We start from the raw sequence: 55,170 nt of genomic DNA, 5'->3' as shown, positions 1-55,170 counted from the left end.
TCTTCTCCTCTTTTCCCCAACCGGCGGCGGCAAGACCTCTTCCACTTCCTCCACTTCCACATCAATCCCAAATTCCTCCGCCAGATAAAGGGCGGTATCTAAATCTAAACGCTGATTAATTGTGACCACAATCCCCGCCTCTAAACATTTTTTAATTATCTCCGAGGGTAATTTTTCAAAGGCAGCAGCCAATTCTGATACCGTCATATAATTAGTTATTTTAATGACCTTCTTCCCCTGCCTCTCCTCCTCTCTCCTCTCCCGGCGCTTTTTCTTTACCGTCTCTCCCCTTTCCGAAAAGACTAAAGTCTTCCGCACTCTCTCTTGAACAACCTTCTCATCTAAAACCTTTTGTTGATTAAAAGGTTTCCTCCCCCCTTTGAAACGGAGAGCCTCCTTTGCCTTCTCCTTTTCTTCCCGAATCTTCTCCTTTAATTTTCGGTACTCTTCAAAATTGAGATAGGCGCTATATCCCCGGTCAGGGAAGCCCATCTCCCTCAACATCGCCACTAAGGCTTTACAGGAGAGGGAAAGTTTTTTTGCCGCATCTCTTACCCTAATCCCAGCCATACTATTCAGAACCTACTTCTTCCGCCAATCTTTCCCTCACTTCTTTTCTCAGGGCTTCCAACGATTCTACCTCCAAACCCGTCCTCTGAGCCAAATCTTCCACGAGTGGTGAGAGTAAATCAAAGGCAGTTAGGACTTGCACCTCTAAAAGCCGGTCTAAGATATTTTTCGGGATGGGAAATTCCCGAAGGGGAAACTTTTTCGCCTTTTCCATAATGAGCCGATTCTTATAATCCGATTCTCGGATCACGGTAATCTTTGCCCCAACCAATTTACTAGCGAGATGAACATTCTGCCCGGATTTACCGATGGCGATTGGAAAGTCTTTGTCGGAACAGATGACCGTCCAAGAGTCCTCCTCCTTAAACACATCTATCACCTTAGCCGGTCCTAAAGCCCGGCTGATAAAGATCTTAGGGTCACGCGACCAGTGGATGATGTCAACCTTTTCCCCCGAGAGTTCCTTAACGATATTTTCTATCCTCTGCCGGCGAAAACCGACACAGGCACCAACCGGATCAATCTTATCATCCGTAGATACAACCGCCACCTTTGCCCGCCCGTCACCCCGGACAATCCCTTGAATCTTAACTACCCCGCTTTTAATCTCCGGCACCTCTTTCTCTAAGAGCCGACGTAAAAAGTCCGGATGACTTCTTGACAAATAAATCTTTGGGCCCACCGGGGTCTTCTCCACTTTGTAGACATAAGCCTTTATCGGTTGCCCCTGCCGATAACTATCGTTTTTTAGTTGGTCTTTAGGTAGAAGGATCCCCTCCACCACCCCCAAATTGACGATGATCTCCTTCTCCGTTATCTTATGAATCGTCCCGGTTACGATCTTTTTCAGTTTATCTTGATATTCCTTAAATAATTTTACCTTCTCCGCCTCCCGAAGGCGTCGGGTCAATTCGTCATTCGCCCACATCACTACGGAACGGCTAATTTCGGAAGTGGGCAACTCCACTTTTACCATCTCACCCAACTTCGCTTCGGGGAAAATTTTCTGGGCTTCTTCTAAAGAGATTTCGGTAAAAGGGTCAGAAACGGTCTCGGTGACAACTTTTCTTAAAAAGATTCTCATCTCCCCAGTCTCGGGATTAATCTCCACCTCCGGCTCCACCTTCTCTCCAAATTTTCTCCTCAACCCAGAGATGAGCGCCGAACGGAGGGTTTCCACCACGTAAACAATATCCACATTCCTTACCCGAGCTAATTGAGCTAACATAGTGGCAATTTCCTTACTCATCTTCTCTCCCCTGGAATAACTCCTTTGAGGAAACCTTTAATTGGGCAGTCTTAATATCCGAGTATTTTATCTCCAATTTCCGATTCCTCTCGTCCAATACCCCAATCTTCTCCTCATCCGCCGTCAGCAGTTCACCAACCAGGAACTCTGTCTTCCCTTCCCGGGAGAAGATAATCTGGACCCGTCTCCCTAAAACCGCCTTAAAATGCCACGGCTCCTTCAATTTTCTCTCCACGCCCGGGGAGGAGACTTCCAAGGTATAAGGATGGTCAATTAAGTCTAAAAGGTCCAATCTTAAAGAGAGGGCTTCGGAGAAGCGGGCACAGGTCTCGATCGTCACGGTATCCTTTTTATCTAAAGTATCAATATAGACCCTTAATGTCTTCATATCGTACTCTAAATCGTAAAGCAAGAGCCCAAAGGTTTGACAGACTTCATCAATTATCTCTTTAATCTTCTCATTTAGCATAGAATCTATATAGGATATTATAATCGGAGAAAAGATAAAGTCAAGTTCGCATTTTCAGCAGACGGGATCAAACTGATTAGTGACCCAAACATTAACAATAATCACCCAAGGAGAAGAAAAAAATGTTTTAAGTTTCTCATTTTCAATAACTTAAAGCAATTTAACAGATTAAAACAATCTTTTTAAGATTTGGAGTTTAGTTTGAAAAATAACTTACCAATTAGACCGATCAAAACTCCGATACTGTATCGCCTCCGCAATGTGAATTGGTTTTATCTCTTCCTCCTCCGCCAAATCGGCAATCGTCCGGGCAACTTTTAAGATCCGGTCGTATGCCCGGGCGGAAAGGCCAAACTTCTCAATGGCGTTCCTTAATAGATTCTCCGATTCCCTGCCCACTGGGCAGAAACGTCTTATCTCGTTTGTCTCCATCTGGGAATTGGCAAAAATTCTTTTCTTCCTTCTTAGCTTTTGAAACCGCTCAACCTGTCTCTTCCTGGCTTTAATCACCCTTTCCCGAATGGAGGCGGAAGACTCTCCGGATTCCTTTTTCACAATCTCTTCAAACTTCAAGGAAGGAACCTGGATATGGATATCAAATCGGTCTAAAAGAGGACCGGAAATCTTTTTGCGATAGCGGGCGATCTGATAAGGGGTGCAGGTGCATTCCCGCAGCGGGTCAGAAAAATAACCACAGGGACAGGGATTCATAGAAGCCAAGAGGAGAAAACGGGCCGGATAGGTGATGCTCATCTTCGCTCGGCCGATGACTACGAAACCATCCTCTAAGGGTTGCCTCAAAGACTCTAAGACATCCCGGTGGAACTCCGGCAATTCGTCTAAAAAGAGCACCCCGTTATGGGCTAATGATACCTCCCCCGGTTTAGGAAAGACACCACCGCCAATCATTCCCGCCTCAGAAGAGGTATGATGGGGAGAGCGGAAGGGTCGGGTAGCAACAATCGCCTGACCCGGTTCTAAACTGCCATGAACCGAATAGATCTTTGTCGTCTCCAATGCCTCTTCCCATTCCAAAGGAGGCAAGATGGTTGGCATCCTCCGGGCGAGCATCGTCTTTCCGGTCCCGGGTGGTCCTAACATCAAAACATTATGACCACCTGCCGCGGCTATCTCCAACGCCCTCTTCGCATGCTCTTGCCCTTTCACATCGGAAAAGTCAACATAATAATCCTGCGCCTCCTCAAAAATCTTTTCTTTCTCAACCCTAATTGGTTCCATCGTCTCCTCTCCATTTAAGAAAAGAACAACCTGCTGCAAATTCTCCGCAGGAAATACTGGAAGGTTTGTAGCTAATGCCGCTTCTCGGGCATTATCCTTAGGCAGGATAAAACCTTGAAATTCCTTCTCCCGGCAGAGAGTGGCAAGACAGATTGCGCCCCGGATTGGTCGGAGCCGACCATCTAGAGCCAATTCCCCCGCCAAAAGAAAATTGGAAAGGGAAGTTCCTCGGATGATATTAAAGGCGGAGAGGATACCACAGGCGATTGGTAAGTCAAAAGAAGCCCCTTCTTTTTTAATGTCCGCGGGCGCTAAATTGACCGTAATTTTCCTTAAAGGGAAAGGGAAACCCGAATTCCGAATGGCGGTCGTTACCCGATGTTGGGATTCCTTCACCGCGGGATCTGGGAGACCAACGATGGTAAAGGAAGGAATGCCCATCGCCAGATCGGTCTCCACCTCCACTTGGTAGGCATCAATCCCCAAAATCCCAGCAGAAAAAACCTTAGAAAGCATCGGTAATCAACTCTATCTTTTTCCCACTAATCGCCAAGAAGTCAAATCTTATCTCCCTATTAAAAATCCCTTTTTCCGAAAGGAAAATCTCCGCTGTCTTCTTAATCTTTTCTATCTTTCTCTGGTCAATACTCTCAATTGGTGTTCCAAACTTACCCCCTCTTTTCTGCCTTACCTCTACAAAGACGAGCGTCTCCCCTTCTTCACAGATTAAGTCAATCTCGCCGCAGCGCGTTCGGTAATTTTGGAAAAGGATTTTGTATCCCCTATCTTCCAAAAACTTCTTTGCCCTCTCCTCCCCCTTCTTTCCCTCTCCTCTTTTGGAAAGCGCCTTCCGGAAAAAGAAGGGAATCTTCATCTCCGCATCGCCTCCCTCACCGGAGCAAAGGTTAAGCGGTGAATGGGCGATGGTCCGTAGCGTTTGAGCATCTCTTTATGCTTCTTGGTTGGGTATCCTTTATGGCGAGCAAATTGGTATTCCGGATAGACTTTATCGTAGCGCTCCATTATTCTATCCCTTTCTACTTTAGCGATGATACTGGCACAGGCACAAGGGAGGACATTCTCATCCGCCTTGGGGAAAGGGAAAATTGGCAAATCCATCTTGGGGCAGGAATCACCATCCACAATCACCAAATCGGGTCTTATTTTAAGTTTTGAGAGCGCTCTTTTCATCGCCAAAAGGGTTGCCTCTCTGATATTCAGTCGGTCAATTAACTTCTCACTCACCTTACCGATCCCAATTGCTAAGGCATTCTTTTTAATGATGGGATAAAGTCGCGCCCGCTCTCGGGCGGAGAGTTTTTTAGAATCTTTCACCCCTCTTATTCTTGCCTTCGGCTTTAAGATCAAGGCGCAGGCAACCACCGGACCCGCCAGCGGTCCTCTCCCGACTTCATCAACCCCGGCCAGCAATTTACCCTTCTTTCTTTTCACCTTCTCCCTTAACTTCTGCGGGCTGGGAAAGAACGACCTCTTCGCTTTTTATCTTTCCCGCCTTTCCCTTCTTCTCTCGTAAGTAATAGAGCTTTGCCCGTCGCACCTTTCCTCTTTTCTTCACCTCCACTTTCAAAAGAAGGGGGGAGGAAAGGAAAAAGATCCTCTCAATCCCAATCCCTCGGGAGACCCGCCGCACAGTAAAGGTCTTAGATTCACCTTCCCCTTTAATCTTTAAAACAACTCCTTCAAAGACTTGCGTCCTTTCCCTGACCTCCTCCTTCCCCTTTTCCTTATCTCTTTCTATTTCTCGGTATTTCGTATGAACGCGCACAATATCGCCCGGCTTAAAATTAAGTTTCATTTCTCCTCCAAATACCACCGGCTGAGACCGGCTTCTTTAAGTTTTTTATTTTAGCAAAAATTTTTTATAAGTAAAGAGATTATCTTCTAATGGGCTGCCAAAAGTCTTAGCAAACTCTTGCGGTCTTTTTAAAGAAAATAAAAACTTTTAATTTTGACGGTAGGTCTTCCGCAAGGTAATTGGGAATTTAAGATGAAAGGAGAAGGGAAGGAATTTTCGGAAGGTTTTCCCTCTCTTTTTCCCAATTTTCTCTTCTCCCTTCTCCCATCCCCTTTTTCGGAGTCAGTGGTGAACTTCCTTTGGGGATATTCCCTATCCGGAATTTTCCCTTTTTAACCCTTCCCAAAGGCTCTCGGGCAGACGGTCGGGGGGATAACCTCCAAAAACCCGTATCTGGGATGAGACATCTGAAAATTTGGACATCTTGACTACCCCAAAAGTAGGAAAACTCTATCTTAAAAATATTCGTCAGCCGTCCGAAAAAGTAAACCCTTGAAAATAAGCAATGAACCGAAGCCTAACGCGGATTTCAATCAGGGTGAACTGGTAGAACCTTGCACCGGACTATTGACTCCGATAGGAAAAGATATAAAATGGAAGATGTCTCCGGAAGAAAGATTTCTTTCCTGCCGAGCGGAATTTCCTGTCTTAAAGAAATTTATTTATCTCAATGCGGCGGGTTCTTCACCCATGCCTTTGCGAACAAAGAAGGCGATTGAGGATTTTTTGGGGCGCTACACCGAAGAAGGAAATATTCCCTGGGAGGATTTTGAGCGTCTGTCAGAAGAGACCAGAGCGTTGGTTGCCCAATTGCTCTCCTGTCAACCAGAAGAGATCTGCTTTCTCCGGAATACGAGCGAAGGGATTACCACGGTTCTTAACCTCTTAGAATTCCAACCGGATGAGAATGTGATTATCGCCGCCGACAATTTTCCCGCCAACCTTTACCCTTTCCTCTCCTCTTTACCCCAAGTTGAAAAAAAGTTTGTTCGCATCCTAAAGGGCGAAGTGGTGGAACAATTAGCACGGGAAATAAATAGCAAGACAAAACTCGTCTCCCTGGACTGGGTCCACTTCCTAACAGGTTATTCTTTAGACCTGAAGGCGATCTCTCAAATCTGCCGGGAAAAAGGCTCTTACCTTTTGATTGATGCCATTCAGGGGTTAGGGGCTCTGAGTTTAAATCTCCAAGAATTGGATATTGACTTTTTGACGGCGGGTGCCGGAAAGTGGTTGTTGCCACCCCAGGGGATAGGAATCTTTTACATTAAGAAGGAAATTTTACCTAAATTAAAACCAAACCATTTAGGTTGGCTCAGTTGCCTCTGGTCCGATTTCCACCAAATCTTCACCCCTAAGGAATTGAAGAAAAGTGCCGCCCGGTACGAAGAAGGGACAAAGAATTATTTAGGGATCGTCGGCTTAAGAGAAAACCTTAAACTCCTAACCGAAGTTGGGATAAAAAATATTGAAAGATATCTGTTATCCCTCACGGAATATCTCACCACCCAGTTAAAGGAGATGGGATTTGAAGTTTTGCCCCGTGGTTTGGGGAGTGGTATCGTTGCCTTCCGAAAAAGAGAGATACCGAGTGAATCTCTTTTTGCCTTCTTAACTGAAAGGGGCTTTGTCCTCTCTCTGAGAGAAGGCTACATTCGGGTCTCGCCCCATTTCTACAACGAAGAAGAAGAGATTGCCGAACTCTTAAAAGTGCTTAAAGATTTAAAATAAAATCAAATTTTTATCCCTTCTTTTCCTTCTCTTAAAATTCGCTCCGCATTTTGGATATCTTTCTTGATCTCCTCTCTCAACTCTTCAATGGTAGAAAACTTCTTCTCCGGACGAATCCTTTGGCAGATCTCCACCTTCACCTCCTGCGGTTGGAAAGTTAACTTCTCTTTCCCAATGAGATGAACCTCAATCTGTCTCTCTCTTCCTTCAAAGGTTGGTCTTGTTCCGATATTCATAACCCCTTGATAAAAGTTTCGGGAAGAGATCTCCGGATAGAAATAGACTGCATAAACCCCATCAATCGGTAAAAGTTTGTTCGGCTCTAAAGGTTGGAGATTTAAGGTTGGAAAACCAATCTCTCTCCCCCGACCCGTACCCTTAACGACTCGGCAGAAAAGGGCATATCTTCTGCCCAAAAGGAGATTAACTAACTTCATATTGCCCAAAAGCAACTTCTCGCGGATCGTCGTGCTCTTTACCAATATCCCTGACTTCTTAATCAATTCCACCACCACCAACTGGAAACCGCACTTCTCTCTTACCCTTTGCAGAAATCTAATGTCACCCTTCCGTTCTCTTCCGAAACGGAAATCGGAGCCAACCGTTAAAACCCGGGGGGAGAGCTCTTCCTTTATCTCATTTAAGAAATCCTCCGGAGAGAGGTTTGCGATTCTTTCGTCAAAATCAATGATCAAAACGAAGTCCATTCCCATTTCTGCCAGAAGGGATAATTTTTCGGAAAGAGGCGTGAGAAGGAACGGAAACTCCTTATGAAAAAAGGTATAGGGGGGTGGTTCAAAGGTTAGAACACCAACCGGCAAAGATAGTTTCTTACCTTCTTCTTTCGTCCGATTAAGAATGGCCTGATGACCCAGATGAAGGCCGTCAAATGTGCCAATGGTGATACTCGCTTTCCTTATCTTCTCATCCTTTGTTCTCAGAATTCGCATACAGAATCCTAACCGGTTTAAGAAAAGTGCCTTCCCTTTTTGCTAAAATTAAAGTATCTCGCCTTTCGGAAAAGACTTTTAGGTAATCATCAGGAACGAGAAGGTCAAATCGCACTTTCTTCCCTAACAATAAATTCTTTACCCCTTTATCATCCAAGGTGATTTCGGGAAAGGGATAGAGGGCTTCGGAGAGGGGGCGGAGATTTTTTTTTATTATCTCCTCTGAGGTGATGGGTAAGGAGAGGGCATCTTCTAAATGAAACTTGCCGATCCGCTCCCGCGTCAACTCTTGGAGGGTTCCGCCACAACCTAAATCTTTACCAATGTCTCGCGCTAAAGAACGGAGATAAACCCCTTTGCCCACTTCCGCCCGGATCTCCAAAGAGTCTTTCTCCAGAGAGAGGAGTTCGAGCCAAAAAATTTTCACCTTCCTCGGTCTTAAAGAGACCTCCTCCCCCCTTCTTGCTTTAAGATACTTGGGAACTCCTTTCTCTTTCAAAGCCGAAAAGACTGGGGGGACTTGTGCAATTTCCCCTTGATACCTCTCTAAGATTTTTAAAACCTCCTCTTTCTCGTATCTTTTTACTTCCCTTTCTTCCAAAATTTTGCCGGTCAAATCATCGGTGTCGGTAATTAACCCCAGTCTTATCTTTGCCCGATAAACCTTGGGATAAGAATTTATGATGGAGAAAATTTTCGTGGCATTATTGAAAAGGATGATTAAAAGACCGGTGGCGATTGGGTCAAGAGTTCCGGCATGCCCAATCTTCTTAAAGGTAGCAACTTTTTTTATCTCCCGGATCACATCGTAAGAAGAGAGACCCCGCGGTTTATTCACCAAAAGAATCCCGTCAGCCGAGGATTGGCTCATTCCTCCCTTTTTAAATCTTTAAGAATCTCCGCCACTCGCCTCTCCTCTAAAGCCCAGCGGTCAATTTCAAAATCCAATTCCGGGACAAATTTTAGAGAAATCCTCTGCGCCAGTTGGTGGCGAATAAAACCCTTCGCCTTCCTAAGAACCGAAAGGGTCGTCTCTGCTACTTTCTCATCTCCCAAGACCGAAAAGAAGAACTTCGCCTTCTTGAAATCACTTCCCAACTCCACCCCGGTTATCGTTAAGAAACCTAACTTCGGATCTCGGATTTCCCTTTGGATTATCTCCGTAACCGTCTCCTTGATTAAATTTGCAACTCTCTTTTTCCGTTCTTTCATATTCGGTTAGCGATTTAGTCTATTTCACCCGATAAAGAAATCTTCCACAGTGGGGGCAAGTAAGGACTTCTCGCTGGCAACGGCAGACGATCTCCGAAGGCAACCTCACATAACACCCCCCACAGTACTCCTTAATCACCTGCACCACAACCCGCTCTCCATACCGATTCTTAATCTGATCGTATTCGGATAAAAGCTTCTTATCTATCTTCTTTCTGATCCGCTCCTTCTCTTCTTCCACCGATTTTAAGAAATCAAGGACATTCTTCTTCAGTCGAAATCCCAACTTTTTGTAATCTGGTCGCTGAAGGTCCTTTATGAGAATATCAAACTCTTCCAAGGCGCGCAAAAGTTCTAATGCCTTATTCATTTTAATTTCTCCTCAATCTCCTTAATCATCCGGATAAATTCTTCTGGGGTCTTGGGGATTATCAATTTCCTTTTTTTAGTCAACTCCTGACAGATCATCGCCACTCTCCCCAAGGTGAGCAAATATTGGTTGCCGATATCCTGCGGCGGGGCGACCACCAAAAAGAAAAGCCGGACCGGTTTTCCGTCAAGGGCATCAAAATCAATTCCTTTCTCCGAATAGCCGCAAGCCACTTCCAATTTTTGGACGAGAAGGGAGCGGCAGTGAGGAATGGCAATCCCTTTACCAATTCCGGTGGAACCTAACTCCTCCCTTTTCAATAAGGTCTCTAAGAGGGCATCCAGTTCTTCCCCTTTCGTGATGAGGCTAGCCAATTCCCGTAAAACCTCCGGCTTCTTTTTACTCTCCAAAGAGAGTTTTATTCTATCTTCTCTCAATAAGACCGATAGATTCAAGTTCCCTCCTCACATCTTTTCTTTGGCTTCTATCCCAAGGAGGTTGAGACCTTCCTTGAGAATCTTTTTATAAAGAAAACTAAGAAATAATCTTGCCCTGGTTAACTCCCTATTTTCACTAACCACCCTTTCCTTCTCGTAAAAGTTATGAAAAACTTCAGCCAATTCAATAAGGTAGTATGTTAAGATATGGGGCTCAAAAGCCTCCGCCGCCATCTTCACCACATCCGGGAAGGAAAGGATACCGATCATCAATTCTCGTTCCTTTGCCCCCAAAAGGCCAAAAGGTGGGTCTTTTAGGTAACTTTCTGTTGGAAAGCCTTTCTCGGCGGCAAATTTTAAGATGCTATTAAGACGGGCGTGGGCGTATTGGACATAATAGACCGGATTATCCTCTGTTTCTTTCTTCGCCTGTTCTAAATCGAATTGAATTCCCTGCGATGACTTCCGCATCAGGAGATAAAATTTCAGGGTGTCTGTCCCAATCTCCTCCCGCACTTCATCCAAAGTGATAATCCTCCCTTCCCGTTTGGACATCTTCAAAATCTTTTCCTCTCCTAATAAAGAGACCTGCTGGGCAATGATAATCACTAAACGGTTGGGGTCGTAACCTAAGGCTTCAATCCCCGCCTTCATCCTTGGGATATAGCCGTGATGGTCTGGTCCCCAGATATTCACCAAGAGGGAAAACCCCCTTTCAAACTTATCCTTGTGGTATGCCAAATCTGTGGCAAAATAGGTTGGGCGCCCGTCTTTGGTGATTAAAACACGATCTTCGGTATCACCAAAGAGGCGCGCCTTAAAGAATAAGGCACCTTCCTTCTCTTGAACAAAACCTTTCTTTTGTAACTCATTGACTATCTCTTTCACCCGAGGCCGGAGGGAACTCTCTCGCACCCAGTAGTCAAAATGGATCTTAAAAGCGGAAAGGGATGCCTTCTGTTGATTTAAGATCCTATCAATTACATACTCCCTCTTCTCCTCGATTCCCTTTTCTAAAATCTCAGCGGCAATCTCTTTCACATATTCTCCAAAGTAGCCGCCCGGAGGGATTTCCGCTTTCCCCCCTTTTAACTCCTTAATCCTCTCCTCTAAGGATTTAAGGAGCAACTCAACCTGCGTTCCGGAATCATTGACATAGTATTCGGTCTTCACCTCAAATCCGGAATAACGAAGGAGATTAGATAATGCCTGACCCAAAGCACCCGCCCGCGCCTGAACAACCGAAAGCGGGCCTGTAGGATTGGCAGAGATGAACTCTAACAGGATCTTCCTCCCTCCACCCCAACTCCCCCGTCCAAAATCAGCCGCCTGTGCTTCTTGCAAACCTTTTCTTAAAAATTCATCGCTCAGCCGAAAGTTAAAATACCCCTTTTCTAACTTCACCTCTTGAAAGTCCTTATCTTTTGGTAACGCTTCGGAGAGCTTCTTTATTAAGAGGGAATCACCCCTCTTTCTTAGGAGAAAACCGATATTAGAGGAGAAATCTCCCCATTTCCCACCTTTAATTCGCTCTATCTCGTGCCCAGCGGGTATTTCCCCAATGATCTCAAGAAGAGCCTTGTGAATCTTTTCCTTAATCATATCTTTTCGTACCTCGGGGCATCACCCCACAACCTTTCCAAACCATAAAATTCCCTCACCTCTTTTAAAAAGATATGGATGACGCAGTCAATATAATCCAAAAGAATCCACTGGGCTTGATTATAACCTTCAATATGATGGGGCAACTCCCCTTCTTTCTTCAAACGTTCTAAGATGGTATCCGCTAAGAATCGGGCGTGAACCGAGGAGTTGGCAGTAGCGATAACGAAGTAATCGGTAATCGGCGAGAGACGCTTCAGATTTAAGGCTAAAATATCCTCCCCTTTCTTTTCAATCAAGATACTGATAATCTTATCAACCAACCCCTCTCCGGAAAGCATCATTACCTCTTTTCCGAAAATACTTTTGGGAAGAAAATTTTATAATCCTTGCCCAAAATGAGCGAAACATCAATAAAGAGGTTCCGGTTGATCTCCTTTTTAATCTTGGGCATAATTAAAATCTCTTTTCGGAAAATCCCAACCTTTTTTCTCCTCGCAATCTCCTTAGCCAAAATTAAAGCATTCTCTCCTTGCTCATCGCTTCTCTCCACCACCCAACTTTCGGAAAGGGTATCTTGGTCAAAGACGACATCGTAAACATTAAAACCTCTTTGGCGCAGGTCTTCTAAAATCTCTTTCCCGATTTCGTACCGACCAGAGCAGTTTATAATCTCAACCTTTATCTCCGAATAACTCCTGCTAACTTTCTTCTCTTTCTTCTTAAAGAAGAGAATTTTTCCGAGGAGAACGAGAAAGAGAATCAAGAAAGGGATGAAAATGTATCTCTTCAATTCTTTAATGGCGCCTTCCTGATTGCCATAAATCTCTCACCAATTCGTAGTCTTTTTCGGTATTCACCCCTAGGATCTCAGTGGGGTCGGGAGTAGTAAAAATTTCAATCCGCCCTCCCTTTTTTTGCAGGAGAGAGACGGTATCGGTCAAATAATATTCGGGTGGGTAACCAGAAGGTTGAATTTCGCTGAGGAGGGGAAAAAGGGAAGAGGCTTTAAAGAGATATACCCCGGCATTGACCTCACCGATCTTTTTTGTCTCTTCATCCGCATCGCGCTCCTCAACAATTTTAATTACCGAGCCGGAACGGACGATACGTCCGTAGCCATAAGGATTGGGCAAAAAGGCGCTGAGTAGAACTAAGTCGCAACCCTTGGTTTTAAAAATTTGGTGGAGGCTCTTTAAGGTCCCCGATTTCAAGAGAGGGGTATCGCCACAGAGAATTAAAACTTCCCCCTTCTCTACTTTCTCCGCACATCTCTTCACCGCATCTGCGGTCCCTAAGGGCTTTTCCTGATAGACAAATTCCACCAAAGGAGGAGAGGTTACTCTTCGCACCACCACCTCCCTCACCACATCAAATTCCGGGTTAATTACCACAATGATCCGTTCGCTTCCGATCTCTTTGGCTCGGTTGATGATGTGGCTGATTAAAGGTTCCTCCCCTAAGGGGAGAAGCACCTTGGGGAAAAAATTATCCTCCGGAAGAGAACAATTAGGGAAATGGCTTTTTAACCAAGAGAGGAATTTTCTCTTCTTCTCTTGGGAAAGGGTAAGATTGATCCGCTTACTTTTGCCGGCCGCTAAGATGAGGGCGGTCATTTAATTTTTAATCGGCCTTAAAAGTATTATTTGTTGGCAGAATTTGATTCTTCTCATCCAAAAAAACCTTTTTGGGGATAAAACTCCTCGCCTGGGTAGTATCCATCAAGGCGAAGGAGAGAATGATTAATTCATCCCCCACCTCACCCAAACGGGCAGTTCCCCCATTCAAAATACATTCTCCGGAACCTTTTCTCCCTTTCATTAAATAGGTCTCAAAACGCTCCCCATTGGTAATATTTACGACCTGAACCATCTCCCCTTCTAAGATATCCGCCTTTTTTAAGATCTCCTCATCTATCGTCAAACTACCCTCATAATAAAGGTTTTTATCGGTCACTCTAATGCGATGAATCTTAGATTTCAAGACCGTGCGCAACATAGTCCCTCTTTCACTTCTTTTCCGGTTTGGCAACTAACTCTAAGATCGCCATCTCCGCATTGTCTCCCACCCGAAAACCCGAACGGTAAAGTCGGCAGTAACCTCCCGTCCTCTCCCTCATCAGGGGGGCGTATTCTAAAAAAAGTTTTTTCACCAATTTCTTATCCATAAGTATTTGCTGCGCCCGCCTCCGATTTTTTAAGTTATCCTCTCGGGCGAAGGCGATTATCTTATCCGCCAATTTCTTCACCTCCTTTGCTTTTCTCAAAGTAGTTTTGATCCGGCTGTGAGTGAGGAGGGCGCGGAGAAGATTTCTTAAGAGCGCTTTTCGGTGTTCCTTCTTTCTCCCTAACTTTTTAACCGCCTTCCCGTGCCTCATAGATCCCCGTCTCCTCTATCTTCATACCCAAGGAAAGTCCCCAACCTTCCAATGCCTTCTTTATCTCCTCTAAGGTCTTTTCTCCTACATTTTCAATATCTAAAATATCTCTTTCTGTCAACTGCAAGAGTTCGCCCACCGTATTAATGTTCACCTTCTCGTGGGTGCTTTTATACCTCCCTTTCTTCAAGGCATTTAGGGCGCGGGAGGAAAGACCTAACTCTTGGATGTCTTTGGGAAGGAGTTCTTTTAACTTCTCTTTCTCCCGATCGTATTTTTCTTGGGTCTCAAACTGGGGGTACTTATCTTGAGGGATAATCGCTTCCATATGATTCTTAACGATTGCCGCCGCTTGGATGATCGCCTCCTCAGGAAAGACCGTGCCGTCGGTTTCCACCTCCAAAATGAGTTTTTCAAAATCCGCCCGGTCTAAAACCCGAGTATTCTCCACGGTGAAAGCCACTCGCTTCACCGGAGAAAAGAAGGCATCCAAAAAGATTGTGCCTAACGGCACATTCGGCTCCTTCTTCTTTAACCTTTCCTGAGGGACATAGCCCCGACCATTCTCCACCTTCATCTCAATATCCACTCTCCCCTTTTCGTCGGTAATCGTCAAAATCTCCTGTTCGGGGTTGACGATAATTATTTCTGGCGGAATTGTCATATCTTTTGCCCGGAATGTTCCCTTGCCTCGGGCGTGAAGGTAGCAAAACTTTGCCACCTCCGAATTTAACCGGAGTCTAATCTTCTTTATATTCAAAATTATCTGAGGCACATCCTCCAACACATCCGGAATCGCGGAAAACTCATGGTCAACATCGGAGATCCGAACCTGGGTGATTGCGGCTCCTTGGACCGAAGAGAGCAACGCTCGCCTCAAACTATTGCCAATCGTCTGCCCCCAGCCCTTTTCAAAGGGAGTGATAGAAAACCGGGCGAAGTAGTTATCTCTCCTCTCTTCTACTTCAATCTTTTCTGGCAAAATAAATGGTTTTAGTTTCATTTTGAATAGAACTCAACGATTAATTTGGGATTTATCCCCACATCTTTCACGTCTTCTTCGGTCGGGAGACGGCGCACAATCCCTTTCAGATTTTCTTTATCAAGGGTGAGCCAATCCACAGTCAGTTCCCGACCCGCTGCCAGATTTCTTATCCTCTCCTTTGCCTTTTCCGAGACCGAGATCTCGTCGCCAACTTTTACCTGATAGGAGGGGATATCCACCTTTTTATTATTAACCCGAATCGCTCCGTGCCGAACAAACTGGCGCGCCTGAGGCCGCGAAAGGGCAAATCCCAGACGATAGACCACATTATCCAGACGCCGCTCTAAGAGAGAGATTAAAGCAGCCCCCGGATTATCCCGCGTCTCGGCCTGGGCAAAATACCTGCGAAATTGCCGCTCCATAATCCCGTAGATCCACTTCGCCTTCTGCTTCTCCCTTAACTGGACAGAATAGACCGATACCTTCTTCCTCTCTCCTTCTCCCGCTTTCCACTTGTGAAGGGGACACCGGTCGGAAAGGCAGCGTTCACCCTTTAATAGAAGTTTCTCCCCAATCAGTAAGCATTTTTTACATCTTGGTCCAGTATCTCTCGCCATTAGACCCGCCTTCTCCTGGGAGGGCGACATCCGTTATGAGGAATTGGTGTCACATCTTGGATGGAGACGATAGAAAGCCCGGCATTCTGTAAAGCCCGAATCGCCGCTTCCCTTCCCCTTCCTGGTCCTTTAATTAAAACCTCTACCTTCCTCACCCCCATGGCGAATGCCTCTCTTCCAGCCTGCTCCCCCGCCTGCTGCGCGGCAAAAGGGGTTCCCTTTTTTGTTCCTTTGAACCCAACTCGTCCCGAAGAGGACCAACAGAGGGTATCACCTTGAGGAGTGGTGATGGAGACAATTGTATTATTGAAGGTACATTGAATATGCGCCACGGCTAAAACCGGTGCCTTCTTCTTACTTTTGACCTTTGCCACTTTGTCCTCCCTTTGCCTTAATCACCCCACTCGTCTTCCTGGGGCCCTTTCTCGTTCGGGCATTGGTCCGCGTCCTTTGCCCCCTTACCGGTAACCCCCGCTGATGTCTTAAACCCCGGTAGGAACCAATCTCTATCAGCCTTTTTATATTACCACTCACCTCCGCCCGCAAGGCCCCTTCTACTTTATAATTTGCTTCAATCTCCTTCCTTATCCTAGTCAATTCGTCATCGGAAAGTTCCTTCACCTTCTTCTCCGGAGAGACCCCGACATCGGTCAAAATCTTTAAGGCATTGCTCAGACCGATGCCGTAAATTTTCGGTAGCGCATAAAGGACCTTCTTATTATCTTCTAAATCAACACCTAAAATTCTCGCCATAAATATTATCCTTCAATCTTATCGCAAAAACCAAAAATGTCAAGGAAATCTATTATAAACAATTTTGGAGAAAAGTCAATCCTTAAAGTTGTTGACGGAAATCTTTTCGGGCATATAATAAAATATGCTTCTCTTTCGGAAAAGATTTTCCTTCTTCCTCCTCTTTTTCCCCTTAAACTGTGCCTATTTCAACCTCTTCTACAATGCCCGCTCTTATTTCAAAAAAGGAGAAAGTATCTTGGAGACAAATCCCACCCAGGCAAGAGAAAATTTTATTAAAGCAAAGGAGAAGTCGCTCTTAATGATTAAAAAATATCCAAAAAGTCGTTACGCTCCGGAGGCACTCTTCTTGGCTTCCCTCTGCCATTACCATCTCTCAGAATACGAGAAGGCAAAGGAACGACTCCAACTCTTTGTCTCCCTCTATCCCCGCCATAAATTATCTTCCCGGGCGAAATTTTATCAAGCCCTCGCCTATCTCAAAGGGGGAGATTTCAGTGAGGGGATCTTTCTTCTTCGCAATTTAGCCGAAGAGGATAAGAAAGAGGAACGGAAAATAAAATTTACGATTCTTTCCTATTTATTAGAGAAGGGGGAACTCTCCTTAGTGAAGGAGAGTTTAAAAGTATTTATCGCCACCTATCCCAAGACTAAAGAAGGGAAAGCGGCTAAACTCCTTTTAGCCCAAGCCCTCTTCCAATTAGCAGACTATCGGGAAAGCAAAAGGTATTACGAAGAATACTTCCAGGAAATTTCTGATAAGAGGAAGAAGGGGGAGATCTTATTAAAGATCGGAGAGTGCCTCTTAAATTATGAAACCCAGCAAGAGAGTTTAAAAAATTTTCTCAACCGCCTAACGGCGATCTCAACCCTCTATCCCGAGTTGAAGAATAAAATAAATCTCTTAAAAGGGAAAATCTTCCTTTCCTTGCCCGAGGAGAGATCCGCTCTTGCCCTCCTTTCGGAAGTCCGGGGTGGAGTGGAGGGGGCAGAAAGTTACTTTATCATTGGTGAATACTATGAGAAAAACGGCGACTTTAACCGCGCCCTCATTTACTACGATACCGCTATCTCCTTCTCCCGTTCTAGCGAATTCGGTTATCTGGCGGAAAAGAAGAAGAGACTGATTGAAAAATTCGCCCAAGAGGATGATAGTCTTAACCCTGCTTCCCGGGATTTTGCCCGAGCCGAACTATACTTACTATCCTTGGAAAAACCGGATTGGGCATTAAGAGAATACGAAAAGGTGTTTACCCTTTATCCTGAAGATTCCTTGGCACCAAAATCTTTATATGCTTACGCCTGGATTAAAAAATTCCTTCTGAAAGAACCCGAAGGCGATAGCCTCTTTTTAACGCTCATCCGGAGGTATCCCCAAACCGAATACGCAAAAGAGAGTAAAAATATCTTATCTGGAAGATGACCTATCTGGAATCCGGCCGGGTATTAAAAAAGGTGACGTTAGCCCCGGATATTTTTGCTCTTCATCTTGACACCACCAAGATTGGTAAAAATTCCCTTCCGGGACAATTTATCTCCCTCCGTTTCCCTACAACTTATGACCCCTACTTGAGACGACCCTTTGCCGTTGCCGACACCGACGGCCCCGTAGTGCGGATTGTCTTCCGGATAAGGGGAAGAGGAACTTCTCTCCTCTCACAAGTAAAAGAGGGGGAATTCCTCTCCCTTCTTGGTCCTTTAGGAAAACCCGCCCCCGAAGTTTCGGATAAGGAGATCGTTTTAGTGGGCGGGGGGATTGGGATTGCTCCCCTCCTCTTTTTAGCCAAGACCTTAGTCAAAAGGAATAAGGTTCTTCTTTTCTTCGGTGCTAAAACCGGTTCGGAAGTAATTATGCGCGATGATTTTCTCCGGCTCGGAATAGAAAACATATTCCTTGCCACCGAAAACGGGGAAATCGGTGAGAAAGGAAAGGTTACGGACCTTTTGATTAAGAACCGCCTCAACGAAAAAGCAATCGTCTTTGCCTCCGGACCGAAGGGGATGTATACCGAACTAAAAAAGTCAATCCCGAATAAAATTTATGCCTTCTTAGAAGAGAGGATGGGTTGCGGCACTGGGCTCTGCCTTTCTTGCGCGATCAGAAAGAAAGGAGGCGGCTATTTCCATCTCTGCCGAGACGGACCAATTTTAGATTTGGATACCATAGATTTATGAAGAAGCCTGACCTCCGGGTGCGGATTGGTAATTATGAATTTTCTAACCCCTGTCTCGTCGCCTCCGGCACCTACGGCTGGGGGGAGAACTTCCCCTCCGTGATAAGCAAGGTGGGCGGCTTCATCACTAAGGGATTAACCCTTTCGCCCCGGGAAGGAAATCCCCCACCCCGGATTTGGGAGGTAAAAGGGGGAATCGTCAATTCTATCGGTTTGGAAAATCCCGGGGCAATCTATTTTGTCAATAATATTCTACCCAACTTAAAAAAACTCCCCACCAAAATCATTGCTAACCTCGCCGGCTCTTCGGTTGAGGAATTTGAGACCCTCGTTAAGATTCTTGATTTGCCAGAAATTTATGGTTTTGAATTGAACCTCTCCTGCCCGAATGTCAAAGAAGGAGGTATCTTTTTTTCTCTCTCCCCAAAATCTGCCCAGCGGGTAATCCGGGCGACCCGCCGGCTGACGAAGAAACTCCTAATCGCCAAACTCTCCCCTTGCCTTACCGATCTTTTAGCCCTTGCCCACCTTTGCGCCGAAGAGGGGGTGGACGCTCTCACCTTAATCAATTCCCTCCCCGCCTTGGTCATCTCTTCGGAAACCTTTAAGCCCTGCCTCGGGGGGAAAACCGGCGGTTTATCCGGTCCCTTTCTTAAACCTTTCGTCTTATTTTGTATCCAAAAGGTTAAAGAAGTGGTTTCCATCCCTATTATCGGTTGTGGGGGCATCACCAACTATTCTGATGCCTTAGAATATCTAATCACTGGTGCCTCCCTCTTTCAGGTGGGGAGCCAAAACTTATTAAACCCTTTTACCCCTTTAGAGATTATTGAAGGGATAAAGCGTTACTTAAAAGAAAAAGAGATTTGGGCGGTAGAGGATTTAATCAATAAATTGGAGGTATGAAATGACACCCAAACTGGTTTTAGCCTTAGACTTAGAGACACCGACCCAAGTGAACAAGGTTTTGCAGAGGGTTTCCGGTTGGGTTGACTACTATAAGGTTGGCTATAAGTTATATTTCCGCTCCGGGCCGAGAATCGTCAAATTCATCAAGAGTAAGGGTGAAAAGGTCTTTTTGGATTTAAAACTCTTTGACATCCCTTCCATCGTGGAATCTGCCTCTGCCCATTTTGTCAAGATGAAAGTAGATATCTTTAACTTACACACCTTAGGAGGTTACGAGATGATGCGGAAGGCAAGGGAGGTGGTGGCAAGGGAAGAGGAAAGGACAAAAACCCGTCCTCTCCTCTTCGGCGTCACGATTCTCACCAGTATGGATGAGGAGATCTGCAAAAATGCCTTCGGCATAAAGGGGAATTTCAATCTCCGAGAGAAGGTCTTATACTTAGCGACGATGGCGAAAAAGGCGGGTCTGGATGGGGTGATCGCCTCCCCTTTTGAAATCTCCGAAATCAAAAGGGAATGCGGCAAGGACTTTTTAGTGATGTGCCCGGGGATAAGAATGCCCACCGCCTCCGTGGCGAAAGATGACCAGAAAAGATTTCTCACCCCAGGTGAAGCCAAGGAGAGGGGTGCGGACTTTTTGGTGATCGGTCGACCCATCCTCCAGGTTCCGGACCCGATTGAAGTGATTGAGTTAATTAGAAAGGAGATCGCATGAGGGAAGATTTGGAAGAAATCCTCTATCAATACGAAGTATTAGAGAGGGGACATTTTCTTCTAACCTCCGGACTCCATTCCGAATTTTACTTTGAGAAGGCAAAAATTCTCCAACATCCCAATCTGGTAGAGACCTTTGCCCGGCGCCTTAAAGAGAATTTCCAAAAGGAAGAAATTAGTTTGGTAGTGGGACCAACCACGGGTGGGGTAGTGATTGCTTATGAAGTAGCGCGCCAACTCGCTGCTCGTTTTTGTTATGCCGAAAGGGAAAACAGCCAAAGGAAAATTCGTAAAGGATTTAAGATAAAGAAGGGGGAAAGGGTTTTGGTCGTTGACGATGTCTTAACGACAGGCTCCTCCATTAAAGAGACCATAAATGCTTTAAAAGAATATGAGGTGCAGATTGTCGGGATTGGTGTCTTCATTGACCGGAGTGCGGGGGTAAATTTTCCTTTCCCTCTCTTTGCCTGCTATCGGAAAGAGATTCCTAACTACGAACCCAACTCCTGCCCTCTCTGCACTCGGGGAATTCCCCTTTCTATCCCTGGGAAAGGAAAGTGAGATTATTTGATTACCCCAAGCCAATCCCGGAGTAAAAATTGGAGCCTTCCCAAAAGTAAAGAGACCCGCGCCATAACCGTATAACCGAAAGAGGCGCCAAAACCAATCATCAGAAAGATGATTCCCAGATTGGCCATTCCCTTTGTCAACCCCTTCTGTTCCCGAGAAAAGAAGAAGTAAATAACCGTTGCCACCACCCCAATTAAGGAGACAATTCCCCATAAGATAAGGTCGGGTCGCTTTAAGAGGTCAGGGGTGAGGAATGTTCCCTGCATCTGCTTGATGATATTTGCCTGTAAGATTGCCGGAATTGCCACTCCGGAACTATAACCCAAAACAAATCCCATCGGTATCCGAATGAGCCAAGAGATCTTTGGGAAAAAGATGGAAAAGTATAAAATACCCAAGAGGAAGGGGATGAGATAAAAGAGATTGCCCTGCTTAAAAAGCGGAACCACTAAATCCGGATAAAAGAAGTTATGCCAGGTGATGGCAATCGTATAACCAACCGAAACCCCAACATAAAGGTGCTCGGCAAAGCGATAGAAAGGATTATCCCCGTAAAGAAAGGAGAAGATGAAAAGGGTTAATATGGCGCCAACCCAAATCCAAATCTCTTGGGGTATCATCGCTTCCTCCTTAGAGCAAAATAACTGATATTACCAATGATGACCAAAATCATTATCACCAGATGGGCTAAGGATTGGGAATCCATAAGTTGGGAGGCGGGCTTAAAGGCTTTGGTGAAACCGGCCTTCTCGTTTAAGAACTCATATTCCGCAGCCGCCTTCATCCCGCCCAATAAGCCGGTGAGTTGTCCGGATTGGAGATAGGGATAGGCATCCGCGGCGGAGACCGCAGTTACCCCAGCACCAATCCGAATCCCAAATCTTGATTGGGCATAAGCAATCCAAGTCTCATAACCCGGAACTCCCGCGGAGAGACTCACCATAAAGGGAATATCCCGGTAAGTGATATCTTTGGTAAATATAGGAAGGGAATCATAAGAAGTCCCATAATAATCGGTAGGAAAGGTCTCTTTCATACTTCTACCCATTCCTAAGACCACGGCGGTTATACCCGGCTTCCAGCCTAAAAAGACATAGTCTCTCCCGTAAACCTTGTTATATTCCGGGGCTACCGTCTTCAATCCGTCTTCGCCCAAACCGACACCGGTCACCCAAAGGCCAGTAACAATCACCCGGAGATTTTTGGCAAAGGCATGCCTGAGAATTGCTAAATACATTGGATATAACTCCGGCATCGATTGGGGATCGAAATCAATGGTGATTAAGAGGTAAGAGTTTTCGGGCAGGTTATCAATTGCTCGGAAGAGTTCCTGAGTCCTCCGGCCAACCTTCCCTACCAGATTGAGTGGCGAAAGGAGGGGGATAATAATGACCACCGCCATTAGCAAAAATATAATCTTGCGGTCAATCTTCCCCAGTTTTTCCCAAAAACTCATCTCCTACCTCCAAGCCAACCTCTCTCAATTCCTAAGATGATCTTTAAGGAGGTGGCAATCACCCCCAATGCCACGCCGAACATAATCCCCCGCTTTGCCGCCATATTAGGAACGGAAAGGAGCCATTCCGCCAAGTCGGATAGCCTGGGAGAGATCGCGGTGCCGATGGGCACCATCCCGAGCATCACAATGAAAGAGGCAATCAAAAGAAGGGTCGCCTCCTTGGTCCGGGCGCGGAAAGCCCGATAAGCCGCGGAAGCCATATAAAAGGCGAGTATAGAAAACATCGTCGCCCCTAAGGGAACCATGATGTTGGAAAAAATGAGCCGAAGGTAGGACTTAGCCCCTACTCCCCAGATGAGTCCAATCAAAGCGGTGGCAAGAAGCGAAACGATCGTCACCACCGAAAATCCCCATTCTCCTTTCCGCCGTTTTATCCTCTCGTAGTGTCTCAAAGTGACGCTTCTCACCCCTAAGGCTAAGGCAAAGGCACTGATTATCCTCACCCACTTGATAATCAAGTCAAGAAAGGATTGGGAGAGAGGGTGGGGGATAAAAAACTGGCAAGCCATTAGGACCCCCATTATGAAACATAAGGCTAATGGTAATGTCCGTGCCATTTATTACCTCCTAAGAAACTGAGAAGAATCTTATTATTACTTGGAAGAAGCGGAATTGGGGCAGGGCGGAGAGTAAAAGGAAGCAGCTGCCAACGAGCAGGAGGAAGAGGATGACCAACTTCCCATAGTCTTGCCCTTTTAGGGAACCGACCAACAATGGTTCTTTTGAGAGATAGGCGGAGGCGGCATAGAGTTCTTCACCGATTAAGGTATAGTCACAGGCGGTGATGAAGAAGGGAAGTTGGTGGACGGCATCGGTGCCGGCAATTTGAATCGCGCCGGTCGTTGCCCCCGTTTCGGCTAAAATTAAAGATTCTGCCCAAAACATCCCCATGAAGAAGTTAGTCGCCGGTTTTTCTCGCACCATAATCCCATCAACCGCCGCGGCATAGGCGAATTGGGCATCAGTAATAAAAAAGATATTCTCCCCCTTAAAGGCATCCGGTCTACCGACATTGGTGTAAGCCTCCTTACATACCTCATAGGCAACGGTATAAACAATCGGATCGCGATTGGGCACCAAGAGGGTCGTCTCGTACTGGGCGGTCTTCTTTGCCACCTCCCCTAAGATATTTAGGGAAGCAATCGTCGCGATATCGGCAATACTCCCTAAACCCGGAATATAAAGGATTGGTTTTCCCATCTCCGTTGCCCGACCAACCGCTTCCTCCACCGCATCCAAACCCGAAATCCGGCGGATGAATAACTTCTTTCCTTTTCGGGCATGGTAAATGAAATACAAGAGGAGTGCGGAAAAGAAGATAACCCCAACTAAAACATTGATCCGATTGGTGGCAAACCACTGGGGAGAAGATTTTACCGGATTGGAAATTTCCGATTCTGCCCTTTCCTCTCCTTTAACCGCTACGACCTTATAATAATAGACCTTACCGTCTATAACCTTATCATCAACGAATTGGCATTCGGTGGCGGGCAAGATACCGCAAAGTTGAAAATCGGTCTCCCCTTCACCTCTCCGCCAAACTTCATAGCAACTCACCTCCTCTTCCAATTTCTGCCAAGAGATAGTGATACTCTTTCCAGCATCGTTTGGGGTATCAAAGACGCACAAACTGGTTGGTGGCGCTAAGGTGAAGAAAAATAAGAGAAGATAAACCATAATCCCTCCCAAGTTTATTCCTCAAAACAGACACACCTTCTCTTCTTGCATCTGGGACAGCCTTTTTTATACTTTTCTACCGCCTCTTCTAAGTTAATTCCGGATAAAGAAGCCAGGGAGACGAGCCAGGCGAAGATATCGGCAAACTCCTCTTTAAGTTCTTCTTTATCCCTCTTCTTAGCCCTCAAACAGCGTGCTAATTCTCCAATCTCTTCCACTAACCACCGGAAACTACCATCAATACCCCTCTTCTTATCCTTTTGGTAATAGATTCTTTTAATCAAATTTTGGAATTCGTTTATCGTCATAGAAAGGATTATCCTTAAAATTTAGAAAAAGTCAATTTTCTTTGTCCCCGGAGATATTATGTGGAAAATGGAAAGGGCCGGTGAGGTATTCTTTTGGCAAAGATATGTTGCGAAGAGTCAAAGACTTATAAAAAAGGGGAAAATTTGGTGTCAGAAATTGGGGGGTATTTCCGTTATTTATTATAGAGGACTATGGAGAAACTAATTATTAATGGTTTTGCCTTTTTTGATGTCATAGAGAAGAAGGGTTCCGTAAGAAATTGGGTTCTAATCCCAACCCTTGAAGAGAAATTGAGGAGGTGTTATCAGGTAAGTAGTACTTAAATAAAAAGGGCATTAAATCATAAAATCTTTATCAAACAGGAGGGCTTTACCATTATAAAAAGGGGTGAAGCATACAGGGGATGGTATCGGGAGCCTAATAAAAGCCCTAAATGATGGTTTAATCCCTGGTCTAAACTTGGGCTTAATTGACATTCTAATTAAGGGTCTAAAAGAAAGAATAAAAGTAGGGGTAATAAGAAGGATAATTGGAAATCTAATTAGAGGTTTAATTATAAGTTTAACCGAAAACCCAATTGATAGTCTAACCGGAAGTCTAAATCTCGGCTTAACTTAATTTATAAAACTTCTTATAAAATAATTCGCCATCCGTCCGCTCACTCCTCTCCCCATATCTTTTTTTATCGCCTTGACTTACAAAAAAAGTGATTTATATTTCCTAATGTTCTTTCGCGACCAACAAGAGGTCTTCTCTTTTTTAACTGCGAGGAGGCTTTATCCCATCTATCGGGCGGGAAAGGTCATCTTCCGGAAAGGGAAACTGCCGGAAAAGATGAAAGAGGAGATCATTGAGAAGTTGGGCTTGCAAACGAAAGAGGAGTGCCTCCTTTGGCAAAGGAAGATTAAAGAGGTACTTAAAAGCGATAACTCTCATAAACCGATAAAGGAGTGGGTGAAGGAGGAAAGACCTAGGGAGTTACTCTTAAAAGAAGGGGCGGAAAAACTCTCCTTAGGAAAACTTTTGGCGATTATTCTAAGAACCGGGAGTGAGGGGCGCTCCGCAGAAGATTTAGCCCGAGAACTCCTCAACCGCTTCCATTCCCTAAGGGGAATTGATAACGCCCCCCTTTCTGAACTCCAAAAAATTCCCGGAATCGGTTTCGCCAAGGCAACGCAGATTAAAGCCGCCTTAGAACTGGGGAAGAGGCTCTTCCGAGAAGAAGCACTTGCCCAAGAGAAGATTAGAGATGTCCGAGGCGCGATTAAGTTTGTTAAAAACTTCCTCGGACCTTATTTGAGAGATGCGCCAAAGGAGTATTTCTACCTCGTATTATTAGACAACCGAAATAAAGTCCTTGATTGTCAGGAGTTATCAAGGGGGAGTCGGGATGCCAGTATCGTTGACAAGGTAGAGGTTTTAAAAGAGGCGGTCCAGAAGCAAGCATCTTCGGTCATTTTGGTCCACAACCACCCTTCTGGGGAACCTGATCCTTCCTCCGAAGATATAGCCATTACCAAAGAGTTAAATAAAGCGTTAAGTTTGGTGGGAATTAGGATCTTAGACCATATCATCATCGGTCGCAACGAAACCGATTATTTCAGTTTCCAAGCCAAAGGCTTACTAAGCCCTTAAAAAACACCCAAGGGAAACTTAGGATTTTTTAAGATCTTTGGGGATAAAGCGCCCTTTTATTTTCTCCATTCGGCTCATTATTACCTCTCCCCGAACAATTGTCATTACCGCCTTTCCCCACAATCGCCACCCCGCAAATGGGCAATTTCTTCCTTTTGACTCAAAAAGGTTCGGTTTTACCGTCCATTCCCAATCCGGGTCAATGATGGTGATATCTGCTGGCAGACCAATCCCTAATCTCCCCCCCTCAATTCCGAAAATCCCGGCCGGATTAATTGTCATCTTCCTAATCGCCTCTTTTAAGGAAAGGATTTTACTTTTGACCAAATGGGTTAAGACAAGGCCTAAGGTAGTTTCAAGCCCGATCACGCCCAGAGGGGGGTGCTGGGAATTCTTTTCCTTTTTGGTATGGGGGGCATGGTCACTGGCGATGACATCAATCACATTCTCCCGCAAACCTTCTCTTATCGCTGCCACATCTTCTAAGGAACGGAGAGGGGGATTCATAAGGAAGTTGGGGTTAATTTTCTCCCCCATCTTCTCTCTCTCCGAAAGGGTGAAGTGATGGGGGGTTGCTTCTGCGGAGACCGGAAGTCCTTCCCTTTTTGCCTCCGCCACCAATCTAACCGATTCTTTCAGACTGAGGTGAAAGAAATGGAAATGGGTTGGGATTTTTCTTAAAACGGATCGGATATATCTTTTAATAAGTTTTGCTTCCAAAAGGAAGGGCCCTTTCACCTCCTCGCAATGGGGACAGATTGGTAGGCTAAACTCCTTTGCCAATTTTGCCGCTTCTTTCATCACCTTTATATCCCTAACGGGGAAGCCATCGTCGGTGAGACCAACCGCTCCTTCCCTCTTTATCCCTTCCACATTGACCACCTTTTTCCCCTTCATCCCTTTTGTAATGCAGGCGTAGGTGAAAAAATTTACCAAACTTTTCTTTCTTGCCCTTTCTATTATTCTTTTTACCCTCCAAGGATTATCAATCGGGGGGATGGTATTCGGAGCACAGATGATGGTAGTGAACCCACCACTGGCTGCGGCCCGGGACACAGTCCGGATTGTCTCTTTATATTCCTCTCCTGGCTCCCGGGCGTGGACATGGACGTCAATCAAACCGGGAGTGATAATTTTATTAGTCGCATCAATCACCATCATCCTTTCTTTAAGGAAACTATCATCCACTTTTATCTCTGGTGCCATCTCTTTAATTTTCCCCCAGACCACTAAAATATCCAATTTTTGGTCTAAATCACTGGCGGGGTCTAAAACCCGACCGTTTTTAATTAAAAGGGCTTCCAATTTTTAACTTGTAAGGACCATTTTCAGAAGCGCCATCCGAATGTAGAGACCGTTTTGGGCTTGGCGGAAATAAGCGGCTCTTTTGTCTCGGTCAACCTCAGGTCGGATTTCCGAAACCCGGGGCAGGGGATGCATAATTATCGCCTTCTTCTTCATTACCTGTAAAAGCTTATTGTCAATAATGTAGCGGTCTTTTGCCTTCTCGTAATCTTCAATCCTCTCACCAAATCTCTCCTTTTGGATTCGGGTGGCGTAGATGACATCAACCTGGGGAGCAATTTTAAGTAAGTCCTCTTCCTCCCGAAAGACGACTTTATGCCTTTTGAGATAATCTTTAATATCATCACGCATTCTCACCACCTCGGGGGCAACGAAATAAATCTTCACATCTTTATACTTCGCCAGGAGGTAGGAGAGTGAGCGAACCGTGCGGCCGTTCGCCAAATCACCAACCATCGCAATTGCTAAACCGTCCAAATGACCAATCTCCTTCTTTATTGTCCAGAGGTCTAAAAGGGCTTGGGTCGGATGCTGACCTGGTCCGTCTCCGGCATTAATGATTGGCACCGGTGAGACCTGGGCCGCCCTTTTTGCCGAGCCGCTCTCATAATGGCGCAGAACGATGATATCAACATAACCACCAACTACCCTTATTGTATCCTCTAAGGATTCCCCCTTGGCAGCGGAGGAGAACTCCTTAGCATCTTCGGTGGAAATTACCCCTCCCCCTAACCGGCGCATCGCCGATTCAAAGGAAAGCCGGGTACGGGTTGAAGGTTCATAGAAGAGGGTTGCCATCAATTTTCCTTTTAATATCTCACAACCTCCCTTTTTGGCAATCTCCTCCATCTCTTCGGCACAAGTAAAGATCTCTTCCAAGAGGGAACGGTTAAATTGTTGGGCCTCAATGATATGGTATAATTTCATAAATTCTTCTCTTATTTAATTAAAATTGCCAAAGGTACTAAGATACAATAGCCAATGACCAGAAGTAAAGGTGCTAAGGTGATAGAACCTTTTGCTAAGGCGATAAAACCAGTGATGATGACTACTATTGCTAAAAGGAGCAGGAGATAATTTTTCTTTTGGAAGGAGATGTTAGGTAGATGGCGCCATTCCTTTCTCTTTTCTTCTCTTTTAACCTTTTTAGCCATATTTAATAATAGTTATAAATTCTTCCTTGTCAATATCTGGATAATTTTTGTGGATTATGTGTGGATTATGTGGATATCTTTCGTTTAATCCACTTATCCACAACTTTTTCTTTATCTTTTTCTCTTTATAAAGGCAATAAATAGTTCCCATTCTGTCTCTTATTTTCTTTTCCCATTATTCACACTTTTACAATAAAGACAAATTATTTATAATTATAAAGAGTTTTACTTTTGAGAATCTTGGAAAATTTTGTAATGATTAATATAAACTTTCTCCCAGATTGGTTTAGTAAGACTTTCTAATTCCTTATCATAATTGACCATCTCTTTAATATAACTTTCTTCTTCCAAAATTTCATGCGGTGCATAGTCAATAGGTCTTGCCCCATACTTCTCTATAATTTTTTTGGCATCTAAAAAATGGTCTCTTATTGGACAAGGGCGTAACCAATCGCCATCCTCAATCTTATTTCCTTTAGAGAAGAACCCATATCTCTTTTGCCAATTTCTTACGCTTTCAAAGAATGGTGTTCGGATTGCATCGTTAAGATTGCCCCCTCGGGCGTAAATCTCTTTAATGTTGGAAACGGCAAAAGGGAAGAAGACACAAGGGGCGACATCACCGTGCCAATTGATATGGAAATAGCCGCCTTCTCTCCCCCCAGCAATGCAACCGTGGGAGACTGTGCCGTGGTTCCAAAAGTCAGCGAGCATTATCCCTTTCTTTTTTACAATCTCCCAACTTCTTTCCCACATCCAGAGTCTCTGTTTTGGGGTGGGCATAAGACTAATTTCCACATCGCGGCCGATTGGCATATAGTGGAATATCCAGCCGTAGGAAGCACCCATCTTATTAAAGAAAAAATCAATAAATTCTTCGGAAAGTATCTCCTCACAGTTATAACGGGTAGCGGTTAAGGAAATACCAAAAAGGACCTTATTCTTTTTTAACCTTTCTATTGTTTTGATAATCCGTTCAAACATCCCCTTTCCCCGCCTTTTATCCGTTGTTTCCGCAAATCCTTCTACGGAGATGGCCGGAGTTAAATTACCGATTTCGGAGAGGGTCTTGGCAACTTTTTCATTAATTAAAGTACCATTGGTATAAGCCATAAAGATACAATCGTTAAATTCTTTTGCCAAGTCTAAAATACCCTTTCCTTCGTGGTGGTAAGCGAAAGGTTCCCCTCCGGATAAAACAAAGAACCGAACGCCCCAAAGTTTTCTCGCTTCTTTCACAATCCTTTGCACAATCCAATATTCCAAACGGTCTTTCTCGGTAGCGGCATTGGCATAGCAATTGGGACAAGAGAGGTTACAGAACTTGGTGGGACTGATCACTAAAAATCCCGGCGGTCCTTCCCCATATTTTTCCCGCCAGATTTCTTTTATCTTTTTGCCATCTTGATTCAATAAAATTGACCGAACAAAGGCGTTTAAGGAATTTCTTGTCCAGCGCACCCGCAATGCCGATTGAATCATCGCCCGCATCATATAATATAAATCCTCAACCACCTTCTCCGATTGGGTATGCTCCGGGCTGCGGGCAAGTTTTTTGATCTCATTTTTAAGCCAAGAATAGAGGAAACGGGTTAAAAGGCGAAAACTTTTTACCGGTATCCCCTGGTCAATATTAAGTGCCCAATTTAGTAGTTGACCGATCACAATATCCTTACGCCTCATTTTTCAAAAATTATAGTGAGAAACGGACATTTGTCAATAGGTAGTCTTAAAAAGGATGTAGAGGTTTTCGCTCAATTTTCTTATCCCTTCTCCGATCTCTTTATCCTCTTTAAGAAAAGGGACAAATTCCCGAATCTTTCGGCATAAAGAACCGATAATCCCTCTTTTTGGGAGATTTTTTACTTCAATCCCTTGAGCCGAAACGACCCCTTCAATTGCCAAAATCATCTCTAAATTCTTCCGAATCGTTTCCATCTTAGTTAAAGAATTGATACTCATACTGACAAAGTCCTCCTGATTGAGGGAGGTGGGTAAAGAAGTGACCGAGGCGGGAAAGGATAGAGTTTTATTCTCACTCGCTAAGGAAGCTGCTAATACCTGAGCCATCATTAAGCCCGAATTCTTACCCTCATCCGAGATGAGGAAAGGGGGAGGTCCGGAAAGGAGGTAGAAGATCCTCCTCTCGGAGATTAAAGAGAGGGTGGTTAAAACAATAGACAGGATATCCCCCGCCAAGGAGATTGCCTGGGCATGGAAGTTACCACCGGTTAACACTTCCGAGGAGGATAAGATTAAAGGGTTATCGGTAACCGCGTTTAACTCCTTTTTTAGGATTTCGTTGGCAAACTTTATCCCCTCATAAACCGCACCGTGGACCTGAGGGATACATCTTAAAGAATAGGGGTCTTGGATTTTCCTGGAAAGTGAGGAAAGTTTTCCTAAAATCCTTTTCATTGCCCGGGTGGTTTTTAATTGCCCCGAATAAGGTTTTAACCGATGAAGCCTTAAATCCAAAACCCTCACATCACCCTTTCCCGCATAAAAAGAGAGGGTGGCGATTAGGTTGGCGATGGGAAAGAGTCTATTTATCAAGTAGAGATTAAAGCCTAAGTAAGAAGTGGAAATCTCCGTGCCGTTGATTAAAGAGAGGCCTTCCTTTGGCTCTAATTTAATCGGCGCTAAACCCTCTTTTTTTAGAGCGATTGCCGCCTTTCCCCTTCTCCCTTTATAAAAGACCTCACCTTTACCAAGAAGGGTAAGGCCAATTTGGGCTAAGGGTAGTAGGTCGCCTGAGGCACCGACCGAACCCTTCTTATAAACAACTGGGATGATATCTCTATTTAGAAGTTCTAAAAGAAAATTTACCAACTCTAACCGTACCCCAGAGAATCCTTTGCTCAAGGTATTTGCCCTTAAAAACATTGCTCCCCGGACTATCTCTTTATCAAAAATCTCTCCTCCCCCTAAGGCATGGGAAAGGATTAAATTCTTTTGGAGGCTTTCTAAATCCCTATTTTCAATTTTCTTATCACAGAGGGCACCAAAGCCGGTATTCACCCCATAAATTGGGATATTCTCTTTTAATAGTTTCTCCAATGCCTCTCTTCCCTCTTTTACCCTTTTTATCCCAGTCTTAGAGATTTTAACCCATTCTCCTTTCGTCACCGAAATGAATTCTTCCAGACTTAGGTTATCTTTTGGGATAATCATCCGACAACCTCTTCTGATTTTAAGAAGTCAAGCCAACTTTTGGGAAAGAACTGGTAGTTGATGGGACAGGGAAAGGAGGGACATTCAAAGCATAAGGCATAACCCTTTTCTTTGGCACAACCCGGCATAGCACAAACTGGATTTTCCGCACAGCCCGAGCAATGCCTTTTAAGAAACTTTGGGCATTTCTCGCAAAATATACCACAGACCCCAACTCTCATTTATTAAGCATAAAGGAAAATCGGACAATGTCAACCAATGATTACCAAGAGGGCACCAATAAAGGCGAATATCAAAGCGAAAACCCTTTCCCGATTGAACGGTTCTTTTAAGATTAGGGCGGCTAAAAGAAAGATGAAGATATTACTTAATTGATTGAGGGGGGCGGCGATCGAGACCGGAGTGAACTTCATACCCCCAAGCCAGATGGTGAGGGCGATATAAGTTCCGAAAATTGCTCCTCCCAAGTTATAACCAAAACCTTTGCGGGCAAATGCCGATTTGATAATCTCTTTCCTATTGGGGAGAAAGAGGATAAAAAAGGAAACCCCAACGAGACCAGCAAAAAGACGGATTGCTGTCACCACGAAAAGAGAGTTTTTTGCTAAAAGGGGTTTAATCAAAATGACGCCGATGGCAGTAGCAGCAGTGGAAAGAAGTCCCAGGGCAATGCCTAAGAGTAAAGTTCGCTTCTTTACTTTTTCCGGTAGTTTTATTTGGGTAGTGAGGAGAAGAGCAAAGAGGATAAGAATTATTCCTAAAATTTGGATTAAGCGGAGGTTCTCTTTTAAGAAGAAGAGAGAAAGACCAATGAGTAAGGGGCTATAGGTATAACTGATGATCGCCGAAATTCCCGCCCCGAGCCGATTGAGGCTGGCAAAAAATAGGGTATCGCCAACCGACATCCCCAAAAGTCCGCTTAGGAAAAAGAGAGCAAATTCCGAAAGGGAAACCCGCGGGACTAATGGTTCGCCCAATAGAGTTAGGGTGGGAAGAAAAAGGATTAGGGCAAGAAAATTTTTGAAAAAATTTAAGCCGAGGGGATGGGTCCTCTCCCCACTCTTCTTAAAGAAGATGACCGCCAATGCCCAGAATAGGGCACTTAAAAGAGCCAGGGTCTCACCGAGAAAGGGAAAATTTATTGGCATTTTTAGGGAAAAATCTTCTCAATCGGAAAGAATCTCGGAAAATCGCGTTGCCCCTAAGATGCCAGCGGAAGAACCTAACTGGGAGATTTTTATTGCTAACTTCCTTTTTGGCAGTTTCATTATCCGAGTTTTAATAGTTTTTCTGGTCGCTTCTAATAAAGTTCTTCCGAACCCCGAAATGCCACCACCAATAATTATTATCTCTGGGTCAAAGAGATGGATCACATTGACCAAGGCCAGTCCCAAATAATAACCCACCTTCTCAATTATCTCAATGGCTCTTTTATCTTTTCTCTTGGCCCAGAAACTGATCTCTTCTGGCGAAAACTCTTTACCGAAGAGAATTTTCGCCATTTGCCGAATCCCTTTTTCTCCAATGTAGGCCTCTAAACAACCCCGATTTCCACACTGGCATCTTTTTCCTTCGGGAAAGATTAAGGTATGACCAAACTCACCCGCGGCAAAGTTTTCCCCAAGGATTAACTCTCCATCAGAAATGATTCCACCCCCAACCCCGGTGCCAATCGTCAGGACAAAGATATTTCTCTTCCCTTTTCCCAGACCATAGTAATATTCTCCTAAGGCACAGGCATTGACATCGTTGCCCACAAAAACCGGAATTTTTAATCTTTTTTCCAATTCCCTTTTTAAGGGAAAGTTATGCCATTTGGGGAGATTGGGTGGGGTGCGGACAATCCCTTTCTTATGGTCAATGAGTCCGGCGCAGCCGATACCCACTGTGGCAATCTCTTCTTGGGAAGCAATTTCTCTTATCGCACTAACAAGGGATAAGATTGCCGATTTTGGCTCTTTTTCCGTCGGGATAACCCTTTTCTTTTCGATTTTCCCCTTCGCCACTAAGCCAATTTTGGTATTTGTCCCTCCGATATCAATCCCAATTCTTTTCACCTTTCCTTTAGCCAAATCTTTTTTATTAAATTCTCTTCCGCTTCGGTCAATTTTTTACCGCGCCTTTCCTTCACCACTCGGGCGGTCCGAAGTGCCTCTTTAATCCGCCACCTTTTTTTCTCATCCCAGTAGAAGTTAGGGATAAATTTGGAGGCAAAACCTCCTTTTAGGACATTGGCAAAGATACCGATCACCGCTCCGGTCGGGATTAAGGTGCCAATCGCAGTTTTTGTGTGGTCGCCGATAAAGCAGCCTAACTTCAATAAGCCGGTATTAACTTCCCTTTTCCCTATTTTAATTTTCACCGGTGAGTAGTTATTTTTTAGGTCGGAATTATTAGTTCCCGCCCCCAAATTTACCCACTCTCCGAGATAAGAATGTCCTAAAAAGCCTTCGTGGTATTTATTCACATAACCCAAGAGAATAGAACTTTCCACTTCTCCACCAACCCGGCACTCTTCGCCGATATTAGAAAAGGGGCGAATCCTTGCCGAAAGGATTTGGGTTTTCTTCCCGATATAGACCGGGCCTTCAATGTAGGAAAAAGGTTTCACTTCTGCGCCTTCATCAATATAAATCCCCCCTTTTTCTAAGTTTAAGACATTACCGGGAAAGACCTTTGCCCCTTTTGCCAGAAATAAATTTTCTTTTTTACCGATAGTGATTGCCCTTCTATCTAAGAAGCCAAGGATTTTCCCTTTGGGTAAATCAAGAGGCAGAATCTTCTCGTTCAGGGTGATAAGGTCCCAGAGATAGAGAAAGGAAAAAGCCTTAACCCTTTGGCAACCCATTTTTGAGATACTGGTTTCCGTTTCTGTATTAAGCCGAAAGCCGATCAACTCCCCTTCCTCGGAGAAGAAGAGACAATTTTCACCTTCTTCGGGAATCTTTTCCAAAATAATTGTCCTCCCGGAAAGGAAAAGAAGGTTCTTCTCTTTTAATTGGCTAATCTTTGATTGGGTGGAGAAAAAAAGTAAATTGGGATAGCGCTCTTTTAATACCTCTTTCAATTCCTCCCGGGCGATTACGGCGACTGGGAAATTTTTATAAAACCGAAGAAATCTTTCTAAGGGCGAGAAAAGTCCAACCCTCAGTTCAAAGACCGCCCGGAGATATGTTAAGGGGAATAGATTTTTATAGGACTCATCTTCATAGATTAAGACCATTGCTAATAATAAGGGCTAAAATTAGTCTGTCAACGAACTCTTAACAAGAATCTCTTTCATCCTCTGGGCATTTTTAAGCATCGCCTGGTCATTATTAAAGAAGATATAGACCAATTTCGGCTTAACGGAAATAATCTTTTTCGCCATCTCTTTTAATTCTTTATCGGAATAATCGTGGCTATACCAACCACTCCGGCCGTGGATTCTTAAATAGACCGTATCGGTTGTCTTTATTATCTCCCTTGGGAAATCCGGGGAATCAAGAGAGACCCAGGTGATACCTTTATTTTTTGCCCAAGAGTAATTTTCTTGGGCAAACCAAGCGCTATGCCTCACTTCTAAGGCAAAACGCTTTTTGAGATTAGCCCAATCAAAAAAATCTTCTAACCTCTCTTTCATCTTCGGGGAGAAGTTGGGTGGTAGTTGGAAGAGGTAGAAGTCAATCATCTCATCCATTATGGAAAATAGGTTTCGGAAGCGGAGAAAAGTATCTTTTGCCCTCTCACCCAATTTGAAGGTGTGGGTGATTAAACGATTTACCTTTATTACCCAACGAATCTTTCTCCCTTTTTTAGCCCAGGATTTAATCTGGTTGGGAAAGGGGAAGCGATAAAAAGAGGCGTTCAATTCAATCGCATTCAAACCGGAATTAAAAAGATACCAATCAAAAGTTCCTTCCTCGTTCCAGGGATAAAGCCAACCCGAAGTGCCGATAAATATCCTTTTAATTCTTCGCCTCCTTGAATTATCCTTTTACTCGGGCAAGTAGATTTTCCCGGTCCAACTTCTCTCTTTGGTGAAAAGTCTTAATAGATAAATGCCGGCGGACACTTTCTTCCCTTTATTATCCTTTTTATCCCATTGCCACTGATAGGAACCAGGAGGCAAAAAGCCAAATTCTACCCTTCTTATCTCTTCTCCTAATAGGTTATAAATCGCTAGGGAGACATTTTCTCCTTTCTCTAAGGAGAATTTTAGGCTGGAGGAGGAAAAGAGTAGGGGCAAAAGAGAAAAGTTTTTCTTCCCTTCGGTAATTGCGAGGTAGGATGTGTCATCAAGGGTGACATCGTCAACGAAGGTATTGGTATTGGGGGCAGTGATTAGAGCGCAAACTAAAAAGAAGGCGCTTTCGGGTGCGGTCACCCAAGTTCTATATTCCCGGTAGTTGGTTGAGAAATAGACCGGCAAAAGGATTGGGTTACCAATTGGATTTCCCAAAATGGTTAAGAACTGAAGGGTGAAGGAACCGGGTAGGGGATTTTGGGTCTTTGCCCAACCAGAGAAGAGATAACTCGCTCCGGGCCGAACAAGGGCGGTGGTGGTAACGAAGGCGATGGTATCGGAAGCCAAGAGATTGACACAGAATTGACCGGTGCGGGCCGAGGTAGATTTTATTGCGGAACCGGAGCGGATAAGTTCACTCGTTAACCAACCAAAAGGCATATGGATGCCAATCGTATCAAGCCAGATTTCAAAACTGGGGTTGGGAAGAATATTTTCCGCCCAAGAGAAGGATAGGAAAAAGACGAAAAATATCCCTCCGACAGGGAAGCGGCACCAAAGTTTCCTCTTTACTACTTTTACCCTTTTCATCATAACTTTATCACCTTCCTCACCTTATCCCCGGTCTTCAAGAAATAGACCCCGGGGGGAAGTTTTTTACTTTCGGTTAGTAATTCTCCCTTCACATTGTAGATTTTCTTAATCCTTTCGTTCCCTCTTTTTCCACCAATCCATTCTCCTTTTCTCTCCTTTTCACCAGTTGGCGTCCAACTGACAAAGGCGAAGATAAAGTACTCCCCGTAGTCGGATAAAGTCCAGCGACCCGGCAGACCATAGAAACTCTTTTGGGGAGTTGAATTATCATCTGTAGCGATGAAGGGATAACCAAAGGGTTCGCGATAGGTCCGGCTGGCAATCGCCACATAGAAGTTACCACTTTCAATGACTACGGGATTTCTTAAAGCATACCGGAAATGTTGGGGCGGGCGAAGGGCGATAAGGGTTTCCGATTCAAAAAGCAAGGTTTGACCATCCCCAGCATAAATCTTATAAACGAAGGCGGAGTCGGTAAAACCACCCATGGAACTGTAAAACCGGGTGCGTAAGGATTCAATCGTTAAGGGATAAGTGATACCAAAGTCACTTGGGTTAATGAGCATCGCTTTCTCCGGCCCGTAAAAGACAAAGAGGTCAGGATATTCATTACAATAACTGACCCATTGGCCAAGATTAAAAAGGAAAGAGACAAAGAGAATAAAACTCATAAATCCTCCTAAGTAATTATAATTAATATCTTCTCAATTTCAAGGATAAGTTAAGGGGAAAACCGAATCACCAAAAGAAGACTTTGACAAATAATATAGATTTCCTTATCTCTATTCCCCTCCTCTTAAACTATCAAGGCAAACTGACCGATAATATAGGTAATCCAGTTCGGGATTCTTCCTATTCGGTAACCTTTCGCTCTCCCCACACAAACCTTGGTTTTGCCCGTCCAACTGAAACATCAGGATGGAACCATTATTATTGCCCGGTTGTCGGCGGCTATTCGGATACTGCTGTTGTAATTTGCAGTTTCACCACAAACAACCCTTCGGTAGCTCCCTTAGGGTATACCAACTCTCCTCCCTTCCACACAGGCGAAGGGGAAGGCGTTATGAGAATCCTCCGAAGTTAGAGATGGAGAAAAAATTAAGGCGGTAAGGAAGATTATCATTATGAGATAGGTTGACAAATTTTAAGTATTAGTTTATAATTAGAGTAAACTAAAAAGCGGATAAGGGTTGGTTTCCAAAAGAAAGGGAGGGATTTATTTTTATAAAAAGGGGTGTAGCATACAGGGGATGGTATCGGGGGTCTAAATATAGGTTTAATAAGAGGCCTAATAGAAAGTTTAATTAAGGGAATAATAGAACTTCTAATTGGAACTATAATATAAGGACTGATAGAGATAATAATTGGCTGGGTAATTAGGAATCTAACCGGAGGTCTAATAAGGGCTCTAATTGGGATAATAAACGAAGGTCTAATTGAGAGACTAATTGGAATAATAAATAAGGGGTTAATTAGAAAGATTATAGCCAAACAGAGACAGCACTCACCCCTCTCATACCTCCACCACTAACTCCGGATAATCTATCCGCCACCGAGGTTTCCTTTTAAGCATTAACTGAATGCCTCGGAACTCACCAACGGAGGTTTCCTCAATTGATCCCTTAGCTCGTTCCTCACTACCTCGTCAAGGATACTTTTTAGCCAGAGCCTATTTTTTTGAAGGAGCCTCCGTCTTCTCTTTTGCTCTCGGCGGTTTCTTTTAACCCTTGATTTTTTAGAGATTTTAAGAAAAATACTCATGGTGTACCCTTTGGCGGGTGCTGATTTTGGTGGCACCCACCTTTTATTGGGAAGTCTCTCCCAATTATATCCCCAGTTAAACCCTCCCTTACCTTCCCGATACGGCTCGGGATTACACCCCCTATTAGACTCTCGGTTAGACCCCCAATTACACCCTCTATTATATCCGCCATTAAACCCTCTCTTAGACCCTCCATTAAATCCAGGATTACACCCTCCCTTAGACCTTCCCTTACGCCCCCTATTAGATCCCCGATACCGCTCCCTATATCGCCCCCCACTTTTTATAAAGATAAAACCCTCCTTTCTTACCTTTCATCCTCTCTCCTTTGGATTTTCCCTTTTGGGATTAGTTATTTTGGAGGACCTCCGTGATTGCCAATAAGACCTCCTTTATTAGACCTTTATTTTCTGCTCGGTCGCTTTGGGAAATTGAAAGCCAAATCTTTGGTGGTATATCTCCAAACCTCTTAATCGGGTCTTTCTTCTTTATCTTTATTCTCATAACTCCTCCGGTAAAATAATGCCAAAGGGAGCAACCTTAATCCTGTTTAAGGCATCTCTCACTCCCATATTTGCCTCCATATAATATAACACCCAAAAAGGGAAAAACCTTAATAAAGATTTGCTCATGGTCAAGATGATCCTGAAAGGTTTTAAGAGGTCCTAAGCCCCAGGTTGAGAAGTATCAAAATCTCAAACCACCGTCTGACCAAATCACAACCTTTTTCCTAAAACCAAAGAGACGCAACCACCAGACTGCCATCTCCCCAAATACCTCACCACAAGACCAAGCCAAAAATTGGACTTTAGAAACCACATCTTTGTTGTTTTATCGTTTAGGTCATTCTCTTTTTCTTTAGTTAAGGCGAGGTAGATAGTATTTTTGGGCATTGCATCTCTTGGGCAGTCTTTTATTTTAGCCAAAATCTTCTTCCAAATAACCAAGAGAATTACTTTACTTGACTTCCCCCCCCAACTTTTTATAATGAAAGGATGGTGGTAAAGGTCCTCTCTTTAAGGGGAGTCCCGATAAATATCCCATCGGGATTAGGGAAGCGGGTGGAAATCCCGCGCGGTCCTGCCCACTGTGAGCGGCGACGAAATCCCCTTAATACCACTATCCCGCCCATAATATCTGCGGGATGGGAAGGTGGGGAGAGTAGGATGACCCGCAAGCCAGGAGACCTCTTTACCACTTTCTTAATTCCTCTTGGCGAGGAAAGGAGGAATTATGTTACCAAAAAAAATCACATTCTTTATCTTAGAGATTATACCCTTATCTTTACTCGCTCAAACCTACACGGTTGATACAATCTTCATCACCGCCTCTCGGGTCACTAGCCAGATTGAGAAGTTACCGGTAGCGGTTAACATCATTTCCGAAGAGGTTATCCGATTAAAGGGATTTGGTGATTTGTCAGGTATCTTCTCCGGTATAGAAGGGATTGATTTTCGGAATTATACCTTCCTTAAGGGTCTCTCTTCCCTTTCTCTCCTTGGTTCCACCAGTCAACAGGTATTGGTTTTGGTTGATGGTATCCCCTTCTATTCCCCAGCCACCGGAACTCCTGACTTGGGGCTAATTCCCACGGATAATCTAAAGAGGATAGAAATCTTAAAAGGAGGGGCTTCCAGTCTTTATGGAGCAAATGCCTTAGGGGGAGTGGTCAATTTTATCACGAAGAGTCCTTATCACTTAAAACCCAGGAGATTGAATATCTTGGGGGAGTTGAGTGGGGGCAATATCTTTTCTAATTCTCTCCGTCCATCTTTTAACACTTACCTATTTAATTTCACTTCTGGTATCAATGGGGATGATAGAACCGGCTTCCTTTTCTCTCTCCACCGGGAGAAGACCAAAGGTGTTCGGTCAAATGAAGATGCCAGTACCTTAGGAGGAAGTTTCTCTCTCGCTCACTTAGAAAACCTCCGATTAAACTTTAATTACGAAGAGAAGGAGATGGGAATCTGTGGGCCGAAGCCACCACGGGAGACAATTCCGAGGTATGGCGATTCTACCGCTTCCTCAATCTATGACCGGCAAAGGGATAACCAATACCGAATTGGTGGTGAGATCAGTTTTGCGCCTTCCTCTAACCTTAAAATCAAATTTTCACCCTTCTTTAATGCCAATCGCACTCGTTACCAATGGGTTGACCAGTTCTCAACGGATACGGCGATTTATCAAGATACCTATTGGATAAAGACCTACGGCGGAAATCTGACTTCCACTCTGGCACCAGAAGAGATGCCGCTCCAAATTGCCGGAGGTATTGATTTTAAGAGGGACGATTTTAAGAGCCATTCCTACTTTTATGATTTAGGAACTTACTCCTATAAGGATACTATGTATAACCCAAAGGGGGAAAGGGTCGGTCTCTTTCTGGAAGGTAATTTTTGGGAAAAACCTTCCCTCTTTTCCTCTTTTCGTTACGACTGGGATAAGGTCTTTTGTGGCTTTTTTAGTCCCAGTTTCGGTATCACCTACCCGCTTCCCTCCGGTAAGTTTCGTTTTCATCTCGCTCGGGCATTTCGAGCGCCAACCTTTAACGACTTATATTGGCCCAGAAGTGGTAATCTCTCCTTAAAACCGGAGGTGGGTTGGACTTTCCAGTCAGGTTTTGATATTAATCCCGTTTCTCTAACTTTCTTTTACCGAAAGACGAAGGACTTAATCGCCTGGTTTCCCGATACCGCTGGCTTTTGGCGGCCAACCAATGTTGACCAGCAGGAAGTTTTCGGTTTAGAATGGGAAGGGAAATGGCTAATTTCCCATAATATTCTCTTCTCTCTTTCTGGCGATTGGAAAAAGGCGACCCAATTGCGGAAGGAGATGGTCTATTGGGATTCCTTTGCCGAAATAAAGCGACGGGCGGCATTTCTCCCCTCATTTAAGCTTTCCCCTTCCCTTCTCTTCCGAGATACCCATACCCTTCTTCATTTGGAAGGGAATTTTGTTGGTGATAAGGTCAATTACTACCCCGCTTATGATAGTTTTCCTAAGGTCTATATGAAAAGGAAGCGGCTACCGAGTTATTTCACTCTTGGCCTTCGCTTGGAGAGGAGATTGATAAGCCGGTTAGTATTTGCCTTTAAGGCAGAAAACCTTTTTGATGTGACTTATGCGGAAGCCTTTGGCAATACGATTTCCGACCGCGACTATCCCCGACCCGGCCGGACCATTTTCTTTGGCTTAAGGCTTAAAGATTGAACAGGTTAACTCTGAGACATCAACTCTTGTAAGGGTAATTTCTTTTGCTCCTCATAAATTTCTTGAATGATGGCGCGCAGGTCTTTGGTATAAGTCCATTGGGGATAGTCTTTTTTAAACTTTCGGACATCACTTATGTACCAAATGTGGTCTCCCCTGCGGGGCGGTTCTTCGTAAAGATAATTCACCTTCTTATTTGTAATCTCTTCAATCAATTGTATCGCCTCTAAGATGGAGCAGTTGGCAAAACGACCACCTCCGATATTATAGACCGCACCCTCTTTGGGATTTAAGAAGAAATGGTAGAAGGCGTTGACCAGATCATAGGAGTGGATATTGTCCCGCACCTGTTTTCCTTTATAGCCGTAGATATGATAGGTGATGCCGGTTATGGCACAGCGTACTAAATAGGATAGAAAACCGTGGAGGCGGGTACCGGAATGAGCCGGTCCTGTGAGGCAGCCACCCCGGAAGGAGACGGTCTTCATATGGAAGTATCGGCCGTATTCCTGAACTAAGATATCGGCTGCCACCTTGGAGGCACCGAAGAGGGAATGGAGGCAATCATCAATGGGCATCGTCTCATCAATCCCTTCATAATATCTATGCTCTTTCTCTATCTCATAGCGGGATGGCAATTCAATCAGAGGCAATTGGTTTGGTCGATCGCCATAGACCTTATTGGTGGAGGTGAAGATGAAGACTGCATCCGGAGAATATTTTCTTGTCAGTTCTAAAAGGTTTAAGGTGCCATTGGCATTCACGGTGAAATCGGTAATCGGTTCTTTTGCTGCCCAATCGTGAGAAGGTTGGGCGGCGGTATGGATGATAAGGTCAAATTTATACTCCCTAAAGATTTTGGCTAACCCTTCAAAATCTCGGATGTCCAAATCGTAATGGCGATAGTGAGAGGGGTAATGTCTTTTCAAATTCTCTTTTTGCCAGGAGGTTGAGGCCTCTTGACCAAAGAAATAGGAGCGGAGGTCATTATCAATGCCCACAATGTCAAAACCTTTCCCAATGAAGAAAGAAACCGCCTCCGAGCCCACTAAGCCGCAAGAACCGGTAATTAAACCGACACCTCTCATTTCACCCCCCCAAGGTCTTTCTGATACTTTGGGCGATAGTTTGGGAGGCGGTTAAGTTTAAAAGACCTACTCTTTCTGCATTTTCTTTCATCCGGGAGTAGGCCTCTGGAGAAGAGAGAATTTCTTTAATCACCGCCGGTAACTCTTTTATTCTTTTCACCCAAATGCCCGCACCCACTTCTTCTAAGAAGTTGGCAAAACGTAATTCCTGAGCCGAACCCGCTTTGGGGGTGAGGACAATCATCGGTTTCCCTAAGGCTAAACATTCACTCATCGTTACCGAACCCGGTTTGGAGATCACCAGATCACTTGCCCACATCATCTCCGCCATATTAGAAACTTCGCCGTAGAGATAAGTTGGATTCTTAAAGTTAAATTGTGCTAAATGCCTTTTTGCCTTCTCATTCTTTCCGCAGACGATGAGAAGTTGGATGGGAATGGGTAAGGAGGAGATCTCTTTAATTATCTCCTCAAATTTAACCATCTCCCCCAAAAGGCCCGCGAGTAAAAGGATAGTCGGTAGGTCTTCAGGGAGAGAGAGGTTCCTCCTCACCTCCGAGATCGGTTTCTTCCGGATGGAGGCGAAATCGGGTCTCAGGGGGATTCCGGAAATCGTAACCTTTTCTTCACTTACCCCAAGAATTTTAGCCTCACTAAGGAGCCGGTCGTGAAATAGGTAGTAGTGGTTAATCTCTTTATTCACCCATAGACCATGGAGAGCCAAGTCAATTATTACGGTATGAAAAGGGCAACCAAACCAACCTTTGAAAAGAGAAGCGAGGACATTAATTTCTGGTTGGAGAGAGATGATCAGACTGGGCAAGCCACCTTTCCTAAGGAGTTTCCCTTTTACGCCATCCAAAGAAAAGAGGAGAGCGGAAAGCCATTGCCAGATACCGATGAAAAGGGGATTTCTCCTTTCTAGATTTTTATATCCCGCCCGCCAGAGGGAACGGAATTTTAAATCCCCGTAGCGGCTAATTTCGCTTATAAAGGAAGATAAAGGGGAGAAGGAGAGAAGGTTAAATACCTTCGCTACCAATTGATATTGTTCAAGGTTTTTAAAGGCAGAAGACAATGCCTCAGCGGGATAACGATGTCCTCCCTTTTGGGAGCAGTATAAAATCCAAACGATCTTCTCCATTCTAAGGGTTAAATCTCTTTTGGAAAATTCCAAAAAGGAGCATCTTCAAATCCTTAAAGCCTTCTCCAGCCTCTTATCTCTTCTGACAACCAGACCTTTTCCGAATCTTCTCTTTCTAATTCTAAGCCCCATTTCCCAAAAGTCTTCTCCCTGCGCAAGGATTCATACAGGTTAAAAATTAATCAAACTTTTTCTAATGTCAACATTCCGGTTGGGAATTTCATACCTTGACAAGGAATGAAAAATGGATAAATTCCCAACTATGGGTGGTAAAAGAATTTATCTCGCCTTTTGGTTTCTTCTTCTTCTATTTCTGGGTTTTCTTTTATTGAGGATTGGCAAGAAGATAAGAGAGCGGGAGAAGGTGTTAAAGGATTTAGAGAAGGAAACTATTTTTCTGCGGGTTGATACCCTAAGGTATGGTTTAAAAAAGAATGAGACGATTGATAATATTTTACAGAAAGTGAGTATCCTTTCCCAACAGGAGCGGGAATTAATCCGAAAGGGTTTAAGAGAAAGTGGATTGAACTTCTTCACCTTAAAGGAAGGGGAAACCCTTCTCTTTTACCAAAGAGACTCCCAAATCCTTTCGGTTGATTACCGGAAGGATTTTTTAAGAACCTTTCGGGTCTATCTCTCTCCCCTCCGGTCGGCGATGGTCTACAAGAAGCGGGAATCTCGTTTGGAGGTGGTAAGGGGCGCCGTCACCTCTTCTCTTTACGAGTCGGTTCTAAAAATTGGTGAGAAGCCAGAACTGGCGGTGAGGTTTGCTGAGATCTTAGAGTGGGATATTGATTTTTGGACGGAGGTCTCAACCGGTGATTCTTTTATTATCCTTACCGAAAAGGTCTATGGGGGCGACCAATTTTTTAGTTACGGCGATTTGTGGTTGGCAATTTTTAAGGGGCAGGTAGGGAATTACTTTGGCGTGAAATTTGGGGGTGAGTATTATGACCTAAAAGGGAGAGCCCTAAGAAGGGCGTTTCTCAAATCACCATTAAGGTTTTCTCACATCTCTTCCTATTTCTCCCGGGCGCGCCGCCACCCGATCTTAAAAATTATTCGACCCCACCGGGGGGTTGACTATTGCGCGCCCACCGGCACACCGGTCTCGGCTTTAGGAGATGGGGTGGTGACTTTTGCTGGTTGGTGCGGTGGCTACGGCCGATTGGTGGTTATTCGCCATCCCAATAGTTACATTACCAAATATGGACATCTCTTGCGCATTAAAAAAGGAATTAGGGTAGGAAGAAGGGTAAAGCAAGGAGAAGTGATCGGTTATGTGGGGAGTAGTGGTTTAGCCACGGGCCCCCATCTCCATTTTGAGGTTTTAAAAGATGGCTCTTGGGTTAACCCCTTAAAAATTGCCTCTCCCCCTTCTTCTCCGGTCCCACCGGAGTTAATGGCACAATTCCAAGCCCATACCGATTCCCTCTGTCAAATCCTCTCTTCTTTGGGCGAAACCACTAAAATTAAAAATTAATTCGGGCACTCCCGTTAAGGATTTGGTCAAGTTTCTCTATCGGGTCTTTTCTTATTTGGTATTGAAAAGAAAGGTTGAGGTTTTTCTTGGGATTAGAGTTTATCTCTATCCCTGCGCCGTAGGTCCAACCGATTGGTTCCGTGAGGAGTAAGTCGTAGGGAAGGTTATCCTCACTTTTCCGATGGGTGAGGTCAAAGGTGAGATTTACCCCAACTTTATCAAAGAGAGTAAGGGAGCGGGCGAGTCCCCATTCTCCCTTTATAATTTTGAAGGAATCGGAGGGAGAAAAATCCTGGATGAAAATTTCTCCTAAGGCAAAATTCAATTCTATATCTAAGGGGAAGCCAAAAAAGATGGCAACCTTTCCCTTTTTCTCTAATGACCGGCGGGTTAAAGTATTTCTTTCCTTTTCTTGCCGGTTTATCTCAACACCGGGTGCAACCCGCCAATTTTCTCCAAAGTCATTTTCTATGGTGAAGGAATTTTTATCAATGATTTCTCTTTCCCCTTCTAGGGTGAGATTCTGGTCGGAAAAGGAGTTATAATTTTTCCCCAAACGGAGATGGAGATGGGAAAGGGGATAGTAAGTGAGATTTAAGAGGTAATTCTCATTTTCGGAATGGGATTCGTTCGCTTCCGATACCGCTTCCGTACGGGTGAGATTGAGTTCCGCAGAGATCTTTTTGTGGGGTTGAAGAAAAAGGTAGGAGTTTAAGTTAAACTCTCGGGCCGGGATGATCTTCCCGGTCGGGATAAAGACCCGAATGTAATCTCCTTTCGGATGATAGAAGTAATTTCCGGTATTGGGGTCTTTCTTGTAATCTCCCCTGCCTTCTTCTACCTTGAGGTATTGGACTTCTTTTTCCTCTATTCCTTTGTGGAGAATCTTCCCCTCCCAATTGCCCTTCAGGAAGGAGAAATCGGGAAAGGAGATCTCCCCCTCGGCGAAAAATTGTCTTCTCTCCCCCCCAATTTGGAAATTCCTCATCCTTTCTTGCCCAAGGAGAAGGGAAAGATGTAAAAACTTGAAGGAAAAATTCCCTCCCCCTTTTAATCTCCTTTGCCTTTTTGCCAAGGTCCAGAAGTTTCCTTCTCGCTTTCGCCATTGGATTTCCTCCCAGCCGAAGTCCAGTTCGGTTTGGGGGAAGGTTAAGATAAGATTCGGTTCAGAAGTGGAAATGAGAGAGGTGTCGTATCTTTCGCTTTGGAAAGAGAAGGTTGGTTGAAGGAAGGAAATTTTTGGTCTTAGGGAGAAGTTAAATTTTTTCCTCTCAGCCAAATATTCTATTCCCCCCGCGAAGAAGAAGAGTTGAAAAGAGGAAGAAAACCTTCTTTTAAAGTTTTTTCCTTTTTCCGAGAGGCCTCCGGTCCAATCCCAGCGGAAAAAAGGAAAAGGGGAAAATTTACCAAAGAGTTGAGTTAACCCTTTTACCGAATCCCTCCTTACCCCCCAGGTGTAGAAGAAATCTTGGTTTTCCTCTTCTAAGAGGTGATAATTTTTTAGGTAGCCCTCCCTCTGGAGGGCAAGAGAGATTTTCTCCTTTTCCCATTGCGCCAAAATGTTATAACCCAGCCCCAAGTTATCCCCGTCATCTTCTTGGGAAAAGGTATTCCGGTCTTCCTTTAACCAGATTCCTTGAGCAGAGAGGTTAAAGGGAGAAGAAGGGAAAAGGGCAATGCCTAAAGAGGAAACAATTCTTTCTTGGGGGAGGGTAATTTTCTTTTTTGGTGTCCATTGGCCTAAACCCGGACCGAGATACCGATAGCCATTTATTTCGTTGTCATAGATATATTCTCCCTTACCCTCTCCAACAAAGAGGAAGGTCACCTCGTAATCACCAGAATCTTTTCCGCAATAGACGAAGACCCCGTTCTCCTTTTTGTAATCTCCCTTATTTTTCCCCACGTAGCGTTCCGAGGGGAGGAAGGCTTTGCTTGTATCGTCCCCAATCGTTGCTAAATACCTTCTCTCTTCAGGGCTTAAGGGGAAAAGGAGATTATTGGTTTTATCATCCTTTTCTAAGAGATTAGAGAAAAATCCTTTGAGATAGCCTCCAAAGAGATTCTTCTCACCATAAAGGGAGTAACCGTCCCTTTCGTAATCTTCGGCTTGGTATAAAAACCGCACCTCAACTCGGGATTGGGAATTAATCAAAACCCGATTGGTGAAGGTCAATTCTCCTGTGGCGTAATTAATTGTGTAGTCTTCTCTTTCGCCCCTTCTCTTTTTCTCACCGTTGAGATAAACCTCTTCACTTCCAGTGATCACGACCACCCTTTTCCCCTCGGCAGTTAAAAGGTAAGGTCCTTTTTTCCCATCTTCCCCTGAAAATTCAACCACCCCAAACTTATTCTTCGGTTTAAGATAGGCGAAGAAAAACTTACCCCCCTCGGGATTGCCCTCTAACTTTAACCCTTGTCCTTTTCTCCTCACCTGCCCGAAATTCCCAAAAGGGGAAAGGTGGAGAAGATCGCCAAAGGTAAACCGGTAAGGAAAGCGACTTATAGTTAAAGAAACTCCCTCCAGTTCCCTCAGTTCCAATGTCTGCTCCTCACCAAAGCGGGGAAGATTCTTATCTTGAAGGAAAAGTTCCAACTCAAAATCCCCTGCCTTCCCGCTAAGTTTGACATCGGTCGCCTGTTCTAAGGCAAAACCCTCATTGGAGTAGTTAAAGCCCAGCAACTTTGATCCCTGAAGGTGGATCTCCTCACCATCCCCGGAAAAAGAGGTGTCATTATCCTTAAACCGACTCACCTCTCCTTTCGCGGGATGAGGGATTGTCTCCTCTTCTTCTTTTAACTCGTAGCGGAGGTACTCCGGTTTTAGTCTTTTGAAGGGAAAGTAAAAATAGGAGACTTTAATTGGTACCCCTGGGGGTAAGGAGCAAGAGAGATAGACTTCGCCCTTCTTCAGGTCCAGGGAGTAAAGATCCTTCGGCAGAAGAGAATCGCCGATGAAGAGGGATAAGGAACCCGGTTCAATAAAATTATCTAAAAGCTTTAACTTTTTTACCGGCTGGGGAGTGGATTCTAAATAGTATTCCCTTCGGAGAAGTGGGGAAGAGGAGAGAAACAAAAAGAGGAGAAGGGTGAGAAAGATTTTTTGCCAACTCATCTTTTGACTTTTTTGATTTGGCTATCATCGGTGAGAAGGAAGAGGAAGTCACCCTGGGCAAAAAATGATTTGAGGGGATTAAAGTTGCCGACCAAAGAAATCTTCCCTTCCTTTTGTAATTTAAGGATTTTCCCTTTTGGGGAGAAGAGAAAAATTTCCCTCCCTTCCTGATAAGGGGAGAACCGGCAGTCAATCATTTCCGCTCCGGAGGCGAGCGGCTGGAAGTTACCCATTCGGTAAGATAGGATCTCTCCCTTCTTTTGGTTCAAGAGGTATAAATTATCGCCGAAGTAGGTAAGGGAGAGGAAGGAAGGGTTGATGGGAGAAGGGGAGAAATTTTGGAGGCGGAAAAATCGGTCAATTTTTTTCAACCACCTATCGTTCTTTATCCCTAAGACCACCTCCCCAAAGGGAGAGAGGGTAAAATCACTAATCTCTCCTTCAGAATAGATCTTCTTAAAAGAGCCACTCTTTCTTTCCAGGATGAAGAGATTTTGGGAATTGGTGATAAAAAGATAGGAGAAGTTGGCTAAGACCTTATTCGGATTGAAGATTCTTTGGGGGAGGGGAATTGTCTCCAAGGGGAGAAGGTTTGTGTCAACTTTTAATAGATATTCACCATCCGCCATCAGGAGAAGGACCTTTCCATCCCAATCTAAGGTAAAATTGGCAATCCCTTCCCTTTCCCCTCCTTGCCTCACCTCCAGACGAAAAAGGCAGGAGAAAAGGAAGAGGAGAACGAAGATTAAAAAGCGCAGGCTCAGGGAAGAGGTTTTTGGGTTCTCTTTTCTCATCTCGGGGTCATCATCCTTCTCAACCCCCGCAGTTTTCTCCGAGCGGATTCTAACATCTTCTGGTACTCGTCAATTTCTGGGATTCCTGTTGTCTCCCTTGGGGTTTCCCATCTTTTTAACTCTTTAATCTTTTTCCTCCTTCTTTCCCGCCTCTCCCCGGTTACCTCTTCCATTCTTTTTAAGACCTCGGTGGTCTTTTTTATCCTCGGTTCAAAATAGCGAAAGTAGAAAAAGATGAAAAGGAAGAGGATAATTCCGGCGAGGAGGAGTTGCCAAAGGCACCCGCGGCTCATAATTTAATTTTATAGCATCCTATCCCTTCGTCAACTCTTTTAACTCGGCTTTATCGCTCCTTCCGGGCAAACCTCCAGACAACAAAAACAGGCGATACAACTTCCCTTTTCGTATTTTAATTTTCTCCCCTCAATTCTTAAAGCCGCCTTTGGACAAATCTTCTCGCAGGCTCCACAGAGCCGACATTTTTCCTTAATGATACTCACTCTTTTGTAGCGGAAAGGGTGGTAGATTAATTTGACGATTAAACGCCAGGGGAGACTGTCTCCCAATTTTAAGGGGAGTCGGAATTTCTCAATTTCCGTAAAATCACCCTCTACTTCTATCGCCTTCGGATTAAAAAATCCCCTCCGCATCGCCCAGGAGAGAAAATTTATCCGGGCAGGGTCTCTTTTTACCATTCGGGCGAGTACCCAGTCACAGGCGTAGCCATCCCGCTGACAATTATCCGATTTAGGGAACGGAGATCACCATTAGAAGGTCCGAAACCCTCCATCGCCACAATTCCATCCAGAATGATTAAATCTGGTCTTCTTATCTCATAGATTAAAGTGAGGATCTGGGAAAAGGCGGTGGGGTTGGGGAATTGATAGTGAAGGTGCGGTTTCTCCTCACCCACTAAGATGCCGTACATATTCTTCACCGCTCCGGTTAAAAGGGTCAAGGGATGGGTTTTAAATTTGGGTAAAGAGATTAAAATGTCACAATTGAGGATTTCGGAAGAGACCGCCAAATCGCCCAATTCCTTAACCCTTACCTTCTGGGGATGGCGACTGATATCTAAGAAATGACCGAGACTCGCCTTCGCCAATCCGGTCTTTTCTCCGGCTTCCTTTTGGCTTCCTTCGCTCGTAAGGCTTGGGTTATCGCCCACCAGCAATTCGCCTCCTTGCTCCAAAATATATTCAGCAACGACTCTCACCAATTCGGGATGAGTGGTTACCCCTTCCTCAGGTTTCCGGGCGGAGAGCATATTCGGTTTTAAGAAGACCTTCTTATTCTTAAAATTAAAGGGGAAATCGCGAAAGATAACAGGGATCAATTCTTGGAGGTCTTGATAATTTGCCCGATAGATCTTTACCTTACTCATCGTCTACTGACAAAAAGGGAAAAAAGGGCAAAGGCAAAGAGATAAAGAGAGAAGAGGTAAAAACGTCTTTTTATTAAGACCCTCTTTAGGAGATAAAGGGCGAAGAGACCGCTCAGGAAAGATAAAAAGATCCCCAAAAGGATTAAAGGATGAAAAAGAAAGTCCTTTTGCCGCAGAATTTTTGATAATTCATAAAGATTGGCAAAAGTAACCGCGGGAATTGCCAAAAGGAAAGAGAATTGATAAGCACATTCTTCTTTAATCCCCAAAAGGAGAAGGATGGAGATTGTCGCTCCGGAACGGGAAATGCCGGGAAATACAGAGAGGAGTTGGAAGAATCCGCAAAGGAGAGCCGCCGGATAACTGATCTCTTCTTTTGTTCCTTGGCGAAAACGAGTGGCAAAGAGGAGAATGCCAGTGAGGAGGAGGAAGGTAGAAATCGCCTTGATTTGAGAGAAACTGGTCGCCACCCAGTTCCGAAAAGGGATGACCAAAAAGAGAAGAAGCGAAGCCAAAATTATCTTCAGAAAGAAGGGGGAGTCACGCCTCTTTATTTTTAGCAAAAGGTCTTTCCCGAAGAAGAGAATTAAGGCACCGAGGGTACCGAGGTGTAAAAATACAGTGTAACTCAAGCGCTTGTTTTCCGGAAAGGTAAAAATCTCTTCCAAAAGGGCGAGATGGGCTGAGGAGGAGACCGGTAGAAATTCCGTTAAACCCTGAACGAGGCCGGTGATTAGAAGAAAAAAGAGTTCTCTCATCTCAGATGCCAATTTTCATTAAGAGATGGATCCGGCCGGTGAGGAGATTTTGGCGGAAGGGGACGCCGTAAATTAATTCAAAATAGGTCTTCCGAAAAAGGAGTTCTAAGCCGAAACCGAAACTACCTCGCCATTCCGCACCACCCTCTTTCTCGCGCACGCCGAAATCAAAAAAGGGGTAAAAGAAACTATTTCCTAAGGGAAGTTTCCAATTCTGACGCAAAAGGAAAATCAGAGAAGAGGGGAGTTCTTCTTCCTTAAAACCCCGCAATCGTTCCCGCCCTCCAAGATAGGTCTTCTCCCTTTCTAAGAGGGTTTCCGCAAAAATCCCTTCCGCCCAGAAAGAGAAGTGGGGAAAGAATCTTTTCAAGTCAAAAATCATTTCTCCTTTTAATCTTAGCCCCCCTTTTATCCCTTTCGCAGTAGAATCTCTTCTCTCCCCGAAATAAGAATAGAAGGAGAAATATTGACCACTTCTCGGCAGGATTCCCTCGCGGGTCTCCCAAACCAACTCCTGGCCAAGATGGGTGAATCGGATATCATTTCTTTTCTTTTCCCGAACCCTTTCCGAGCCGAAGAGGAAGGAGAAGGTGAGAAAATCTTGGGGGGTGAAAAGGTTAAAACCTGCCTCCAGAGAACTCTTCACCTCTAAGGTATCGTAAGTTTTATTGGTGAAAGAGATTTTTAGCTGTCGGGTAAAAAGGAATAAGGGTTCGGCATAAAAGAAGTGATAACGGAGGGAGCGGGGGTATTTTTCCCATTCTAATTTTAACTTGCGCCGGGTATAGAAAAGGTTAGGAAGGGTAAGAGAGAAGAATCCTGCTGGTTCCTTCTCTTTTGGTAAATAAGTGAAAAATAGTCCCAATTCCTGCCGGATGGGCTCCTGTATATGAACTAATAGGGTGTAGCCATAACCCGGGGTGAGAATTTCCATCCCCTTAAACTCTATCGGACTATCCCGGTCTTGGGTCAATCTCCGCATCCGGCTCTTTATCTTCTTTTCGGAGAAGAGAAAAGGGAAAGGGAGGGAGAGCATCTTCTTTAAGACCGCCTCTTTGGTTAAATTCCCAGAGAATGAGAGACTATTAATTATCACCTCTTCCCCTTCCGTGATGGCTAAGTCATAAAAGATAGTATCTTCCTTCTGGAGAAAATTTTTCGGACTGATTTGGGCAAAAGGTCTTCCCTGATTGGCATAATATTCTAATAACCGATGGATATTCCCCTCTATCTCTTCTTCTTTTTTGACAACCAGTTTAATCGGGACGGGTAAACTTTCCGGTCGTCCCGACCATTTATACTTCATCCTTTTCCCTTCTTCAATCTCAAAAATGATCTCAAATTTCCCCCGCCGCTCTATCTTCTTAACTGAGACCTCAGTAGCCCAAAAACCATTCTCCTGATAGAAGGATAGGATATGCCTCCGGTCTAATTCCAAGAGGGAATCGGAAATCTCTCCTTTGCTTCGGGAAAATAGTTGGAGGTTAGCCACTTCCGGCAAATTCCGATTTCCTCTTATCTGGACCTTCTCTACCCAAAAACCACTTACATTCAAGAAAAGAAAAGTAAAAAGCGCCAAATTCCTTCCAATATTACTGGAAGAGATAAGGTTTCCAGTCTTCAGGAATTTCGGAAAGGGAATGTAAAAGGAAGGTAAAAGTGTTAGGTTTTTTGGGGCGGCGGATAAGTTTTAAGGGAAATTCCTTAGAGGTCTTAGCGCCCTTTTTGGTATTACATTCGGTGCAGGCGGTGACTAAGTTTTCCCAGGTATCCTCACCCCCTAAGGATTTGGGGATGATGTGGTCGGTAGTTAAGGCGACATTGGTCCGACCGCAATACTGACACTGGTAATTGTCACGGCGGAAGATATTTCTTTTGGTCAGCGGTATCTCCCGCCGGCGCACCCGAACATAATGGCAGAGGCGAAGGATGGAAGGTAAGGGCCAAGATGTAGAAACACCTTTCACCTTCATCCCTTCGTAAGATGATACCAATTCTGCCTTTTTTAGGTATAAGAGGCAAATCGCCTTCCTCGCCCCTGTGATGGTGATCGGTTCAAAATTCTGATTAAGCAAAAGAACCTTCTTCTGCCATTTACCATCAGTCATCTCTCTTCTCATTCAATCTTTTTCCCTTCAAACCACAACTCTTCCTTTATCTTGTCCATAAAGGTCTTACAGCGGCTCATCTCTATGGAAGCATATCTATAATAAAGACTCTTACTGGGCACCTTTTCGTATTGGGAATAGGCCGCCTTATAGAGGTAATACGCATCTTCCTTTCTCTTTGCTTTATAGGCACTCGCCGCCCTTGTTTTTAGGATATCACCGTAGACGACGAGCGCAATATCCAAATTGGGGTCAATTCTTAAAGCCGCCTTCACCTCCTCCTCCCCTTTGGCTAAATCACCAATCATTTGATAGAAATCGGCATTATGAACAAAGACCCGCGCATCATTTGGGGCTAACCGCTTCGCCTTAGCTAAATCCTCCTTTGCTTTATTAAAATTTCCCTTCCGGGCATAAACATCAGCCCGCCGTAAGGTGGCACTCAAATTGTCTGGTTCCTTTTCCAAAATGAAATTGAGTTGGGCTAAAGCACTATCGTATTCTTTTAAATTGAAGAGTATTTCGGCATACTTCTCTCTCAGTTCCACATATTCGGGAAATTTTTGGCAGCAGGGGCGAAACATCTCCCGTGCTTCTTTATACCGCTCCTCCCTTAGAAGGAAATCGCCGTAGAGGCGATAAATACCGAGATCGTCCGGAAAGAGGGAAAGCATTCTTTTATAAAGAGAGTCGGCTTTTCTCTTTTCCCCGGTCTCATTATAGATTTCGGCCAGCCCCAAATAAAGTTCGGAAAATGTGGAATCAAATTGGATCCCTGTAAGGTAGAGGCTTTCTGCGGCTTGGTATCTTTTGGCGGAGAGGTAAAGGTCGGCTAAAGCCTCATAACCTTTTACCTTCCTTTGGTCCAAGGAGAGTGCCCGTCGGAAATAACGTTCCGCTTCCCCAAAATCCCTTTTTATCTTATAGACATTACCGGCGGCGATGAATGCCTCATAAAATGTGGTATCAAGTTCAATTGCCGAAAGGAATTTTTCTAAGGCCTTATCGTATTCCCGTTGTTTGAAATACTCGGCACCCAGGGAATAATTCTGCTCCGCCAGACGCCTCTTCTCCTCACTCTCTTCTCTTGATGGTGGTTTTACTGTTTGCTGGGTGGGAGCACAGGTGAAAATAGATAATAGTCCAATTTTAAGAAATAAAGTCAAGAAGTCTCTTTCTCGCATCTTCTAATGGAGCCGACGGGATTCGAACCCGTGACCTTTTGACTGCCAGTCAAACGCGCTCCCAACTGCGCCACGGCCCCAAACTTCGCTTTTTATAGTTTAAGTAAATTCTAATAAAAGTCAATACTGCAAGTGTGAATAGTGACCATGACCACTCTAAGACCCAGTTTTGGGAATAATCCAAAGGGCTTTCAAAAAACTTTGGCAAAATCCTTTTCTTATCTCTTGGAGTTAATCCGTAAGGATTTTATAAATTCCTAAAAAATTATCTGATCAGATAACTTTTTATTAAGGGAAAAATTGGCTTAAGTTTTTCATTTTCAAAGACTTAGAGCCATTTGACTTAAAAGATAGGGGTCAGTTCCCCCTACGGCATCCCTGGGGGGTAGAAAAGGGCATTTTCTCCCCTAATTTCTCCCCTATTTTCCATAGGGTTTCTTTCCCCAATTTCTTCCCTGGTTTCTCTCATAGTTTCCTTCCCAATTCCTTCTCGGGAGAAAGGTTTCTTCAAATGGCTGTTTTAGAGGCTGCTCTCTTCTCTCCTTTCCTTTCCTGTTAAAGGTCTCTTTGATGGAGCCATTGGGTCGCCCAAAAGAGCGATGAATAAATTTTTAGTTAATTTTTAAGAAAGTTAGAATATATTTACCATAGTGCTGCTCTCGGATTTGAAAGAGGTGGTTATGAGACGGATTTTAACCTTATTCTTCATCATCTTAATTTTTGGGCTGGTATTGGTTAGTTGTAAGAAGAAGAATACTCCACCCGATAAACCTTTAACCCCTTCTGGTCCGACAAATGGTG

65 protein-coding genes, 1 tRNA gene and 1 riboswitch (1 of these 67 only partly in view) are annotated in these 55,170 nt (G+C 44.4%); of the genes, 12 read left to right on the top strand and 54 right to left on the bottom strand.

Annotated features, from left to right (window positions below; translation table 11 throughout):
• The 7 genes from infB to rplS form a co-directional block, all read right to left on the bottom strand.
• Positions 1-570 carry the 5' end (the start) of a translation initiation factor IF-2 gene (gene infB, locus ABIL00_01285; GenBank protein MEO0109400.1) on the bottom strand. It extends 1,503 nt beyond the left edge of the window, so only the first 570 of its 2,073 coding nucleotides appear in the window; its start codon is at positions 568-570; its stop codon lies beyond the left edge, outside the window.
• Between the two features lies 1 nt (position 571).
• Entirely contained in the window at positions 572-1,819 is a 1,248-nt protein-coding gene (gene nusA / locus ABIL00_01280; protein ID MEO0109399.1) for a transcription termination factor NusA, read from the bottom strand.
• A complete protein-coding gene (locus ABIL00_01275; protein MEO0109398.1) occupies positions 1,812-2,288 on the bottom strand; it encodes a ribosome maturation factor RimP in 477 nt (158 codons plus the stop codon). Before ABIL00_01275 ends, nusA begins: the two co-directional genes overlap by 8 nt.
• 213 nt (positions 2,289-2,501) lie before the next feature.
• On the bottom strand, positions 2,502-4,043 hold the full coding sequence (locus tag ABIL00_01270) for a YifB family Mg chelatase-like AAA ATPase (protein MEO0109397.1): 1,542 nt from the start codon (positions 4,041-4,043) through the stop codon (positions 2,502-2,504).
• Positions 4,033-4,401: a YraN family protein gene (locus tag ABIL00_01265; GenBank protein ID MEO0109396.1), complete on the bottom strand. Its 369-nt coding sequence runs from the start codon at positions 4,399-4,401 to the stop codon at positions 4,033-4,035. Before ABIL00_01265 ends, ABIL00_01270 begins: the two co-directional genes overlap by 11 nt.
• Positions 4,398-4,979, bottom strand: coding sequence for a ribonuclease HII (locus ABIL00_01260; GenBank protein ID MEO0109395.1), 582 nt, complete (start codon positions 4,977-4,979; stop codon positions 4,398-4,400). The genes ABIL00_01265 and ABIL00_01260 overlap by 4 nt, the downstream gene beginning before the upstream one ends.
• On the bottom strand, positions 4,960-5,343 hold the full coding sequence (gene rplS / locus ABIL00_01255; protein ID MEO0109394.1) for a 50S ribosomal protein L19: 384 nt from the start codon (positions 5,341-5,343) through the stop codon (positions 4,960-4,962). The genes ABIL00_01260 and rplS overlap by 20 nt, the downstream gene beginning before the upstream one ends.
• Positions 5,344-5,535: 192 nt before the next feature.
• Between rplS and ABIL00_01250 the strand changes: the two genes are divergently transcribed.
• Entirely contained in the window at positions 5,536-5,679 is a 144-nt protein-coding gene (locus ABIL00_01250; protein ID MEO0109393.1) for a hypothetical protein, read from the top strand.
• A gap of 264 nt (positions 5,680-5,943) precedes the next feature.
• On the top strand, positions 5,944-7,074 hold the full coding sequence (locus ABIL00_01245) for an aminotransferase class V-fold PLP-dependent enzyme (protein MEO0109392.1): 1,131 nt from the start codon (positions 5,944-5,946) through the stop codon (positions 7,072-7,074).
• A gap of 2 nt (positions 7,075-7,076) precedes the next feature.
• On the opposite strand, the gene ribF is transcribed toward ABIL00_01245, so the two are convergent.
• The 15 genes from ribF to rpsM are packed head-to-tail and all read right to left on the bottom strand — an operon-like array spanning position 7,077 to position 16,377.
• Positions 7,077-8,024, bottom strand: a complete 948-nt coding sequence (ribF, locus tag ABIL00_01240) for a riboflavin biosynthesis protein RibF (GenBank protein MEO0109391.1) — start codon at positions 8,022-8,024, stop codon at positions 7,077-7,079.
• Entirely contained in the window at positions 7,999-8,895 is an 897-nt protein-coding gene (truB, locus tag ABIL00_01235) for a tRNA pseudouridine(55) synthase TruB (protein MEO0109390.1), read from the bottom strand. The genes ribF and truB overlap by 26 nt, the downstream gene beginning before the upstream one ends.
• Positions 8,892-9,236 carry a 30S ribosome-binding factor RbfA gene (rbfA, locus tag ABIL00_01230; GenBank protein MEO0109389.1) on the bottom strand — a complete coding sequence of 115 codons (345 nt, stop codon included), beginning with the start codon at positions 9,234-9,236 and terminating at the stop codon, positions 8,892-8,894. The genes truB and rbfA overlap by 4 nt, the downstream gene beginning before the upstream one ends.
• Before the next feature lie 19 nt (positions 9,237-9,255).
• Complete coding sequence (locus tag ABIL00_01225) at positions 9,256-9,606, bottom strand: hypothetical protein (protein MEO0109388.1); 351 nt, start codon at positions 9,604-9,606, stop codon at positions 9,256-9,258.
• Positions 9,603-10,061: a PTS sugar transporter subunit IIA gene (locus ABIL00_01220; protein ID MEO0109387.1), complete on the bottom strand. Its 459-nt coding sequence runs from the start codon at positions 10,059-10,061 to the stop codon at positions 9,603-9,605. Before ABIL00_01220 ends, ABIL00_01225 begins: the two co-directional genes overlap by 4 nt.
• Positions 10,062-10,070: 9 nt before the next feature.
• The gene (gene argS / locus ABIL00_01215) at positions 10,071-11,645 is read right to left on the bottom strand and encodes an arginine--tRNA ligase (GenBank protein ID MEO0109386.1); all 1,575 of its coding nucleotides are present in this window, start codon (positions 11,643-11,645) and stop codon (positions 10,071-10,073) included.
• A complete protein-coding gene (rsfS, locus tag ABIL00_01210; GenBank protein MEO0109385.1) occupies positions 11,642-11,986 on the bottom strand; it encodes a ribosome silencing factor in 345 nt (114 codons plus the stop codon). The genes argS and rsfS overlap by 4 nt, the downstream gene beginning before the upstream one ends.
• Before the next feature lie 2 nt (positions 11,987-11,988).
• The gene (locus ABIL00_01205) at positions 11,989-12,438 is read right to left on the bottom strand and encodes a LytR C-terminal domain-containing protein (protein ID MEO0109384.1); all 450 of its coding nucleotides are present in this window, start codon (positions 12,436-12,438) and stop codon (positions 11,989-11,991) included.
• A 4-nt stretch (positions 12,439-12,442) separates the two neighbouring features.
• Entirely contained in the window at positions 12,443-13,261 is an 819-nt protein-coding gene (locus tag ABIL00_01200; protein ID MEO0109383.1) for an NTP transferase domain-containing protein, read from the bottom strand.
• A 7-nt stretch (positions 13,262-13,268) separates the two neighbouring features.
• Complete coding sequence (gene panD / locus ABIL00_01195; protein ID MEO0109382.1) at positions 13,269-13,643, bottom strand: aspartate 1-decarboxylase; 375 nt, start codon at positions 13,641-13,643, stop codon at positions 13,269-13,271.
• 10 nt (positions 13,644-13,653) lie between these two features.
• The gene (gene rplQ / locus ABIL00_01190) at positions 13,654-14,022 is read right to left on the bottom strand and encodes a 50S ribosomal protein L17 (protein MEO0109381.1); all 369 of its coding nucleotides are present in this window, start codon (positions 14,020-14,022) and stop codon (positions 13,654-13,656) included.
• Positions 14,000-15,025 carry a DNA-directed RNA polymerase subunit alpha gene (locus ABIL00_01185; protein ID MEO0109380.1) on the bottom strand — a complete coding sequence of 342 codons (1,026 nt, stop codon included), beginning with the start codon at positions 15,023-15,025 and terminating at the stop codon, positions 14,000-14,002. Before ABIL00_01185 ends, rplQ begins: the two co-directional genes overlap by 23 nt.
• Positions 15,022-15,624: a 30S ribosomal protein S4 gene (rpsD, locus tag ABIL00_01180; GenBank protein ID MEO0109379.1), complete on the bottom strand. Its 603-nt coding sequence runs from the start codon at positions 15,622-15,624 to the stop codon at positions 15,022-15,024. The genes ABIL00_01185 and rpsD overlap by 4 nt, the downstream gene beginning before the upstream one ends.
• The gene (gene rpsK / locus ABIL00_01175; protein MEO0109378.1) at positions 15,624-15,998 is read right to left on the bottom strand and encodes a 30S ribosomal protein S11; all 375 of its coding nucleotides are present in this window, start codon (positions 15,996-15,998) and stop codon (positions 15,624-15,626) included. Before rpsK ends, rpsD begins: the two co-directional genes overlap by 1 nt.
• Entirely contained in the window at positions 15,979-16,377 is a 399-nt protein-coding gene (gene rpsM, locus ABIL00_01170; protein ID MEO0109377.1) for a 30S ribosomal protein S13, read from the bottom strand. Before rpsM ends, rpsK begins: the two co-directional genes overlap by 20 nt.
• 124 nt (positions 16,378-16,501) lie before the next feature.
• On the opposite strand from rpsM, the gene ABIL00_01165 reads away from it, so the two are divergent.
• The 5 genes from ABIL00_01165 to pyrE are packed head-to-tail and all read left to right on the top strand — an operon-like array spanning position 16,502 to position 20,735.
• Complete coding sequence (locus tag ABIL00_01165; GenBank protein MEO0109376.1) at positions 16,502-17,800, top strand: tetratricopeptide repeat protein; 1,299 nt, start codon at positions 16,502-16,504, stop codon at positions 17,798-17,800.
• The gene (locus tag ABIL00_01160) at positions 17,797-18,552 is read left to right on the top strand and encodes a dihydroorotate dehydrogenase electron transfer subunit (GenBank protein ID MEO0109375.1); all 756 of its coding nucleotides are present in this window, start codon (positions 17,797-17,799) and stop codon (positions 18,550-18,552) included. Before ABIL00_01165 ends, ABIL00_01160 begins: the two co-directional genes overlap by 4 nt.
• Entirely contained in the window at positions 18,549-19,457 is a 909-nt protein-coding gene (locus ABIL00_01155) for a dihydroorotate dehydrogenase (protein MEO0109374.1), read from the top strand. The genes ABIL00_01160 and ABIL00_01155 overlap by 4 nt, the downstream gene beginning before the upstream one ends.
• Position 19,458: 1 nt before the next feature.
• Positions 19,459-20,175, top strand: coding sequence for an orotidine-5'-phosphate decarboxylase (gene pyrF / locus ABIL00_01150; GenBank protein ID MEO0109373.1), 717 nt, complete (start codon positions 19,459-19,461; stop codon positions 20,173-20,175).
• Positions 20,172-20,735: an orotate phosphoribosyltransferase gene (gene pyrE / locus ABIL00_01145; GenBank protein ID MEO0109372.1), complete on the top strand. Its 564-nt coding sequence runs from the start codon at positions 20,172-20,174 to the stop codon at positions 20,733-20,735. The genes pyrF and pyrE overlap by 4 nt, the downstream gene beginning before the upstream one ends.
• A gap of 2 nt (positions 20,736-20,737) precedes the next feature.
• Here the strand turns inward: pyrE and ABIL00_01140 are convergent, their stop codons facing one another.
• From ABIL00_01140 to ABIL00_01120, 5 genes are read right to left on the bottom strand one after another with little or no spacing between them, the layout of a single operon-like run.
• Positions 20,738-21,364 (bottom strand): hypothetical protein, encoded by a 627-nt coding sequence (locus tag ABIL00_01140; GenBank protein MEO0109371.1) that lies wholly within the window; start codon positions 21,362-21,364, stop codon positions 20,738-20,740.
• On the bottom strand, positions 21,361-22,200 hold the full coding sequence (locus ABIL00_01135; GenBank protein ID MEO0109370.1) for a hypothetical protein: 840 nt from the start codon (positions 22,198-22,200) through the stop codon (positions 21,361-21,363). The genes ABIL00_01140 and ABIL00_01135 overlap by 4 nt, the downstream gene beginning before the upstream one ends.
• Positions 22,197-22,820, bottom strand: coding sequence for a hypothetical protein (locus tag ABIL00_01130; protein ID MEO0109369.1), 624 nt, complete (start codon positions 22,818-22,820; stop codon positions 22,197-22,199). Before ABIL00_01130 ends, ABIL00_01135 begins: the two co-directional genes overlap by 4 nt.
• A 10-nt stretch (positions 22,821-22,830) precedes the next feature.
• Positions 22,831-23,940, bottom strand: a complete 1,110-nt coding sequence (locus ABIL00_01125) for a DUF6754 domain-containing protein (GenBank protein ID MEO0109368.1) — start codon at positions 23,938-23,940, stop codon at positions 22,831-22,833.
• Between the two features lie 14 nt (positions 23,941-23,954).
• Positions 23,955-24,248 (bottom strand): MazG nucleotide pyrophosphohydrolase domain-containing protein, encoded by a 294-nt coding sequence (locus ABIL00_01120; protein ID MEO0109367.1) that lies wholly within the window; start codon positions 24,246-24,248, stop codon positions 23,955-23,957.
• 192 nt (positions 24,249-24,440) lie between these two features.
• Here ABIL00_01120 and ABIL00_01115 point away from each other — a divergent pair, with 192 nt between their 5' ends.
• Positions 24,441-24,572, top strand: coding sequence for a hypothetical protein (locus ABIL00_01115; protein ID MEO0109366.1), 132 nt, complete (start codon positions 24,441-24,443; stop codon positions 24,570-24,572).
• Positions 24,573-24,972: 400 nt separating this feature from the next.
• On the top strand, positions 24,973-25,884 hold the full coding sequence (gene radC, locus ABIL00_01110; GenBank protein ID MEO0109365.1) for a DNA repair protein RadC: 912 nt from the start codon (positions 24,973-24,975) through the stop codon (positions 25,882-25,884).
• Between the two features lie 18 nt (positions 25,885-25,902).
• Here the strand turns inward: radC and ABIL00_01105 are convergent, their stop codons facing one another.
• From ABIL00_01105 to ABIL00_01050, 12 genes are all read right to left on the bottom strand, one after another.
• Entirely contained in the window at positions 25,903-27,189 is a 1,287-nt protein-coding gene (locus ABIL00_01105) for a dihydroorotase (GenBank protein MEO0109364.1), read from the bottom strand.
• 3 nt (positions 27,190-27,192) lie between these two features.
• Complete coding sequence (gene pyrB / locus ABIL00_01100; GenBank protein ID MEO0109363.1) at positions 27,193-28,116, bottom strand: aspartate carbamoyltransferase; 924 nt, start codon at positions 28,114-28,116, stop codon at positions 27,193-27,195.
• Positions 28,117-28,127: 11 nt separating this feature from the next.
• Complete coding sequence (locus ABIL00_01095) at positions 28,128-28,343, bottom strand: hypothetical protein (GenBank protein MEO0109362.1); 216 nt, start codon at positions 28,341-28,343, stop codon at positions 28,128-28,130.
• Between the two features lie 225 nt (positions 28,344-28,568).
• Positions 28,569-30,026 carry a radical SAM/SPASM domain-containing protein gene (locus ABIL00_01090; protein ID MEO0109361.1) on the bottom strand — a complete coding sequence of 486 codons (1,458 nt, stop codon included), beginning with the start codon at positions 30,024-30,026 and terminating at the stop codon, positions 28,569-28,571.
• Positions 30,027-30,059: 33 nt separating this feature from the next.
• Complete coding sequence (locus ABIL00_01085) at positions 30,060-31,517, bottom strand: histidine ammonia-lyase (protein ID MEO0109360.1); 1,458 nt, start codon at positions 31,515-31,517, stop codon at positions 30,060-30,062.
• Positions 31,514-31,738 carry a DUF3795 domain-containing protein gene (locus ABIL00_01080; protein ID MEO0109359.1) on the bottom strand — a complete coding sequence of 75 codons (225 nt, stop codon included), beginning with the start codon at positions 31,736-31,738 and terminating at the stop codon, positions 31,514-31,516. Before ABIL00_01080 ends, ABIL00_01085 begins: the two co-directional genes overlap by 4 nt.
• A 30-nt stretch (positions 31,739-31,768) precedes the next feature.
• Positions 31,769-32,665, bottom strand: coding sequence for a DMT family transporter (locus ABIL00_01075; GenBank protein ID MEO0109358.1), 897 nt, complete (start codon positions 32,663-32,665; stop codon positions 31,769-31,771).
• Positions 32,666-32,683: 18 nt separating this feature from the next.
• Positions 32,684-33,589 carry an ROK family protein gene (locus ABIL00_01070; protein MEO0109357.1) on the bottom strand — a complete coding sequence of 302 codons (906 nt, stop codon included), beginning with the start codon at positions 33,587-33,589 and terminating at the stop codon, positions 32,684-32,686.
• The gene (locus tag ABIL00_01065; protein MEO0109356.1) at positions 33,571-34,740 is read right to left on the bottom strand and encodes a putative sugar nucleotidyl transferase; all 1,170 of its coding nucleotides are present in this window, start codon (positions 34,738-34,740) and stop codon (positions 33,571-33,573) included. The genes ABIL00_01070 and ABIL00_01065 overlap by 19 nt, the downstream gene beginning before the upstream one ends.
• Before the next feature lie 21 nt (positions 34,741-34,761).
• A complete protein-coding gene (locus ABIL00_01060; protein MEO0109355.1) occupies positions 34,762-35,382 on the bottom strand; it encodes a DUF72 domain-containing protein in 621 nt (206 codons plus the stop codon).
• A 111-nt stretch (positions 35,383-35,493) separates the two neighbouring features.
• Complete coding sequence (locus ABIL00_01055; protein MEO0109354.1) at positions 35,494-36,333, bottom strand: FlgD immunoglobulin-like domain containing protein; 840 nt, start codon at positions 36,331-36,333, stop codon at positions 35,494-35,496.
• Positions 36,333-37,007 (bottom strand): hypothetical protein, encoded by a 675-nt coding sequence (locus tag ABIL00_01050; protein MEO0109353.1) that lies wholly within the window; start codon positions 37,005-37,007, stop codon positions 36,333-36,335. The genes ABIL00_01055 and ABIL00_01050 overlap by 1 nt, the downstream gene beginning before the upstream one ends.
• Before the next feature lie 83 nt (positions 37,008-37,090).
• Here ABIL00_01050 and ABIL00_01045 point away from each other — a divergent pair, with 83 nt between their 5' ends.
• Positions 37,091-37,420 (top strand): hypothetical protein, encoded by a 330-nt coding sequence (locus tag ABIL00_01045; protein ID MEO0109352.1) that lies wholly within the window; start codon positions 37,091-37,093, stop codon positions 37,418-37,420.
• 673 nt (positions 37,421-38,093) lie between these two features.
• On the opposite strand, the gene ABIL00_01040 is transcribed toward ABIL00_01045, so the two are convergent.
• The 3 genes from ABIL00_01040 to ABIL00_01030 all read right to left on the bottom strand — a co-directional run bounded on the left by ABIL00_01040 (position 38,094) and on the right by ABIL00_01030 (position 39,024).
• Complete coding sequence (locus ABIL00_01040) at positions 38,094-38,378, bottom strand: hypothetical protein (GenBank protein ID MEO0109351.1); 285 nt, start codon at positions 38,376-38,378, stop codon at positions 38,094-38,096.
• Positions 38,379-38,446: 68 nt separating this feature from the next.
• Positions 38,447-38,602: a hypothetical protein gene (locus ABIL00_01035; protein ID MEO0109350.1), complete on the bottom strand. Its 156-nt coding sequence runs from the start codon at positions 38,600-38,602 to the stop codon at positions 38,447-38,449.
• Positions 38,603-38,814: 212 nt separating this feature from the next.
• A complete protein-coding gene (locus ABIL00_01030) occupies positions 38,815-39,024 on the bottom strand; it encodes a hypothetical protein (GenBank protein ID MEO0109349.1) in 210 nt (69 codons plus the stop codon).
• Between the two features lie 60 nt (positions 39,025-39,084).
• Positions 39,085-39,308: riboswitch (cobalamin riboswitch) on the top strand.
• Between the two features lie 23 nt (positions 39,309-39,331).
• Between ABIL00_01030 and ABIL00_01025 the strand changes: the two genes are divergently transcribed.
• A complete protein-coding gene (locus ABIL00_01025; GenBank protein MEO0109348.1) occupies positions 39,332-41,311 on the top strand; it encodes a TonB-dependent receptor in 1,980 nt (659 codons plus the stop codon).
• 5 nt (positions 41,312-41,316) lie between these two features.
• Here the strand turns inward: ABIL00_01025 and ABIL00_01020 are convergent, their stop codons facing one another.
• Positions 41,317-42,399, bottom strand: a complete 1,083-nt coding sequence (locus ABIL00_01020; GenBank protein MEO0109347.1) for an NAD-dependent epimerase/dehydratase family protein — start codon at positions 42,397-42,399, stop codon at positions 41,317-41,319.
• A gap of 1 nt (position 42,400) precedes the next feature.
• On the bottom strand, positions 42,401-43,543 hold the full coding sequence (locus ABIL00_01015) for a glycosyltransferase (GenBank protein MEO0109346.1): 1,143 nt from the start codon (positions 43,541-43,543) through the stop codon (positions 42,401-42,403).
• Positions 43,544-43,787: 244 nt separating this feature from the next.
• Here ABIL00_01015 and ABIL00_01010 point away from each other — a divergent pair, with 244 nt between their 5' ends.
• Complete coding sequence (locus ABIL00_01010) at positions 43,788-45,026, top strand: M23 family metallopeptidase (GenBank protein ID MEO0109345.1); 1,239 nt, start codon at positions 43,788-43,790, stop codon at positions 45,024-45,026.
• Here ABIL00_01010 and ABIL00_01005 read toward each other — a convergent pair.
• The 10 genes from ABIL00_01005 to ABIL00_00960 all read right to left on the bottom strand — a co-directional run bounded on the left by ABIL00_01005 (position 45,016) and on the right by ABIL00_00960 (position 54,449).
• On the bottom strand, positions 45,016-48,141 hold the full coding sequence (locus tag ABIL00_01005; GenBank protein MEO0109344.1) for a hypothetical protein: 3,126 nt from the start codon (positions 48,139-48,141) through the stop codon (positions 45,016-45,018). The genes ABIL00_01010 and ABIL00_01005 overlap by 11 nt on opposite strands.
• Entirely contained in the window at positions 48,138-48,935 is a 798-nt protein-coding gene (locus ABIL00_01000; protein MEO0109343.1) for a hypothetical protein, read from the bottom strand. Before ABIL00_01000 ends, ABIL00_01005 begins: the two co-directional genes overlap by 4 nt.
• Positions 48,932-49,228, bottom strand: coding sequence for a hypothetical protein (locus ABIL00_00995; protein ID MEO0109342.1), 297 nt, complete (start codon positions 49,226-49,228; stop codon positions 48,932-48,934). Before ABIL00_00995 ends, ABIL00_01000 begins: the two co-directional genes overlap by 4 nt.
• Before the next feature lie 39 nt (positions 49,229-49,267).
• The gene (locus ABIL00_00990; GenBank protein ID MEO0109341.1) at positions 49,268-49,630 is read right to left on the bottom strand and encodes a 4Fe-4S binding protein; all 363 of its coding nucleotides are present in this window, start codon (positions 49,628-49,630) and stop codon (positions 49,268-49,270) included.
• Complete coding sequence (locus ABIL00_00985; protein MEO0109340.1) at positions 49,624-50,319, bottom strand: DUF362 domain-containing protein; 696 nt, start codon at positions 50,317-50,319, stop codon at positions 49,624-49,626. The genes ABIL00_00990 and ABIL00_00985 overlap by 7 nt, the downstream gene beginning before the upstream one ends.
• Positions 50,316-51,077, bottom strand: coding sequence for an undecaprenyl-diphosphate phosphatase (locus ABIL00_00980; protein ID MEO0109339.1), 762 nt, complete (start codon positions 51,075-51,077; stop codon positions 50,316-50,318). Before ABIL00_00980 ends, ABIL00_00985 begins: the two co-directional genes overlap by 4 nt.
• 1 nt (position 51,078) lies before the next feature.
• Complete coding sequence (locus ABIL00_00975) at positions 51,079-52,632, bottom strand: hypothetical protein (protein ID MEO0109338.1); 1,554 nt, start codon at positions 52,630-52,632, stop codon at positions 51,079-51,081.
• A gap of 37 nt (positions 52,633-52,669) precedes the next feature.
• A complete protein-coding gene (locus tag ABIL00_00970) occupies positions 52,670-53,197 on the bottom strand; it encodes an HNH endonuclease (protein MEO0109337.1) in 528 nt (175 codons plus the stop codon).
• On the bottom strand, positions 53,194-54,369 hold the full coding sequence (locus tag ABIL00_00965) for a tetratricopeptide repeat protein (GenBank protein MEO0109336.1): 1,176 nt from the start codon (positions 54,367-54,369) through the stop codon (positions 53,194-53,196). Before ABIL00_00965 ends, ABIL00_00970 begins: the two co-directional genes overlap by 4 nt.
• A gap of 7 nt (positions 54,370-54,376) precedes the next feature.
• Positions 54,377-54,449: transfer RNA gene (locus ABIL00_00960), tRNA-Ala, on the bottom strand.
• Positions 54,450-55,170 lie beyond the last annotated feature (721 nt).

Source organism: candidate division WOR-3 bacterium (assembly GCA_039801905.1).
In the GTDB taxonomy this organism is placed as follows: domain Bacteria; phylum Hydrothermota; class Tepidihabitantia; order Tepidihabitantales; family JBDRVQ01; genus JBDRVQ01.
The sequence above is the reverse complement of the archived record's forward strand: the minus strand, read 5'-3'. Positions and strand labels throughout refer to the sequence as shown.

Coding starts and splice junctions, on each gene's coding strand:
- ABIL00_01275 (MEO0109398.1), bottom strand. CDS start 2,288: ATGCTAAATGAGAAGATTAAAGAGATAATTGATGAAGTCTGTCAAACC.
- rplQ (MEO0109381.1), bottom strand. CDS start 14,022: ATGAGGCACGGGAAGGCGGTTAAAAAGTTAGGGAGAAAGAAGGAACAC.
- ABIL00_01095 (MEO0109362.1), bottom strand. CDS start 28,343: ATGGCTAAAAAGGTTAAAAGAGAAGAAAAGAGAAAGGAATGGCGCCAT.
- truB (MEO0109390.1), bottom strand. CDS start 8,895: ATGAGCCAATCCTCGGCTGACGGGATTCTTTTGGTGAATAAACCGCGG.
- ABIL00_00990 (MEO0109341.1), bottom strand. CDS start 49,630: ATGGTAAAAAGAGACCCTGCCCGGATAAATTTTCTCTCCTGGGCGATG.
- ABIL00_01035 (MEO0109350.1), bottom strand. CDS start 38,602: ATGAGAATAAAGATAAAGAAGAAAGACCCGATTAAGAGGTTTGGAGAT.
- ribF (MEO0109391.1), bottom strand. CDS start 8,024: ATGCGAATTCTGAGAACAAAGGATGAGAAGATAAGGAAAGCGAGTATC.
- ABIL00_01120 (MEO0109367.1), bottom strand. CDS start 24,248: ATGACGATAAACGAATTCCAAAATTTGATTAAAAGAATCTATTACCAA.
- ABIL00_01160 (MEO0109375.1), top strand. CDS start 17,797: ATGACCTATCTGGAATCCGGCCGGGTATTAAAAAAGGTGACGTTAGCC.
- ABIL00_01000 (MEO0109343.1), bottom strand. CDS start 48,935: ATGAGAAAAGAGAACCCAAAAACCTCTTCCCTGAGCCTGCGCTTTTTA.
- rsfS (MEO0109385.1), bottom strand. CDS start 11,986: ATGCTTTCCGGAGAGGGGTTGGTTGATAAGATTATCAGTATCTTGATT.
- radC (MEO0109365.1), top strand. CDS start 24,973: ATGTTCTTTCGCGACCAACAAGAGGTCTTCTCTTTTTTAACTGCGAGG.
- ABIL00_01130 (MEO0109369.1), bottom strand. CDS start 22,820: ATGGCACGGACATTACCATTAGCCTTATGTTTCATAATGGGGGTCCTA.
- ABIL00_01015 (MEO0109346.1), bottom strand. CDS start 43,543: ATGGAGAAGATCGTTTGGATTTTATACTGCTCCCAAAAGGGAGGACAT.
- ABIL00_01085 (MEO0109360.1), bottom strand. CDS start 31,517: ATGATTATCCCAAAAGATAACCTAAGTCTGGAAGAATTCATTTCGGTG.
- ABIL00_01225 (MEO0109388.1), bottom strand. CDS start 9,606: ATGAATAAGGCATTAGAACTTTTGCGCGCCTTGGAAGAGTTTGATATT.
- ABIL00_01185 (MEO0109380.1), bottom strand. CDS start 15,025: ATGAAACTAAAACCATTTATTTTGCCAGAAAAGATTGAAGTAGAAGAG.
- ABIL00_01245 (MEO0109392.1), top strand. CDS start 5,944: ATGTCTCCGGAAGAAAGATTTCTTTCCTGCCGAGCGGAATTTCCTGTC.
- ABIL00_01090 (MEO0109361.1), bottom strand. CDS start 30,026: ATGAGGCGTAAGGATATTGTGATCGGTCAACTACTAAATTGGGCACTT.
- ABIL00_01250 (MEO0109393.1), top strand. CDS start 5,536: ATGAAAGGAGAAGGGAAGGAATTTTCGGAAGGTTTTCCCTCTCTTTTT.
- ABIL00_01200 (MEO0109383.1), bottom strand. CDS start 13,261: ATGACCGCCCTCATCTTAGCGGCCGGCAAAAGTAAGCGGATCAATCTT.
- nusA (MEO0109399.1), bottom strand. CDS start 1,819: ATGAGTAAGGAAATTGCCACTATGTTAGCTCAATTAGCTCGGGTAAGG.
- pyrB (MEO0109363.1), bottom strand. CDS start 28,116: ATGAAATTATACCATATCATTGAGGCCCAACAATTTAACCGTTCCCTC.
- panD (MEO0109382.1), bottom strand. CDS start 13,643: ATGTTGCGCACGGTCTTGAAATCTAAGATTCATCGCATTAGAGTGACC.
- argS (MEO0109386.1), bottom strand. CDS start 11,645: ATGATTAAGGAAAAGATTCACAAGGCTCTTCTTGAGATCATTGGGGAA.
- rplS (MEO0109394.1), bottom strand. CDS start 5,343: ATGAAACTTAATTTTAAGCCGGGCGATATTGTGCGCGTTCATACGAAA.
- ABIL00_01155 (MEO0109374.1), top strand. CDS start 18,549: ATGAAGAAGCCTGACCTCCGGGTGCGGATTGGTAATTATGAATTTTCT.
- ABIL00_01270 (MEO0109397.1), bottom strand. CDS start 4,043: ATGCTTTCTAAGGTTTTTTCTGCTGGGATTTTGGGGATTGATGCCTAC.
- ABIL00_01020 (MEO0109347.1), bottom strand. CDS start 42,399: ATGAGAGGTGTCGGTTTAATTACCGGTTCTTGCGGCTTAGTGGGCTCG.
- ABIL00_00980 (MEO0109339.1), bottom strand. CDS start 51,077: ATGAGAGAACTCTTTTTTCTTCTAATCACCGGCCTCGTTCAGGGTTTA.
- ABIL00_01010 (MEO0109345.1), top strand. CDS start 43,788: ATGGATAAATTCCCAACTATGGGTGGTAAAAGAATTTATCTCGCCTTT.
- ABIL00_01125 (MEO0109368.1), bottom strand. CDS start 23,940: ATGGTTTATCTTCTCTTATTTTTCTTCACCTTAGCGCCACCAACCAGT.
- ABIL00_00965 (MEO0109336.1), bottom strand. CDS start 54,369: ATGCGAGAAAGAGACTTCTTGACTTTATTTCTTAAAATTGGACTATTA.
- ABIL00_00970 (MEO0109337.1), bottom strand. CDS start 53,197: ATGAGAAGAGAGATGACTGATGGTAAATGGCAGAAGAAGGTTCTTTTG.
- ABIL00_01115 (MEO0109366.1), top strand. CDS start 24,441: ATGGAGAAACTAATTATTAATGGTTTTGCCTTTTTTGATGTCATAGAG.
- ABIL00_01265 (MEO0109396.1), bottom strand. CDS start 4,401: ATGAAGATTCCCTTCTTTTTCCGGAAGGCGCTTTCCAAAAGAGGAGAG.
- ABIL00_00985 (MEO0109340.1), bottom strand. CDS start 50,319: ATGAGTAAGGTAAAGATCTATCGGGCAAATTATCAAGACCTCCAAGAA.
- ABIL00_01135 (MEO0109370.1), bottom strand. CDS start 22,200: ATGAGTTTTTGGGAAAAACTGGGGAAGATTGACCGCAAGATTATATTT.
- ABIL00_01055 (MEO0109354.1), bottom strand. CDS start 36,333: ATGAAAAGGGTAAAAGTAGTAAAGAGGAAACTTTGGTGCCGCTTCCCT.
- rpsM (MEO0109377.1), bottom strand. CDS start 16,377: ATGGCGAGAATTTTAGGTGTTGATTTAGAAGATAATAAGAAGGTCCTT.
- ABIL00_01050 (MEO0109353.1), bottom strand. CDS start 37,007: ATGAGTTTTATTCTCTTTGTCTCTTTCCTTTTTAATCTTGGCCAATGG.
- pyrF (MEO0109373.1), top strand. CDS start 19,459: ATGACACCCAAACTGGTTTTAGCCTTAGACTTAGAGACACCGACCCAA.
- pyrE (MEO0109372.1), top strand. CDS start 20,172: ATGAGGGAAGATTTGGAAGAAATCCTCTATCAATACGAAGTATTAGAG.
- ABIL00_01075 (MEO0109358.1), bottom strand. CDS start 32,665: ATGCCAATAAATTTTCCCTTTCTCGGTGAGACCCTGGCTCTTTTAAGT.
- ABIL00_01005 (MEO0109344.1), bottom strand. CDS start 48,141: ATGAGTTGGCAAAAAATCTTTCTCACCCTTCTCCTCTTTTTGTTTCTC.
- ABIL00_01065 (MEO0109356.1), bottom strand. CDS start 34,740: ATGGTCTTAATCTATGAAGATGAGTCCTATAAAAATCTATTCCCCTTA.
- ABIL00_01140 (MEO0109371.1), bottom strand. CDS start 21,364: ATGATACCCCAAGAGATTTGGATTTGGGTTGGCGCCATATTAACCCTT.
- ABIL00_01080 (MEO0109359.1), bottom strand. CDS start 31,738: ATGAGAGTTGGGGTCTGTGGTATATTTTGCGAGAAATGCCCAAAGTTT.
- rpsD (MEO0109379.1), bottom strand. CDS start 15,624: ATGGCGAGAGATACTGGACCAAGATGTAAAAAATGCTTACTGATTGGG.
- ABIL00_00995 (MEO0109342.1), bottom strand. CDS start 49,228: ATGAGCCGCGGGTGCCTTTGGCAACTCCTCCTCGCCGGAATTATCCTC.
- ABIL00_01165 (MEO0109376.1), top strand. CDS start 16,502: ATGCTTCTCTTTCGGAAAAGATTTTCCTTCTTCCTCCTCTTTTTCCCC.
- rbfA (MEO0109389.1), bottom strand. CDS start 9,236: ATGAAAGAACGGAAAAAGAGAGTTGCAAATTTAATCAAGGAGACGGTT.
- ABIL00_01025 (MEO0109348.1), top strand. CDS start 39,332: ATGTTACCAAAAAAAATCACATTCTTTATCTTAGAGATTATACCCTTA.